This is a genomic window from Rhizobium sp. M10 (genome assembly GCF_002531955.1).
Classification (GTDB): Bacteria; Pseudomonadota; Alphaproteobacteria; order Rhizobiales; family Rhizobiaceae; genus Rhizobium; species Rhizobium etli_C.
On the sequence record NZ_NWTA01000027.1, the window covers coordinates 1 to 55,592 of the forward strand.

55 protein-coding genes and 1 tRNA gene (1 of these 56 running past the window's edge) are annotated in these 55,592 nt (G+C 61.7%); 26 read left to right on the forward strand and 30 right to left on the reverse strand.

Annotation, left to right across the window (positions count from 1 at the left end):
* Window positions 1–260 precede the first annotated feature (260 nt).
* From ugpC to CO671_RS28475, 4 genes are all read right to left on the reverse strand, one after another.
* Window positions 261–1,334 carry a sn-glycerol-3-phosphate ABC transporter ATP-binding protein UgpC gene (gene ugpC / locus CO671_RS28460; RefSeq protein WP_097608759.1) on the reverse strand — a complete coding sequence of 358 codons (1,074 nt, stop codon included), beginning with the start codon at window positions 1,332–1,334 and terminating at the stop codon, window positions 261–263.
* Between the two features lie 23 nt (window positions 1,335–1,357).
* Window positions 1,358–2,206 (reverse strand): carbohydrate ABC transporter permease, encoded by an 849-nt coding sequence (locus CO671_RS28465; RefSeq protein WP_037138761.1) that lies wholly within the window; start codon window positions 2,204–2,206, stop codon window positions 1,358–1,360.
* Window positions 2,199–3,137: a sugar ABC transporter permease gene (locus CO671_RS28470; RefSeq protein ID WP_097608760.1), complete on the reverse strand. Its 939-nt coding sequence runs from the start codon at window positions 3,135–3,137 to the stop codon at window positions 2,199–2,201. The genes CO671_RS28465 and CO671_RS28470 overlap by 8 nt, the downstream gene beginning before the upstream one ends.
* A gap of 78 nt (window positions 3,138–3,215) precedes the next feature.
* Window positions 3,216–4,520: an extracellular solute-binding protein gene (locus CO671_RS28475; RefSeq protein WP_097608761.1), complete on the reverse strand. Its 1,305-nt coding sequence runs from the start codon at window positions 4,518–4,520 to the stop codon at window positions 3,216–3,218.
* Between the two features lie 199 nt (window positions 4,521–4,719).
* Here CO671_RS28475 and CO671_RS28480 point away from each other — a divergent pair, with 199 nt between their 5' ends.
* Genes CO671_RS28480 through CO671_RS28490 form a run of 3 tightly spaced genes read left to right on the forward strand, consistent with a single transcriptional unit; the run spans window position 4,720 to window position 7,713 of the window.
* Window positions 4,720–5,919 (forward strand): ROK family transcriptional regulator, encoded by a 1,200-nt coding sequence (locus tag CO671_RS28480; protein ID WP_097608762.1) that lies wholly within the window; start codon window positions 4,720–4,722, stop codon window positions 5,917–5,919.
* 34 nt (window positions 5,920–5,953) lie between these two features.
* Complete coding sequence (locus CO671_RS28485; protein WP_097608763.1) at window positions 5,954–7,054, forward strand: Gfo/Idh/MocA family oxidoreductase; 1,101 nt, start codon at window positions 5,954–5,956, stop codon at window positions 7,052–7,054.
* 17 nt (window positions 7,055–7,071) lie between these two features.
* Window positions 7,072–7,713, forward strand: a complete 642-nt coding sequence (locus CO671_RS28490) for a ThuA domain-containing protein (protein ID WP_097608764.1) — start codon at window positions 7,072–7,074, stop codon at window positions 7,711–7,713.
* 211 nt (window positions 7,714–7,924) lie between these two features.
* Here the strand turns inward: CO671_RS28490 and CO671_RS28495 are convergent, their stop codons facing one another.
* Window positions 7,925–8,404: a DUF2938 domain-containing protein gene (locus CO671_RS28495; RefSeq protein WP_097608765.1), complete on the reverse strand. Its 480-nt coding sequence runs from the start codon at window positions 8,402–8,404 to the stop codon at window positions 7,925–7,927.
* Between the two features lie 241 nt (window positions 8,405–8,645).
* On the opposite strand from CO671_RS28495, the gene CO671_RS28500 reads away from it, so the two are divergent.
* Window positions 8,646–9,443, forward strand: coding sequence for a creatininase family protein (locus CO671_RS28500; protein ID WP_010029019.1), 798 nt, complete (start codon window positions 8,646–8,648; stop codon window positions 9,441–9,443).
* Window positions 9,444–9,473: 30 nt separating this feature from the next.
* Here the strand turns inward: CO671_RS28500 and CO671_RS28505 are convergent, their stop codons facing one another.
* Entirely contained in the window at window positions 9,474–10,424 is a 951-nt protein-coding gene (locus tag CO671_RS28505; RefSeq protein ID WP_097608812.1) for a LysR family transcriptional regulator, read from the reverse strand.
* Window positions 10,425–10,606: 182 nt separating this feature from the next.
* On the opposite strand from CO671_RS28505, the gene CO671_RS28510 reads away from it, so the two are divergent.
* From CO671_RS28510 to CO671_RS28540, 7 genes are read left to right on the forward strand one after another with little or no spacing between them, the layout of a single operon-like run.
* Complete coding sequence (locus CO671_RS28510) at window positions 10,607–11,623, forward strand: ABC transporter substrate-binding protein (RefSeq protein ID WP_097608766.1); 1,017 nt, start codon at window positions 10,607–10,609, stop codon at window positions 11,621–11,623.
* 42 nt (window positions 11,624–11,665) lie between these two features.
* Window positions 11,666–12,484, forward strand: a complete 819-nt coding sequence (locus CO671_RS28515; RefSeq protein WP_097608767.1) for an ABC transporter ATP-binding protein — start codon at window positions 11,666–11,668, stop codon at window positions 12,482–12,484.
* The gene (locus tag CO671_RS28520) at window positions 12,484–13,326 is read left to right on the forward strand and encodes an ABC transporter permease (RefSeq protein ID WP_097608768.1); all 843 of its coding nucleotides are present in this window, start codon (window positions 12,484–12,486) and stop codon (window positions 13,324–13,326) included. The genes CO671_RS28515 and CO671_RS28520 overlap by 1 nt, the downstream gene beginning before the upstream one ends.
* Complete coding sequence (locus CO671_RS28525; protein ID WP_097608769.1) at window positions 13,326–14,639, forward strand: cytosine deaminase; 1,314 nt, start codon at window positions 13,326–13,328, stop codon at window positions 14,637–14,639. The genes CO671_RS28520 and CO671_RS28525 overlap by 1 nt, the downstream gene beginning before the upstream one ends.
* A 1-nt stretch (window position 14,640) precedes the next feature.
* On the forward strand, window positions 14,641–16,047 hold the full coding sequence (locus CO671_RS28530) for an FAD-binding oxidoreductase (protein ID WP_097608770.1): 1,407 nt from the start codon (window positions 14,641–14,643) through the stop codon (window positions 16,045–16,047).
* Window positions 16,047–16,628 (forward strand): NAD(P)H-dependent oxidoreductase, encoded by a 582-nt coding sequence (locus tag CO671_RS28535; protein ID WP_097608771.1) that lies wholly within the window; start codon window positions 16,047–16,049, stop codon window positions 16,626–16,628. The genes CO671_RS28530 and CO671_RS28535 overlap by 1 nt, the downstream gene beginning before the upstream one ends.
* Window positions 16,628–17,017 (forward strand): Rid family hydrolase, encoded by a 390-nt coding sequence (locus CO671_RS28540; RefSeq protein WP_010029387.1) that lies wholly within the window; start codon window positions 16,628–16,630, stop codon window positions 17,015–17,017. The genes CO671_RS28535 and CO671_RS28540 overlap by 1 nt, the downstream gene beginning before the upstream one ends.
* Window positions 17,018–17,044: 27 nt before the next feature.
* Here CO671_RS28540 and CO671_RS28545 read toward each other — a convergent pair whose 3' ends face one another.
* Window positions 17,045–17,557, reverse strand: coding sequence for a MarR family winged helix-turn-helix transcriptional regulator (locus CO671_RS28545; RefSeq protein ID WP_097608772.1), 513 nt, complete (start codon window positions 17,555–17,557; stop codon window positions 17,045–17,047).
* Window positions 17,558–17,601: 44 nt separating this feature from the next.
* Here CO671_RS28545 and CO671_RS28550 point away from each other — a divergent pair, with 44 nt between their 5' ends.
* Entirely contained in the window at window positions 17,602–19,116 is a 1,515-nt protein-coding gene (locus CO671_RS28550; RefSeq protein ID WP_097608773.1) for an FAD-dependent oxidoreductase, read from the forward strand.
* A 46-nt stretch (window positions 19,117–19,162) separates the two neighbouring features.
* On the opposite strand, the gene CO671_RS28555 is transcribed toward CO671_RS28550, so the two are convergent.
* The 3 genes from CO671_RS28555 to CO671_RS28565 form a co-directional block, all read right to left on the reverse strand.
* A complete protein-coding gene (locus tag CO671_RS28555; protein ID WP_097608774.1) occupies window positions 19,163–19,399 on the reverse strand; it encodes a hypothetical protein in 237 nt (78 codons plus the stop codon).
* Window positions 19,399–19,569, reverse strand: a complete 171-nt coding sequence (locus CO671_RS28560) for a hypothetical protein (RefSeq protein WP_164517744.1) — start codon at window positions 19,567–19,569, stop codon at window positions 19,399–19,401. The genes CO671_RS28555 and CO671_RS28560 overlap by 1 nt, the downstream gene beginning before the upstream one ends.
* Before the next feature lie 116 nt (window positions 19,570–19,685).
* A complete protein-coding gene (locus CO671_RS28565) occupies window positions 19,686–19,943 on the reverse strand; it encodes a DUF982 domain-containing protein (RefSeq protein WP_038688810.1) in 258 nt (85 codons plus the stop codon).
* Window positions 19,944–20,359: 416 nt separating this feature from the next.
* Between CO671_RS28565 and CO671_RS28570 the strand changes: the two genes are divergently transcribed.
* On the forward strand, window positions 20,360–21,196 hold the full coding sequence (locus tag CO671_RS28570; RefSeq protein WP_097608775.1) for a nickel-binding protein: 837 nt from the start codon (window positions 20,360–20,362) through the stop codon (window positions 21,194–21,196).
* Window positions 21,197–21,324: 128 nt separating this feature from the next.
* Here the strand turns inward: CO671_RS28570 and CO671_RS28575 are convergent, their stop codons facing one another.
* The gene (locus tag CO671_RS28575; protein ID WP_097608776.1) at window positions 21,325–21,618 is read right to left on the reverse strand and encodes a DUF982 domain-containing protein; all 294 of its coding nucleotides are present in this window, start codon (window positions 21,616–21,618) and stop codon (window positions 21,325–21,327) included.
* 260 nt (window positions 21,619–21,878) lie between these two features.
* Between CO671_RS28575 and CO671_RS34310 the strand changes: the two genes are divergently transcribed.
* Window positions 21,879–22,061, forward strand: coding sequence for a hypothetical protein (locus tag CO671_RS34310; RefSeq protein WP_097608777.1), 183 nt, complete (start codon window positions 21,879–21,881; stop codon window positions 22,059–22,061).
* Between the two features lie 411 nt (window positions 22,062–22,472).
* Window positions 22,473–24,263: an ABC transporter ATP-binding protein gene (locus CO671_RS28585; RefSeq protein WP_097608778.1), complete on the forward strand. Its 1,791-nt coding sequence runs from the start codon at window positions 22,473–22,475 to the stop codon at window positions 24,261–24,263.
* A gap of 178 nt (window positions 24,264–24,441) precedes the next feature.
* On the opposite strand, the gene CO671_RS28590 is transcribed toward CO671_RS28585, so the two are convergent.
* From CO671_RS28590 to CO671_RS33885, 3 genes are all read right to left on the reverse strand, one after another.
* Window positions 24,442–25,848, reverse strand: coding sequence for an adenylate/guanylate cyclase domain-containing protein (locus CO671_RS28590; RefSeq protein WP_097608779.1), 1,407 nt, complete (start codon window positions 25,846–25,848; stop codon window positions 24,442–24,444).
* A 489-nt stretch (window positions 25,849–26,337) separates the two neighbouring features.
* The gene (locus tag CO671_RS28600) at window positions 26,338–26,667 is read right to left on the reverse strand and encodes a hypothetical protein (protein WP_097608781.1); all 330 of its coding nucleotides are present in this window, start codon (window positions 26,665–26,667) and stop codon (window positions 26,338–26,340) included.
* 333 nt (window positions 26,668–27,000) lie between these two features.
* Window positions 27,001–27,171, reverse strand: coding sequence for a hypothetical protein (locus tag CO671_RS33885; protein ID WP_010025782.1), 171 nt, complete (start codon window positions 27,169–27,171; stop codon window positions 27,001–27,003).
* Between the two features lie 268 nt (window positions 27,172–27,439).
* On the opposite strand from CO671_RS33885, the gene CO671_RS28605 reads away from it, so the two are divergent.
* Window positions 27,440–28,063, forward strand: coding sequence for an outer membrane protein (locus CO671_RS28605; protein ID WP_097608782.1), 624 nt, complete (start codon window positions 27,440–27,442; stop codon window positions 28,061–28,063).
* A gap of 841 nt (window positions 28,064–28,904) precedes the next feature.
* Here CO671_RS28605 and CO671_RS28610 read toward each other — a convergent pair.
* Window positions 28,905–28,980 (reverse strand) — tRNA-Lys (locus CO671_RS28610).
* A gap of 237 nt (window positions 28,981–29,217) precedes the next feature.
* Between CO671_RS28610 and CO671_RS28615 the strand changes: the two genes are divergently transcribed.
* Together CO671_RS28615 and CO671_RS28620 are read left to right on the forward strand one after the other, a co-directional pair.
* Window positions 29,218–29,967: a cytochrome c biogenesis CcdA family protein gene (locus CO671_RS28615; RefSeq protein ID WP_097608783.1), complete on the forward strand. Its 750-nt coding sequence runs from the start codon at window positions 29,218–29,220 to the stop codon at window positions 29,965–29,967.
* Window positions 29,968–30,014: 47 nt separating this feature from the next.
* Window positions 30,015–30,977, forward strand: a complete 963-nt coding sequence (locus CO671_RS28620) for an AEC family transporter (RefSeq protein WP_097608784.1) — start codon at window positions 30,015–30,017, stop codon at window positions 30,975–30,977.
* Here CO671_RS28620 and CO671_RS28625 read toward each other — a convergent pair.
* Genes CO671_RS28625 through CO671_RS33475 form a run of 6 tightly spaced genes read right to left on the reverse strand, consistent with a single transcriptional unit; the run spans window position 30,945 to window position 36,369 of the window.
* Window positions 30,945–32,156, reverse strand: a complete 1,212-nt coding sequence (locus tag CO671_RS28625) for a UbiH/UbiF family hydroxylase (RefSeq protein ID WP_097608785.1) — start codon at window positions 32,154–32,156, stop codon at window positions 30,945–30,947. The genes CO671_RS28620 and CO671_RS28625 overlap by 33 nt on opposite strands.
* Before the next feature lie 39 nt (window positions 32,157–32,195).
* Window positions 32,196–32,708, reverse strand: coding sequence for a DUF934 domain-containing protein (locus CO671_RS28630; RefSeq protein WP_097608786.1), 513 nt, complete (start codon window positions 32,706–32,708; stop codon window positions 32,196–32,198).
* Between the two features lie 10 nt (window positions 32,709–32,718).
* The gene (locus CO671_RS28635) at window positions 32,719–34,389 is read right to left on the reverse strand and encodes a nitrite/sulfite reductase (RefSeq protein WP_097608787.1); all 1,671 of its coding nucleotides are present in this window, start codon (window positions 34,387–34,389) and stop codon (window positions 32,719–32,721) included.
* 8 nt (window positions 34,390–34,397) lie between these two features.
* Window positions 34,398–34,712 carry a DUF2849 domain-containing protein gene (locus CO671_RS28640; RefSeq protein WP_097608788.1) on the reverse strand — a complete coding sequence of 105 codons (315 nt, stop codon included), beginning with the start codon at window positions 34,710–34,712 and terminating at the stop codon, window positions 34,398–34,400.
* Window positions 34,713–34,714: 2 nt separating this feature from the next.
* Complete coding sequence (cysG, locus tag CO671_RS28645; protein ID WP_097608813.1) at window positions 34,715–36,151, reverse strand: siroheme synthase CysG; 1,437 nt, start codon at window positions 36,149–36,151, stop codon at window positions 34,715–34,717.
* 2 nt (window positions 36,152–36,153) lie between these two features.
* Complete coding sequence (locus CO671_RS33475) at window positions 36,154–36,369, reverse strand: hypothetical protein (protein ID WP_141514499.1); 216 nt, start codon at window positions 36,367–36,369, stop codon at window positions 36,154–36,156.
* 48 nt (window positions 36,370–36,417) lie between these two features.
* On the opposite strand from CO671_RS33475, the gene CO671_RS28650 reads away from it, so the two are divergent.
* Window positions 36,418–37,005 carry a nucleoside deaminase gene (locus CO671_RS28650; protein WP_097608789.1) on the forward strand — a complete coding sequence of 196 codons (588 nt, stop codon included), beginning with the start codon at window positions 36,418–36,420 and terminating at the stop codon, window positions 37,003–37,005.
* A 20-nt stretch (window positions 37,006–37,025) separates the two neighbouring features.
* Window positions 37,026–37,871 (forward strand): nucleoside triphosphate pyrophosphohydrolase, encoded by an 846-nt coding sequence (gene mazG / locus CO671_RS28655; protein ID WP_097608814.1) that lies wholly within the window; start codon window positions 37,026–37,028, stop codon window positions 37,869–37,871.
* 334 nt (window positions 37,872–38,205) lie between these two features.
* On the opposite strand, the gene hflX is transcribed toward mazG, so the two are convergent.
* The 8 genes from hflX to glyA all read right to left on the reverse strand — a co-directional run bounded on the left by hflX (window position 38,206) and on the right by glyA (window position 48,146).
* Window positions 38,206–39,531, reverse strand: a complete 1,326-nt coding sequence (hflX, locus tag CO671_RS28660) for a GTPase HflX (protein WP_097608790.1) — start codon at window positions 39,529–39,531, stop codon at window positions 38,206–38,208.
* Between the two features lie 77 nt (window positions 39,532–39,608).
* A complete protein-coding gene (hfq, locus tag CO671_RS28665; protein ID WP_003539403.1) occupies window positions 39,609–39,851 on the reverse strand; it encodes an RNA chaperone Hfq in 243 nt (80 codons plus the stop codon).
* Between the two features lie 111 nt (window positions 39,852–39,962).
* Window positions 39,963–40,826, reverse strand: coding sequence for a D-amino-acid transaminase (locus CO671_RS28670; RefSeq protein WP_097608791.1), 864 nt, complete (start codon window positions 40,824–40,826; stop codon window positions 39,963–39,965).
* A 121-nt stretch (window positions 40,827–40,947) separates the two neighbouring features.
* The gene (locus CO671_RS28675) at window positions 40,948–42,312 is read right to left on the reverse strand and encodes a sigma-54 dependent transcriptional regulator (protein WP_064683635.1); all 1,365 of its coding nucleotides are present in this window, start codon (window positions 42,310–42,312) and stop codon (window positions 40,948–40,950) included.
* Window positions 42,302–44,572, reverse strand: a complete 2,271-nt coding sequence (locus CO671_RS28680; RefSeq protein WP_097608792.1) for a PAS domain-containing sensor histidine kinase — start codon at window positions 44,570–44,572, stop codon at window positions 42,302–42,304. Before CO671_RS28680 ends, CO671_RS28675 begins: the two co-directional genes overlap by 11 nt.
* A gap of 392 nt (window positions 44,573–44,964) precedes the next feature.
* Complete coding sequence (gene purU, locus CO671_RS28685) at window positions 44,965–45,861, reverse strand: formyltetrahydrofolate deformylase (RefSeq protein WP_097608793.1); 897 nt, start codon at window positions 45,859–45,861, stop codon at window positions 44,965–44,967.
* A gap of 22 nt (window positions 45,862–45,883) precedes the next feature.
* Complete coding sequence (gene folD, locus CO671_RS28690; RefSeq protein WP_097608794.1) at window positions 45,884–46,780, reverse strand: bifunctional methylenetetrahydrofolate dehydrogenase/methenyltetrahydrofolate cyclohydrolase FolD; 897 nt, start codon at window positions 46,778–46,780, stop codon at window positions 45,884–45,886.
* A gap of 88 nt (window positions 46,781–46,868) precedes the next feature.
* Window positions 46,869–48,146 (reverse strand): serine hydroxymethyltransferase, encoded by a 1,278-nt coding sequence (gene glyA / locus CO671_RS28695; RefSeq protein ID WP_097608795.1) that lies wholly within the window; start codon window positions 48,144–48,146, stop codon window positions 46,869–46,871.
* A 122-nt stretch (window positions 48,147–48,268) separates the two neighbouring features.
* On the opposite strand from glyA, the gene CO671_RS28700 reads away from it, so the two are divergent.
* The 6 genes from CO671_RS28700 (at window position 48,269) to CO671_RS28725 (ending at window position 55,058) form a co-directional block, all read left to right on the forward strand.
* Window positions 48,269–49,165 (forward strand): LysR family transcriptional regulator, encoded by an 897-nt coding sequence (locus tag CO671_RS28700; RefSeq protein WP_097608796.1) that lies wholly within the window; start codon window positions 48,269–48,271, stop codon window positions 49,163–49,165.
* A 303-nt stretch (window positions 49,166–49,468) separates the two neighbouring features.
* On the forward strand, window positions 49,469–50,500 hold the full coding sequence (locus tag CO671_RS28705; RefSeq protein WP_097608797.1) for a transporter substrate-binding domain-containing protein: 1,032 nt from the start codon (window positions 49,469–49,471) through the stop codon (window positions 50,498–50,500).
* Window positions 50,501–50,556: 56 nt separating this feature from the next.
* Window positions 50,557–51,771: an ABC transporter permease subunit gene (locus CO671_RS28710; protein ID WP_097608798.1), complete on the forward strand. Its 1,215-nt coding sequence runs from the start codon at window positions 50,557–50,559 to the stop codon at window positions 51,769–51,771.
* A complete protein-coding gene (locus CO671_RS28715) occupies window positions 51,768–52,895 on the forward strand; it encodes an amino acid ABC transporter permease (RefSeq protein WP_097608799.1) in 1,128 nt (375 codons plus the stop codon). Before CO671_RS28710 ends, CO671_RS28715 begins: the two co-directional genes overlap by 4 nt.
* Window positions 52,896–52,920: 25 nt before the next feature.
* A complete protein-coding gene (locus tag CO671_RS28720; protein ID WP_097608800.1) occupies window positions 52,921–53,679 on the forward strand; it encodes an amino acid ABC transporter ATP-binding protein in 759 nt (252 codons plus the stop codon).
* Window positions 53,680–53,711: 32 nt separating this feature from the next.
* Window positions 53,712–55,058: a D-serine ammonia-lyase gene (locus CO671_RS28725; protein WP_097608801.1), complete on the forward strand. Its 1,347-nt coding sequence runs from the start codon at window positions 53,712–53,714 to the stop codon at window positions 55,056–55,058.
* A gap of 75 nt (window positions 55,059–55,133) precedes the next feature.
* On the opposite strand, the gene CO671_RS28730 is transcribed toward CO671_RS28725, so the two are convergent.
* Window positions 55,134–55,592: the end of an aldo/keto reductase gene (locus tag CO671_RS28730; protein ID WP_097608802.1), read on the reverse strand. Its footprint extends 531 nt past the window's final position; the window shows 459 of its 990 coding nt (coding positions 532–990); the start codon falls outside the window, past its right edge — the gene reads right to left on this strand; the stop codon is at window positions 55,134–55,136.

The following is a 55,592-nucleotide window of genomic DNA, read 5'->3' on the forward strand; positions in this document are numbered from 1 at the left end:
ATGGCCATCCGCCGGAGTGCGCACCGATCATCCAACAATCAGCGCAAATTGAACATGCAAGGGGCCGGCGATGCCGGTCTCTCCTCCGGCTCATCTCGACCATGCGCGGGGTGCTGGGCCCAACATTTCCGTCGGCGTGCCGGAATCGAATTTGCGTGGGGGGTGCCGTTCCGCCCCCTCATCCGCCTGCCGGCACCTTCTCCCCGAGGGGAGAAGAGGAATTGCCGCACCCTCTCCGATCCCCGCAGACTAATCCTCGCCTACAGCGCCACCCCGCTGCCGCGGTCGAAGACATGCACCTGGTCGCTGGCGATGCTTGCTTCGAACACAGCGCCGTAGCGGGCGGGATATTCGCCGTCGACGATGGCGGTGACCTGCTGGCCGGCGAGATCGAAGACCACATGGGTCTGGGCGCCGGTCGGTTCCACCAGCATGGTGCGGCCGGCAAGCGGCGTGCCGGCGGCTATGCCGGGAATGAGATGTTCGGGGCGCAGGCCGATGGTGACGGCCTGGCCGGGCCTGACCCGGCGGTCGGGCGCGATACGGATCGCCGTGCCGTCTTCGAGGCGGGCGGCGGGCGCGCCGTTTTCACCCTCCACCGTGCCGGCGAGCATGTTCATCGCCGGCGAGCCGATGAAGGCGGCGACGAAGAGGTTGGCCGGCTTCTTGTAAAGTTCGAGCGGCGTGCCCGACTGCTCCACCCTGCCCTGATTGAGCACGACGATGCGGTCGGCGAGCGTCATCGCTTCGATCTGGTCGTGGGTGACATAGATCGACGTCGTCTTCACCTTCTGGTGCAGCGTCTTGATCTCCGAGCGCATCTGCACGCGCAGCTTGGCATCGAGGTTGGAGAGCGGCTCGTCGAACAGGAAGACGGCCGGATCGCGCACGATGGCGCGGCCCATGGCGACGCGCTGGCGCTGGCCGCCGGAAAGCTGGGCCGGCTTGCGGTCGAGCAGCTGGGCGAGATCGAGCATGCGGGCGGCCTCGGCGACACGGGCCTCGATTTCAGGCTTCTGAACGCCGGCAAGCTTCAGGTTGAAGCCCATGTTTTCGGCGACCGTCATATGCGGATAGAGCGCGTAGGACTGGAAGACCATGGCGATGTTGCGCTCGCGCGGCGTCATGGCGTTGACGATATTGCCGCCGATGGCAATCTCACCGTCGGTGATCTCTTCCAGGCCAGCGATCATCCGCAGCAGCGTCGATTTTCCGCAGCCGGACGGGCCAACGAGGGCGACGAATTCGCCATCCTCGATATGAAGCGAAATGCCGTGGATGACGTCGACGGCGCCATAGGCCTTAGTTACATCCTGCAGTGAAACGGATGCCATGATTGCAACTCCAATAATTCGGCTCAGGACTTGACGGCGCCGGCGGTCAGGCCGGCGATGATGTGCCGCTGGGCGACGAAAAAGACGATGATTGTGGGAAGGATGGTGAGGGTGATGAAGGCCAGCACCAACTGCCATTCCGTGCCGTATTCGCCGCGATAGACCATGATGCCGAGCGGCCAGGGATATTTCGATTCCGAGTTCAGCATGATCAGCGGCAGGATGTAGCTGTTCCAGCTGCCGACGAAGGAAATGATGCTGACGGTCGCGACGATCGGCCGGGATAGCGGCAGCGAGATATGCCAGAAGAAACGGAGATAACCGCAGCCATCGACAAAGGCAGCCTGAAACAATTCTTCCGGAAGGTTGCGGAAATAGTTCCGGAACAACAGGATGCTCATGCCGAGGCCGAAGGCCACCTGCGGCAGCACCACGCCCCAATAGGTGTTCAGCAGGCCGAGATCGCGGATGCGGATGAAGAGCGGCAGGATCGCGGTGGCTGCCGGAAACATCAAGCCGAGCAGGAAATAATTGAGCAGGAAGGACGAACCGAAGAAGCGGACATGGGCGAAGGCGAAGGCCGCCATCGACGAGACGATCAGGGTCAGCAGCACGGTCAGCGCTGCAATGATCAGCGAATTGCCGATCTGCAGCCAATAACGCTCACCGAACAGAATGTCGGTATAATTCGCCCACTGCCATTCCGTCGGCAGGCCGAAGGGATTGGTGCGCAGGTCGCCCAGCGTCTTGAAGCCGCCAAGCGCCGTCGTCAGCAGCGGGATCAGCACGATGGCAGCGATCAGGGTCAGCGACACGTAGAGGTAGATGCGGGTCGATGCGCGCATGCGGATGGAAGAGCTCATATCAGTCATGGCGCATGAAGATCCTTTTGTAACCGAAGGCGAGCGTCACGCAGATGATGAAGAGCACGACGCCGACGGCGCTGCCCAAGCCGACCTGCATGCGCATGACGCCATAGGTGTAGAGAAAGGTGACCATCGTCTGGGTGGAGTTCGACGGTCCGCCGCCGGTCAGCGGCATGATCATGTCGAAGAGCTGCAGCGAGCCGACGACGGCAAAGAAGATCGACAGGCGCAAGGTCGAGCCGAGCAGCGGCAAGGTGACGTAACGGAATTTCTGCCAGCCGGTGGCGCCGTCGATTTCGGCCGCTTCGAGCACGCTCTTATCGACCGATTGCAGGCCGGCGATGAACAGCATCATGTGAAAGCCGAAATATTTCCAGACGATGACGCCGAGCACGGCATAGATCGCCACATCCTTGTCGGCGAGCACATAAGGGTTGGCGAAGCCGAAGAAATTGGAAACGGCGGCAAACAGACCGTAATCGCCGTCATAGACGAAGCGCCAGATCAGGCCGGCGGCAACGTCGGCCAACACATAGGGCAGGAAGAAGATCAGCCGGTAGCCGACGACACCGGGAATGCGGTGGGCGAGCATCGTGGCAAGCCAGATGGCGAGCGGTACCTGGATGCAGATCGAGATGACAATGATCAGGCCATTATTGACCAGCGCCTGGGTGAAGGCCGCGTTGCGGAACAGCACCTGAAAATTGCGCAACGCGATGAACTCGGTCGGCGTGCCGTAGCCATTCCACTTGTAGAGGCTGTACCAGGCCGCCTCGCCCATCGGCATGATGACGAAGAGCGTGAACAGCAGCAGTGCCGGCGGCAGGAAGAGCAACAGCACCGTCAGCCGGTCGTGAGCGACCGAGCTTTTTCGGTTTGCGGCGCGTCTTGCCGGCCTCGCCGCCGATGTCATCGAGGGGACTAAAATATTGGCCATGGATCCTGCTTTCGTTCGTCGGCAGCTATGCCGGCGCTCCGCTTGATCGGGAGCGCCAGGAAGGTTCTGCGGGCGCTGCTATTGTTCCAGCTCGAAAGCGTCCTGGATCATCTGGGCGCCGTCCTTGGAGTTCATCTGGCCGGAGACGATTTCCACCGAGACGTCGTTGACGACACGGCCGACGGCCGCGCCGAGATCCTGGTCGAAGAAGTTCTGATGCCAGGTCGAACCGGCCAGCTGTTTGGCGGATTCGGCCAGCAGCGGGTTGACGACGCCGTCATCGGCGCCGACGGCAACGGGAAGCAGCATGCCTGATTTGGCCATCGCCCGCTCATTCTCCGCATTCGTCAGGAAAGCGAGGAAATCGATCGCTTCCTTGGAGGCCTTCTTGGTGACGGCCCAGCCGTTCAGGCCGCCGAGTGTGTCGGTCGGCTTGCCGGCGCCGCCATCGACCGTCGGGAAGACGAAACGGCCGATATTGTCGGGTGCGAGGCCTTTGCCGTCACCGGCATTCTTGCGCTGATTGGCCTCGGTCGCTTCAAAACCGAGGATCATCGCCGCCTTGCCGTCACCGAAAACGCCGAGCGTCTGCGGCCAGGTGGCGCCGAGATAGCCGGGCTGGAAAGGTTCGAGCTTGCCGAGTTCGGCGAGATCATCGCCGGCCTTGATGATCGCGGGATCGAGAAAACCTTCGCCCTCACCGTTCTTGGCGGCTTCGAAAACCTTCTGGCCGCCCTCGCGCATGACGAGATAGCTCCAGTAGAAATGGATCGGCCATTTTTCACCGCCGCCGCCGGCAATCGGCACGATGCCGGCCGCCTTGATCTTCTTCACTGCAGCGAGGAAATCCGTCCAGGTCTTGATGTCCTCGGCCTTGACGCCGGCCTTGGCAAACAGCGCCTTGTTATAGAAAAAGCTGACCAGACCGACCTTGTAGGGAATGGCCCAGGTCTTGCCGTCGAAGGTCAGCCCGTCGACCGAAGCCGGCGTATAGGCGTTGCGCAACTTGCCGCCGTCGGCATCGAGGGCTGCCGTCACATCCTGCAACGCGCCGGTTTCGGACTGCTGCTTCAACACGCCGCCGCCCCAGCTGAAAAAGAAATCCGGCACGTCGTCGGATTGCAGCAGCGTAGGAAGCTTGGCCTTGAAGGCTTCATTTTCGAGAAACTGCATCTGGATGTCGACGTCGGGATGCTGGGCTTCGTATTTTTTGACGATGTCTTCCCAGGCCGCGACGTTTTTCGGGTCGAGTTCGAGATGCAGCCACTTGACCACCGTCGTCGCCGAGGCGGCACCCGCTCCCGCCAGCAACAGGCCGGCCGCCGCCGCCATGGATACGAAACGCCTGCCGCCGAAAGCGGCGTTTTTCAGCATAAAATTCATGATTTTCCTCCCAGGGGACCTATCCTCACAATTTTTCCCCTATGCGGATTAATTCACCGGAGCTTTTGCCGGATGTCAACCCAATTGCCGCTATTTTTACCAAATGCGCTTGACAGGTCCGCGGGATTGCCTGCTATTTATTTCGTAACCCGTTAAAAATATTGGCTTCCGCCCAACGAACGATGCCGGCTAGTTTTTCATGAAGACCGCAGATCCAGAATTGATGCGCGCGATCAATCGCTTGAACGTGCTCGATACCATCCGGCGCCATGGTCCGATCTCGCGCATCGAGATCAGCGAACGGACCGAGCTTTCCACCACGACCGTTTCCGCCATTACCGCCTCCCTGCTCGACGATGGGCTGATCCTGCCGCGTCACGAAGGCGATATCCGCAACGAGGCGGTGCGCGGCAGGCCGCGCGTGGCGCTGGAGCTCAATCCCGATGCCGCCCGCGTCGTCGGCGGCAAGATCGCCGCCAACCGGATGGTCTTCGTCGTCACCAATTTCCGCGGCGACGTGCTGTCGAAACTCGCTTTGCCGATCCGCCTCGACCGGCAGCCGATCGGCGTCATCGCCGATCTGGTCGAGGATGGCGTGCGGCGCTGCGTCGTCGATGCCGGGCTGTCGCTTGAGGATGTCGACAGCGTCTGCCTCGGCTTTCCCGGCGTCATCGAGCACCGCACCGGCTACATCAGAAGCAGCCCGATCTTCCGGGACACCAATGTCAATTTCGCCGCCGAGATGTCGACGCGGCTGTCGACGCCGACCATCGTCGAAAGCGATGCGCATGCCATCACGCTTGGCCATCACTGGTTCGGCAAAGCGCGCGATCTCGAGGATATGGTATTGATTTCATTGGAGCAGACGCTGGGTCTCGGCGTGCTGCACGGCAACAGCCTGTTTCGCGGCGCCGGCGGCCTCAGCCACAATCTCGGCGACCTCGTGCTCGGCATGGGGCCGAATGGCGTGGTGCGGCTCTTCAGCCAGGCCGGCGAAACCGCCATCCTCGGCGAACAGCAGGCCGACGGGCGTTTTGCCGAAGCGATCCGGCTCGGGCGCGGCATGACCCATGCCCAGGCGCTGATCAAGGCTGATGACGACCGGCTGATCAGCGCCGCGGTCCGCGCCGGCGAAGCGGTGGGACTGACCATCGCCAATATCGTCACGCTGTTTGCGCCGCCCCGCGTCATCCTTGTCGGGTCGAGCCTGGCGCTCGGCGAGCCATTCCTGAACAGCCTGCGCGATGCCTATGCGCTCGCCATTCCGCCCTCGCTGAAGGGGGTGAGCGAACTCGTCTTCGACGATTCGAGCGATGATTTCTGGGCGCAGGGTGCCGCCGCGGTGGCGCTCTACGAACTCTACGAATCGCCCTGGAGCACCACCGGGCCGGCGCTCTGACGGGCGTCACAATCACGATCAGATGGAGGAATTCATGGAAAGAGTCGGTATCGGCATCATCGGATGCGGCAATATTTCGGGCGCCTATCTCAAAGCGATGGCCTCCTTTCCCATTCTCGACATCCGCGGCGTCGCCGACCTCAATCGGGAACTGGCGGAAGCAAAGGCCGCCGAATTCAACGTTCCCGCCCGGACGGTCGAAGAGCTTTTCGCCGATCCCAAGGTTGAGATCATCGTCAACCTGACGATCCCGAAGGCCCATGTCGCCGTCGCGCTACAGGCGCTCGAGGCCGGCAAACACACCTATTCGGAAAAGCCGCTCGGGATTAATTTCGCGGAAGGGAAAAAATTGGCCGAGGCGGCCCGCGCCCGCAATCTGCGCATCGGTGCGGCGCCCGACACCTTCCTCGGCGGCGGCCATCAGACGGCGCGCGCCTTGATCGACCAGGGCGTCATCGGCCAGCCGGTCGGCGGCTCGGCGATCTTCATGTGCCCGGGCCATGAGCGCTGGCATCCGAACCCGGCCTTCTACTACGAGGTGGGCGGCGGGCCGATGCTCGATATGGGTCCCTATTACATCACCGACCTCATCAATCTTCTCGGGCCGGTTGCCCAAGTCGCGGGCTTTGCGACGACGCCGCGGGCCGAACGGTTGATTACCAGCGAGCCGCGCAACGGCGAGCGCATTCCCGTGCATGTGCCGACCCATGTCGCCGGCATGATGGCTTTTGCCAACGGCGCTGTCGTCCAGATCGCCATGAGCTTCGACGTCGCCGGCCACAAGCATGTGCCGCTGGAGGTCTACGGCACCGAGGGTACGCTGATCGTGCCCGATCCGAACAAATTCGAAGGCCCTGTGGAATATCTCAGGAAGGGCGGCCAATTCGAGGACCAGCCACTCACAGCACCTTATGCCGACGGCAATTACCGCTCGCTCGGCGTCGCCGACATGGCGCATGCGATCCGCTCTAACCGGCCGCATCGCGCCAATGGCGATCTGGCGCTGCATGTGCTGGAGGTCATGGAAGCGTTCCATACTGCGTCTGCGACCGGCCGGACGGTCACCATCACCACGGCGACGGAGCGCCCTGCCCCCTTGTCGGATTCCATCGTCGACGGACGGTTGGCGAAATAATTTCAGGAGGAATGACTATGCGTGAAGCACTGATCGTCTGGGGCGGCTGGAGCGGCCACGAGCCGCAGGAATGCGCCGAAATCATCAAGACCATGCTCGAGGAGGACGGCTTCAAGGTCTATCTCGAACACGGCACCGAGGCGCTGGCCGACCCGTCCGTCCATGATCTCAGCCTGGTCGTGCCGATCATGACGATGTCGAAGATCGAGAAGGAAGAGGTCAAGAACCTCGCCGCCGCGATCGAGAGCGGCGTCGGCATTGCCGGCTATCACGGCGGCGCGGGCGACGCCTTCCGCGATTCCGTCGACTATCAGTTCATCATCGGCGGCCAGTGGGTGGCCCATCCCGGCAATATCATCGATTATACCGTCAACGTCACCCGGCCGGACGATCCGCTGATGGAGGGGATTTCGGATTTTCCCTATACGTCAGAGCAATATTACATGCATGTTGACCCCTCGAACGAGGTTCTGGCGACGACCAAGTTCACCGGCGAGCACGCCTACTGGATCGACGGCGTCGTCATGCCCGTCGTCTGGAAGCGCAAATACGGCAAGGGCCGCGTCTTCTATTCCTCGCTCGGCCACCAGGCGAAGGAATTCGACGTTCCCGAGATGAAGACGATCTTCCGCCGCGGTGCGAATTGGGCGGCGCGGTGAGATAGTGCCTTTCGCAGGGAACCAATAGACCCCTCCCCAACCCCTCCCCACAAGGGGGAGGGGCTAAGATGCCGCACCGCTTCACATAAACTCTATCGTATCAATCCGTCGAACGGTAACAGCCAGCAAGACCGTTTGCTTTCGGTCGCCGCCGGACGCCACAGCTTAGTCCCTCCCCCTTGTGGGGAGGGGTTGGGGGCAGGCCGCGATCTCAGCGAATGATCAACGCCGTCCCATAAAGCCCCAACGCAAACACCGTGTGCGCAAGCAGGTTGAAGCAACGGACCTTTATCGGCTTCGGATGTTTGGAAGCGGCCCAGCCGAGGCCGAGGCCGGGCTGCAGCAGGAACCACCCTGCCCCGACGGTGAGGATGCCGAAGATCCAGGCGGGCAGAAATGTCGGCGCGATCAACCACCCCTGCCCCACGATGATCGCGAAGATCACGCCGTAGAGAATGCCGACGGCGTAGTGACTGATCCAGCCGAGGGTGAGTTCATGCTCATAGGGATCGGCATCGGCAATGTTCTGGTGAAAGACCTTGCCGTGGCGAAGATGCCAGAACCAACGGCCGACCGGTGCCCAATTGGCCGGCGGCTGGCCGAAGACCTTGGCGAGCACGATCGCCCAGAGGTCCATGAGGATGGTTGCACCGGCGCCGATCGCCAGGCCGCGCCACAGAATATCGAACATCGGGAATCACCGGAAAGCTTGAGATAGGAGGCGCCACAGAACCATTGCCGGCACGCCGGCGCAATGGTTTTGGTCAATGGGCTGGCTGCAGCCCGGTTTCAAAACGAGGCATCCCGCGAGCTCGCGCGAGCATCGCCTTTCCATCACCCGCAAAAAGGCATCGGTGCGGGCGCAAATTGATGCTTTTCGCGCGCAACGATATTTCCTACTCACGATCTGAACGGCAATGAGAGGCGCGGCGATGGCACTGCCATTCTACTGGAACGAATTGAACACGTACGATTTCGCCGGACTTTCGCCGGACACGACCATCGCCATCCTCCCGATCGCCTCAACCGAACAGCACGGCCCCCACCTTCCGATTGCAACAGATGTTGCAATCGCCAACGGCATGCTGGCCGAGCTGCGAAAGCAAAAGCCCGAGGACCTCGATTTCCTGGTCCTGCCGACGCAGGAGATCGGCAAGGCGAACGAGCATATTCACGGCCCGGGAACACTGTCGCTGAGTGCGGAATTGCTCATTCCCGTCTGGACGGCGATCGGGGCAAAGGTCGCCGAAACCGGCATCCGGAAGATGGTGATCGTCAATTCGCATGGCGGCAATGTCGACATCATGAGCATCGTCGCGCGCGAGCTGCGGGTCCGTTGTCAGATGGCCGTCATCTCGACACAATGGGGCCGCTTCGGCCATCCCGAAGGTATGATCGGCGAACACGAGATGAAATACGGCATCCACGGCGGCGAGGTGGAAACCTCACTGATGCTGCATTTCCGTCCCGATCTGGTGCGGATGGACAAGGCGCAGAATTTCACCTCGAAGGCGGAATGGATGCGCCAGCAATCGAAATATATTCAGCCCCTGCCGCCGCATTCCCTTGCCTGGATCGCCCACGACCTCAATCCAAACGGAGTGGTCGGCGACGCATCGCTCGGGACAGCCGGAAAGGGCGAAGCAATCTGCCGCCACCAAGTCAAGGGATTTGTCGATCTACTCTATGACCTGAAGCGCTACCCGCTGTCCAATCTCTATTCGAAATAAAGTTCCGTCCCGGTCTGCCCAAGACGCGGCTCAGATCGCAGCGGCTTTCTCCACCGCGATATGGCCTTTAGCCTGCAGTTCTTCCACCAGGCCGGCGAGCTCGGCCAGGAGATACTCGACGAAGAGGCTGGTCGCGGAATCGAGCGGCGCGCGGGCGCGGGCAAAAAGCTTCATCGGCTGGTGGCGCGCATGTGGCTCGGCGATCGGCCGGAAGACCAGCTCGCCCTGACGGCATTCGGTGATGACGTCGAGCGGGTTCAGGATCGTCAGCCCCGCCCCCGACTTGACCAGCTTCTTCAGCATCTCAGACGCATTGGTTTCAAGCACCGGCTCGACATGCACGTCGAGACGCGCCAGGGCCAGATTGATCACATCGCGCAGGCTCGTGCCCTGCTGGGCGAGCACCAGGCGCTCCTGGACGATATCGGCAAGGTTGATCGGACCCGCCCCGATCAGATGATGGCCGGGCGGCAGGACGACGCCGATCGGGATGTCAAAATTGCCGAGCGTGCGGATGCCGGGCGTTGCCGGAATATTGAAGCCGAGACCGATATCCACCTCGCCTGACAGCACCGGATTGACGGTCATCGTACCAGCGTCGTTGCGCAATTGCATGAAAACACGCGGATGCTCCGACTGAAAGCGCGCAATGATGTCAGGCAGTGGTCCTGCGGCAAGGCCGACCGTGGTCACCAATCGCACCTTGCCGGCCTGCTGCATCTTCAGGCTGCGGATGCGGCCCTCCAGCCGCTCATAATTCTTCAGGACCTCGCGAATATGCTCGATGCAGAGCTCGCCGGCTGCCGTCAGGCGCAGGCCGCGCGGCAGGCGCTCGAAGAGCGGCGCACCCATTTCCTCTTCCAGAGCCAGAATCTGTCGGTTGATTGCCGATGACGCCACGTTCAACCGCGCGGCCGCTTTGCGGATCGACCCCGAGCGCGCGATCTCGTTGATATAGAGAAGCTTTCTCGAATGCAGCATCATGACCTCGTTGCACAAAAAAGAAGCGCATAGCGCAAATTAGGCACAGGCTTTCGGTGAGATGCCGAAAAGGCATCATTGCGCACGAAATTTGATGCTTTTCAAAGAGCAAAGCAATCGCTCCTATGAAGAAAATCGGACGTCGCCAAAGACGTTGCGGACTCACGAGGGGAACGTCGATCATGCCGAATACACTGAAGAACAGCGTCTTTTCCGCACTTGCCGGCCTCGGCGGAATTCTTGCCTCAATCACAGCCGTGCAAGCGGCCGACAAAGTCAGCTATGGTACGAACTGGCTGGCGCAAGCCGAACATGGCGGGTTTTATCAGGCGGTCGCCGATGGCACCTATGCGAAACATGGCCTCGACGTGACCATCGTCCAAGGTGGCCCGAATGCGGCGAACAGCGCACTTTTGATCTCCGGCAAGATCGACTTTTACATGGGTGGCCCACAGGGCGAGATCTCGGCCGTCGAACAGGGCATTCCGCTCGTCGACGTCGCGGCCATCTTCCAGAAGGATCCGCAGGTGCTGATCGCGCACCGCGATGCCGGCATCGACAAGTTCGAAGATCTCGCGAAGCTCAAGACCCTGTTTCTCGGCAAGGACGGCTATCTCACCTATTTCGAATGGATGAAGGCGAACTTCAAAGGCTTCCGGGACGAGCAGTATAAGCCTTACAATTTCAGCCCGGCTCCATTCCTCGCCGACAAGGGTTCGGCACAGCAAGGTTACCTGACCTCGGAACCCTATGAGATTCAGAAGCAGGCCGGCTTCGAGCCCAAAGTCTTCCTGCTCGCCGATAACGGCTATTCGCCCTATTCGACGATGATAACCACCACCCAGGCAATGATCGACAGCAAGCCGGACATCGTCCAGCGCTTCGTCGATGCTTCGATCGAAGGCTGGTACAACTATCTCTACGGCGACAACAGCAAGGCCAACGAGCTGATCAAGAAGGATAATCCTGAAATGACCGATGGCCAGATCGCCTACTCCATCGCCAAGATGAAGGAATACGGCATCATCGAGTCCGGCGACAGCCTGGACAAGGGCATCGGCTGCATGACCGACGCGCACTACAAAGCGTTCTTCGACGAGATGGTAGCGATCAAGGTGTTCAAACCGGAGACGGACTATACCAAGGCCTTTACGACGAAATTCGTCTGCAAGAGCACCGGAATGGCAATGAAGAAGTAAGCGCCCGGCCAACGCTCTCCCCCTCAATGAACGAGACAGGCAATGCTTGAAGTCCAGGCCCGATCCCCGCAAGAGACGCGCAAGCGGCCACTGGTCGTCATGCGATCTGTTTCGAAAGTCTTCTCCAGCGGTACCGTGGCCCTTTCGAACATGTCGCTCACGGTGGAAGGCGGTGAGTTCATCAGCCTGCTCGGGCCCTCCGGCTGCGGCAAGTCGACGGCACTGCGCATCATTGCTGGTCTCGGCGATGTCACGTCTGGCGAAATCGACTGGCCGAGTTCGCGGGTCAATTCCAGCGGCCTTCCGGAGGGCGACATAGGCTTCGTCTTCCAGGAGCCGACGCTCATGCCCTGGAAAAATGTGTTCGACAATGTCCATCTGCCGTTGAAGCTCAGACGTATCTCGAAGAAGGAGGCTCATGACCAGATTCTGGACGTGCTGAGCACCGTTGGTCTCCAGGATTTTGCCGGCGCCTATCCGCGCGAACTTTCCGGCGGAATGAAGATGCGCGTTTCGATCGCTCGCGCGCTGGTGACGAAGCCGAAGCTTCTGCTGATGGACGAGCCCTTCGCCGCCCTCGACGAGATCACGCGCCAGAGACTGAATGACGACGTGCTGCGGCTCTGGAAGACGACAGGCATCACCGTCATCTTCGTTACGCATTCGGTCTTCGAATCCGCCTATCTTTCGAACCGTATCGTCGTGATGAAAGCACGGCCCGGACGCGTTCATTCCGACCTTCCGCTGACGACCAGTCTCGAACGGGATGGGCATTACCGCACCTCGGAAGAATACCGCAAAGCCTGCGAGACGGTTTCGCATTCGCTCATCGGGGCGATCAACGCGACGGAGAATCATTGATGCGCGACGAGAGCAATGCAACGCCACTGCTTGCCGCAGGCGCCGCTGCGGCCAGACGCATGGATCTGGCGTTGCGAATCTGCACCCCCCTGCTTGTCATCGTGTCGCTGATCCTGATCTGGCACGCCTATGTGAAGCTTTCCGGCGTGCCGCCCTACATTCTTCCGGGTCCGGCGGCCGTGGCGGACGCCTTCGTGGCCGATTGGGGCACGCTTGCCCCTGCGCTTTGGGTCACCACAAAAATCACCTTCCTGTCGCTGATGCTGGCGCTTGTCGGCGGCGTCGGCTTTGCAATCTTCCTGGTCCAGTCGCGCTGGATCGAACTCGCCTTTTATCCGCTGGCCGTCATCCTGCAGGTGACACCGATCGTGGCAATCTCTCCGCTGATCCTGATCTATGCGCCGTCGACGCAGGTGGCGCTGCTGATCTGCGCCTTCCTCGTCGCCTTCTTCCCGATCCTTTCCAATATGGTCCAAGGATTGAAAAGCGTCGATCACAACCTCATCAATCTCTTCGAGCTCTATGGCGCGTCCCGCTGGCAGACTTTGTTCTTCCTCAAGCTCCCTGCCGCCCAGCCCTACTTCATGACGGGCCTCAGAATCGGCGGCGGACTGGCGCTGATCGCCGCCGTCGTCGCTGAATTTGCGGCCGGCTCGGCGGGCGCGGGCTCCGGGCTCGCCTTCCGGCTTCTCGAAGCCCAGTATCGGCTGAACATTCCGCGCCTCTTTGCAGCGCTGCTGATGCTCTCCCTGCTCGGCGTGGCGATCTTTGCCGCCACCTCCTTCATCTCCTGGCTTGCCCTGCACCGTTGGCACGAGAGCAGCCTGAAGCGGGAAAATTGATGACCCATTCCTTCATTTCCCCACCCAATGCCGGCCGCTTCGCGCTGAGCAACGCAACGCTGCCTGCCGCTGCGGTCACCGGCTACGACGCCCCTGCCGCCGAAGGGCTCGTCAAGGCCGACCTCGTCATCACCGACGGCATCATCGCCGCCGTGCTTCCGCCCGGCGAGGCGCCGGCCGATCTGGCGAAATCGGACCTCAGGGAAAGCATGGTCTGGCCCTGCTTCACCGATATGCACACCCATCTCGACAAGGGTCATATCTGGCCGCGCAGCGCCAATCCGGACGGCACATTTCCGGGAGCATTGGAGGCGGTTCGCGCCGACCGCGAAGCCAACTGGTCGGCCGGCGACGTGAAGAAGCGCATGGAGTTCTCCCTGCGTTCAGCCTATGCGCACGGCACCAGCCTGATACGCACCCATCTCGACTCCCTGACGCCGCAGCATCGTATTTCCTTCGAGGTCTTTGCCGAGATCCGCGAGACCTGGAAGGATAGGATCGCGTTGCAGGCGGTGGCGCTCTTCCCGATGGAAAATATGGCGGATGCCGCCTATTTCGCCGACCTCGTCGCCGTAGTTCGCGACAAGGGTGGTCTGATCGGCGGCGTCACCCGGATGAGCCCCGCTCTCGACAGCCAGCTCGACACGCTGTTCAGAGCGGCGGCCGATAACGGCCTTGATGTCGATCTCCATGTAGACGAGACCGACGATCCGGCTGCCGAAACCTTGAGGGCAATCGCCCAAGCCGTGCTGCGCAACCGTTTCGACGGCAAGGTGACAGCCGGCCATTGCTGTTCCCTCGCCCGGCATGACGAAGAGACGGCAAAGCGCACGGTCGCACTGGTCGCAGAGGCCGGTGTCGGCGTCGTCTCGCTGCCGATGTGCAACATGTATCTGCAAGACCGCTATCCCGACCGCACACCGCGCTGGCGCGGCGTCACCCTGTTCAAGGAACTGGCCGCGGCCGGCGTTGCGACGGCGGTCGCCTCCGACAATACCCGCGACCCCTTCTACGCCTACGGCGATCTCGACCAGGTGGAGGTGTTCCGCGAGGCGGTCCGCATCCTGCATCTCGACCATCCGCTGGACACGGCCGCGCGGGTCGTCACCACCTCGCCCGCCGATATTCTCGGCAGGCCCGATAAGGGGCGCATCGCCGCCGGTGCCTCGGCCGATCTCGTGCTCTTCAGCGCCCGGCGCTGGAGCGAATTTCTTTCCCGTCCGCAGTCCGACCGCGTCGTGCTTCGCCGCGGCAAGGTGATCGACCGCAGCCTGCCGGACTATCGCGAACTCGATAACCTCGTTGGAGCCTGACATGCCGGATTATCAAAGGATCAAAACGGAACTCGAGGGTGTAGCCGTGGAGGACAATCCGGCGCTGGTGCGCCAGAAGAGCCGTGATTTCTACTGGTATTCGCCGATCCTGAAGGCGCAGCTCGACAATGTGACGGCCGATCTCGTCGTCACGCCGAAGAACGAGGAAGAGGTGATCCGGACCTTGAAGGTCGCCTTTGCCCATGGCGTGCCGGTGACTCCGCGCGGCGCCGGGACCGGCAATTACGGCCAGGCCATGCCGCTTTCCGGCGGTATCGTGCTGAACCTTGCAGCCATGAATAAGATCAAGGAGATCCATCCGGGCCGGGTGATCTGCGAACCGGGCATCGTACTCGCCCAGCTCGACAAGCACACCAAGGCCCATTCCGGCCAGGAACTGCGCTTCCATCCGTCGACGGCCCAGACGGCAACAGTGGGCGGCTTCATCGCCGGCGGTTCCGGCGGTGTCGGTTCGATCACCTGGGGCGGCTTGCGCGACCTCGGCAATATACTGCGCCTGCGCGTCGTCACCATGGAGGCCGAGCCACGCGTACTCGACCTCACCGGCTGGGACCTGCAGAAGGTCAGCCATGCCTATGGCACCAACGGCATCATCACCGAGATCGAGATGCCGCTGGCGCCCGCCTATGACTGGGTCGACGTGCTCGTCGGTTACGATGACTTCATGGCCGCCGTGCGCTTCTCGGATGCGTTCGCCAAATGCAACGGCATCCTGGTCAAGGAGATCGCGCCGATCGCCGCACCGATACCGCACGACTATTTCACCCGGCACAAACCCTACATCCGCAAGGGCCAGTCGGTGGTGGTGCTGATGATCGCGCCGCATTCCATGGATGCCTTCCTGGCCTTTACCGCCGCCCACAAGGGCGAGGTCGTCTTCCGCTCCGACCGGGTCGAAAGCATGAAAGGCATTCCGCATGCCTATGAGCTTGCGTGGAACCACACGACGCTGCGTGCCCTCAAGGTCGACCCCAGCTTCACCTATCTGCAAGTGCAGTATCCGGGCCCGGATCACGTGGCCAAGGTGGCCAAGATGGTGGAGATCTTCGGTGACGAAGTGCCGGGTCATCTCGAATTCATCAAGTTCGACGGGCAGATCCAATGCTCCGGCCTGCCGCTGGTGCGCTACACCACAGAGGAACGGCTCGAAGAGATCATCAAGATCCACCAGGATCATGGCTGTCCGATCTTCAATCCGCACCGCTACACGCTGGAGGAAGGCGGCATGAAGCGTACCGACAAGGTGCAGCTTGCCTTCAAGCACGAGACCGATCCCCGCGGGCTGCTGAACCCCGGCAAGATGATTGCCTGGGAGAAACCGGATTTCGACTTCAATGCCGGCAAGAACTATCTGTTTCCAGGGCTTGCAAGCGTCATGGAGGCCTGATGAACGTTCTCGTCCTTCATTCGCATCCGGTCGAGGAAAGCTACGGCACGGCGCTTTACAAACAGACGCTGGAAAGCCTTCAGAATGCCGGTCACGCAGTGGATGCCTGCGATCTTTATGCCGAGCAATTCGATCCCGTGCTCTCTCGTCAGGACCGGCTCATCTATCACGACTATCCCGCCAATACTGATCTGGTAAAACCCTATGTCGAGCGGCTCAAGCAAGCCGAAGGACTGGTGCTGGTGACGCCGATCTGGAATTTCGGTTTCCCGGCGATCCTGAAAGGCTATTTCGACCGCGTCTGGCTTCCCGGCGTTTCCTTCGACCTCGTCGACGGCAAGGTGGAATCGCGGCTGCGCCATATCAGAAAGCTCGCAGCCGTTCTGACATACGGCGCCACGCCGTTTCGTGCCTTCGCGGCCGGCAATCCGCCGAAGAAGATCGTCAAACGTGTCCTGAGAGCTCAGATCAATCCGCTAAGGCCGGTCACCTTTCTTGCGCATTACGACATGAACAATTGCACAGCCGAAACCCGGGCGAGGTTTCTGGAGAAGGTGAAGACGGCGATGGAGCGCTTCTAATGAAGAGGATCTTCAATCCCTCGTCCGTGCGCCGTCCCTTCGGAAATTACAATCACGGACTGCTGGTGCCGCCGGGCGCCTCGCTGCTCGTGACCTCGGGACAACTCGGCATCGGTCTCGACGAGAAGGTGTCGGAGGACGTCGGCGCGCAGGCAGACCTTTGCTTCCAGGCAATCAGTGCGATTCTTGCCGAGGCGGAGATGAGTTTTGCCGACGTCATCCGCATCTCGGGCTTTGTGACGAAGCGCGAGCACTTCCCCGACTATATGGCGGTCCGGGATCGTTACACGCTCGATCCGAAACCGACCTCGACGCTGATCATCGTCGCCGGCTTCACCCGCCCCGAATTCCTCGTGGAGGTCGAAGTTACGGCCGCAAAAGTATTTTGACACAAGGCTTTTGTCGACGCCCACCCGTCAATCGCCCTCTTCCTGCGGCTTCGTCGCGCTGCCGCCGATGTCGCCGCTGATCTCATTGGCGAACTTGCGCATCAGCCGCACCAGTTCATTGAAGTCGTGCTCGTCCCAGCTTTCGAAGATTGCACGGCCGAGCTTTTCGCGTGCGGCGTCGATGCGGTCTGTCATCGCCTTGCCTTTTGCACTGACGACCGCCTCGCGCACGCGGCGGTCGGCGGGGCTTCCGCGACGCTCGATGAGATCAAGGCTTTCAAGCTTGGCGACCTGGCGGCTGACGGTGGTGTAGTCGCGCCCGGCGCGGTCGGCGAGGTCGACGACGCCGATCGGACCGAGGCGCTCCACCATGACCAGCAGCGGAAACAGGGCGCGGTCGAGCGAAATGCCCGCCTCGCGCACCATCTGCTCGTCGCGCTGTGGCCGGTTCATGACGCTGACGATCTCGATCAGGGCCCCATGCAGTTCGCGCAGTTTTTCCGAAATATGTGTATTATGCACATTTTTTCTTGACGTCATGATGGTTCTCCAATTATGTGCATAATACACATATGGAGACGACAATGACACAGAATTCTGCAATCGACGTGCTGATATCAGGGGCCGGTGCGGCCGGGCTGACACTGGCGATCGAGCTGGCCAGGCGTGGCGTATCTTTCCGTCTGATCGAGAAATTGGACGACCCGTTCCGCGGCTCGCGCGGCAAGGGTATTCAGCCGCGCACGCAGGAGGTCCTCGAGGATCTCGGCATCCTCGACCGGGTCGTCGCGGGCGGCGGCGCATATCCTCGGCAGCGGGAATATCGCGACGACGGAAGTGTCGGTGAATCCGACGCCGTCCTGCGCGAGGAGCCGACGCCTGCCGAGCCCTATCGTCTTCCGCTGATGGTGCCGCAGTTTCTGACAGAGGGCGTGATGCGCGAGCGTCTGATCGAGCTGGGGCACCGGCAGGAATTCGGATGCGAGCTCACCGGTTTCGAGCAGGACGAGACGGGCGTGACGGCGCGGCTCAAGGGCCGATCCGGCGAAGAGACCATCCGCGTGCGATGGCTGGTCGGCGCCGACGGCGGCCGCAGCTTCGTGCGCCAGGCGCTCGATATCGGCTTTCCCGGCAAGACGCTCGGCGTGCGCGCCATTGTCGCCGATGTCGAGTTGACGGGACTGGACCGCGATGCCTGGCATCGCTTCGGTGAAGGCGACATGCAGCGACAGCTGGCGCTTTGCCCGCTGGCGGGAACCGATCTGTTCCAGATCCAGGGGCCAATCCCGCTTGACGGCGAAATCGACCTGTCGGCCGCCGGCTTGACCGCGCTGGTGAGCGAGCGCACCGGCCGCGACGACATTTTCGTGCGCTCGGTCTCCTGGGCCTCGGCCTTCAACATGAATGCCCGGCTTGCCGATCGCTACCGGCTCGGCCGCGTCTTTCTCGTCGGCGATGCCGCCCATACACATCCGCCGACCGGCGGCCAGGGCCTCAATACCAGCGTCCAGGACGCCTATAATCTCGGATGGAAACTGGCGGCGGTCGCGGCCGGCGCCGGCGATGTCCTGCTCGACAGTTATGAGGAGGAGCGTCGCCCGGTCGCCGCGGCGATGCTCGGCCTGGCGACCAGATTGCTCGATGCTCTGAAGCGCGGCGATATCAGGCGCGGCCGCGACGTCCATCAGCTCGATATCGGTTATCCCGAATCCTCGCTTGCGCTGGAAAAGCCGGAACGCCGCGGCGGCGTGCTTGCCGGCGACCGCGCGCCGGACGCGCCGCTCACCGGTGCAGCCGGCCAGCCAAGACGTCTGTTCGAGATGTTCAAGGGCGCCCACTGGACCCTGCTCTGCTATGAGGTCGGCCAGCCGGCCGTGCCGCCGCGCCAAGGATTGCATATCCACAGGATCGGCCGGGGCGGCGATGTCATCGACGAAGAAGGGCATTTCCGCGAAGCCTATGCCCTGACACCGGGCGACCAGGTGCTCGTGCGCCCGGACGGTTATATCGGCGCCATCGTCGCATCCGGCGAGGCTTCAGCGCTGGAAACCTATCTCGCGACTGTCGGCCTTGGCCCGGTTGCGGACCAACAGTCATGACCGCCCCGGTCGCGGCGATCGCAACAGACGTCGCCGCAGGCACGTTTCAGAGGGCGTCGCGTTCGTATCGCGGTGTCCAGCCGCGGGCCATTCCGCGGCTCATCACGCTTTCCGCCAGCGCCAGTTGCCGGCGCAGATGCCTGCAGTCGTCGAGCAGCGTGCGGATCGCCGCCTTGGCATCGTCGTCATGCCAGGCGAGCACGGCCTCCACCTCCCATGCGCGATCGGGCCAAGCCGAGGTGGAGCACGCCGGATCGGGCCCGAATGACTTTGCCGGCTGCATCAGTTCAACGCCAGCGGCAATTGGACCGGCCGCGGCAAGGGCGGCAGCGGCCGGCTGAGTTCGACTTTTTTCTGCCAGGCGGCGCGACGCTGCTGATCCCGTTCGCGGGCCGCGCGGGAGGCTTCGACGAGGGCCAGGGCGTTGGCGATCACCTGTTCCGTATGTGTCATGACCATCTCCAGTGTTCCTGTTTTGTTCCAATCTAGACCCTTGCCCGCAGAAGTCAAGCGCCGCGGGACCTTCACGTGGAAACGGGAGAAAACAGAGATCGAGAGGCGGCCGCTGTTCAGTCGGCGGCTTCTATGACGGCGATGCCCGCCTCCTGCGCAGCCCTGACGAAGGCGGCCCGCACATGATCCGGCGGCAGATCGCCGATGATCGCATCCAGGCAGGCTTTGACGGCTTCGAAATATTCCTCGCCGTCGTCCACCGGCCAGTCATGGAGGAGCGTGCGCGCGGCATCCCACACAGAGTTAATAACGGCATAGTGCCCGAGCCCCATCGAGGCCAGGCCGACCGGTCGAAAATGTGCCCTCTGTCTCACTTTGCTACAGCTTTTCCTGATTTCGGCGAGCTAATCGATGATATGCAATTTGCGTGCCGTTGGCGGCGGCTTTTCGATCTTGGCCATCATAGCCGCGACAGACATGTCTCTCCAACCAGGATCCGGCGGGCGAGGCTTGAGAACGGGAAACGCCTGAAGCCTCTCGAGGGGGTCCGGAAACCCTGCCATCAGTCATTAAATGACAGATTATGGTAAATATCAGACTTAGCGCAGCGGGCCTACTCGTTAAAACTGGCTATTTTCTTACATATTCTACCGAAGATGCAGCAACGCTCTGCTTTTTCGGAAGCAACGCAGCGCCACGATGCATCGTTGATTGTCCCGAAGGTGGACGGGGAGGCATCCAGATCGTACAATGCCGTCTCTTGCACGCGGCGGATCTGGGAGGACGCGCGATGCCCATCTTCATGGACCGGCACTATCTCGAAGGTACCTCGCCCGCCGAGGTTGCCCAGGCGCATCGGATGGATATCGACATTCAGGATCAGTACGGCGTCAAGTTCCTCACCTACTGGTTCGACCAGCGGCGCGGGACGGCCTTCTGCCTAGTGGATGCGCCCGATATGGAAACCGTCCAATGCGTGCATCGCGAGGCGCACGGTTTTGTCGCCAACGAGATCGTCGAGGTAGCCCTGTCGGCGGTGGAGGCCTTCCTCGGCCGCATCAATGACCCCGATCCGGCGCCCGGCCAGTCGTCACCGCAAATGGATCCAGGCCACCGGGCGATCCTCTTCACCGATATCGTCGGCTCGACCGAGATGACGGCGCGCCTTGGCGACCGCATGGGGACAGAGCTGGTCCGGGCTCATGACGCGATCGTGCGCCGATGCCTCGGCAAAAATTCGGGCCGCGAAGTCAAGCACACCGGCGACGGCATCATGGCGGCCTTCGCGGCGACAACGGCAGCCGTCGAATGCGCCATGGCGATCCAGCAGGAATTCCAACATTACAACGGCGGCAACAATGCACAGCCGATCCATATCCGCATCGGGCTCGATTGCGGCGAGCCGGTCGAGGACAGCAACGACCTCTTCGGCTCGACCGTGCAGCTGGCGGCCCGCCTCTGCGCGGCAGCCGCCAGCGACCAGATCCTGGTGTCGGAGAATATTTTCCGGGAATATGGCGCGACCGATGTCTTCGCCCACGCGACGCGCCGGCGGCTCAAGGGATTTTCCAAGCCGATGCTGGTTTTCCGATGCGACTGGAGCAATACCAGCCGGCACCTGAGCTAAAACTCTTTGTTTTTATGCATGTCGCCCGGAACCGCTGCACATTTCCGGGCGACATGCATCAGCGCACCGCCGATTTTCTCGCGGCGGCCGAACCCGCCTCGTTTTCGGCCGCGGCTGTGCGCTTGTGATCAGGCATTGCCGATCGGATGATCGCTCATCAGCGGTTCGAATTTCGCCGCGCCTTCGGCCTTCGCCAGCACGCCCGACATCTTCAGAAACCGCCGGAAATTCTCCCGCGCCGCGTTCAGCGGGAAACGGCCGCTCGCCGTATCCCTGCATGCCTTCAGCAGCGTGTCATATGCCAAACCTCGCTTGTCCTGCGGCCACTCTTCCAGAAAATCGAAGATTTCGTCGAGACTTGTGATCTCAGCGACGAAATGTTGACGACGAAGCAAAACCGGCTCGAACCGAGCTTCTGGCATAGTATCCTCCCATTTATATTACTTTTTTATGGGATTATATTACTGAAAAAGCTTGAGTAATTCAAGACAAATCAGGTTTGGTTCGCCAGCAAACACAGTGCAACTACTTCCATAACGACAGAATAGCGTGGCCGGATCGACCGGACATAAAATGTGCAAATCGCATGCTCGGATGCGCATGATCGCGTCCAGCTCTCCTCGCGATTGCATATGCCGCCATGATAGATTGCGCGCGCCGATCAACCCTGGAGGAGACGCAGATGAACCGATTTATGAGCTTGACCGCAGCCGGAGTGCTGATCGGCCTCTCCGCCATCGCGTCTTCCTGCACCTCACCTGGTCGGCACGACAGGGAGGATTTTCAATATCAGCTGGATACATCGAGGAACCCGGCTTGTGCCGGTGGATTCAGACCCGGCAACGCGCGCTCGTGCAGCTATTGACGGGCGCAGGGCTCGGCAGTGTCTGCGCGCAGCAACAGACGGACGGATACCGCAGGATGCAAGCTCATAAGCTGTGTCGTTTCCGCATCACTGTCTGCAGGGTTGTAAAAATCCGCTTGGCAATGGCGAATTGCTCCGCTACATAACGCTCACCGCTCAGATCTAACACTCCAGATCGAACACAGGGAGGCGTTGCATGACACCAGCATTCATCGACAGCTTCCCGCATGGAATGTGCCGACGCTAGGTCACTTCCATTCGCGGCCCGCCTCCAGCGCGCCAGACATACGGTTTTTTCATCCTTCATAGCCCGATTGATCTGACGGGATCATTTTGTCTCCCGCCTGGGCTGTGGCATCTCACTCTCGATTTTGAGGACCGGTCGCCGAAATCCGGGCCGGGCAGGTTAAGATGACTCGCAAGAAGCTCGATTTTCGCGCCGATGCCTATCGCCAGGTGCTCGGCTTTGTTTTTCATCATTGGACCCATCGGCCTGTTTTGGTCGGCGCCATCATCGTGCTGGTCGTTGCCAGCACGCTGGCCGAAGTCATGGTGCCGGTGTTTTCCGGCCGGATCGTCGATGCCATTGCCGGCGGCAACGCGGCCGATGGCGCGCTCAGCGCCTTTGTCATGGTCGTGGTTCTGGGCCTTGCCAGCGTGGTGCTGCGCTGGTTCATCTTCAACGGCATCATCCGGCTGACGCTGCGCATCATGGCGGATGTGGTCAATAACGGCTTCCACAAGGTGCAGCGCTTCTCCACCGACTGGCACGCCAACAGCTTTGCCGGGTCGACCGTGCGCAAGATCACCCGCGGCATGTGGGCGCTCGATTCGCTCAACGACCTGTTGCTGGTCGCGCTGCTGCCATCGATCGTCATGCTTGTCGGCGCCAGTCTCGTGCTCGGCAGCTACTGGCCGGTCATGGGCCTGTTCGTGGCTCTGGGGTCGCTGATCTATATCGGCGTGACCGTGGCGCTTTCCATGGGCTTCGTCTCGCCGGCAGCGCGGCTCGCCAATGCCTGGGACACCAAGCTTGGTGGCGCGCTCGCCGATGCCATCAGCTGCAATTCGGTGGTCAAGGCCTTCGGCGCCGAAAACCGCGAAGAGCTGCGCCTGCACCACGTGCTGGCCAAATGGGACAGGCGCACCCGGCGCACATGGAAGCGGGGTACATTCAGCGGCACGATCCAGGGCTTCATGATGGTTTCCATGCAGGCGGGCATTCTGGGAACGGGCCTCATCATGTGGCGGCAGGGGCTGGCGACCCCTGGCGACATCACCTTCGTGCTGGCGATGTTCTTCGTTCTGCAGGGGTATCTGCGCAATGTCGGCCAGGACATTCGCAACCTGCAGCGCGCCGTCAACGATATGGAAGAGCTGGTGCTGCTCGACAAGATGCCGCTTGGTGTCGAGGACAAGCCGGACGCCAGGCCGATCGCGATCGGTACGGGCGAGATCGTCTTCGACCGCGTCACCTTCCAATATGGCGCTCATCCCGATCCGCTTTATGAGGACTTTTCCGTCACCATCAAGCCGGGCGAGCGCGTCGGCCTGGTGGGGCATTCGGGCTCGGGCAAGACGACCTTCGTCAAGCTCATCCAGCGCCTCTACGACGTCAATTCGGGCGCCATCCGCATTGACGGACAGGATATCGCCGACGTCAGGCAATCAGACCTGCGCGGCCAGATCGCCATCGTGCAGCAGGAGCCGATCCTGTTCCATCGCACGCTGGCGGAAAACATCGCCTATGGCCGACCGAACGCCTCGCGGCGCGAGATCGAGCAGGCGGCGAAACAGGCCAATGCGCACGGCTTCATCATAAGCCTTCCCAAGGGCTATGAAACGATGGTCGGCGAACGCGGCGTCAAGCTGTCGGGCGGCGAGCGGCAGCGCGTCGCCCTCGCCCGCGCCTTCCTCGCCGACGCGCCGGTGCTGATCCTCGACGAGGCGACGTCGAGCCTCGACAGCGAGAGCGAAGTGCAGATCCAGCAGGCCATGGAACGGCTGATGGACGGCCGCACGACGCTGGTGATCGCCCACCGCCTGTCGACGGTCCGCGCCCTCGACCGGCTGCTGGTCTTCGACAAGGGCAAGATCGTCGAAGAGGGCGACCACCAGGCGCTGATCCGCCTCAACGGAGGCATCTACCGGCGGCTGTTCGAACGGCAGGCGCTGGAACTGACCAAGGGTCTGGTGGCTTAAACCGGAATGCCGGGGCTGACGCCCCGGCATTCCGACGACTGACAAGGTTCACCTCGCTTTTCGTCATGCTCGGGCTTGTGCCGCGCATCTGCCGCCGGTCGATAGGACGGCAGATCCTCGGCACAAGGCGCACAGGGCCGAGGATGACGTCGAGCTTTGCCAACTCGCGCAACGACGCTCACGACAGGGCGAAGATCCTGACCTCCCTGCCGATGCCCTGGAGTTCCGCCATCCGGGACGCCGAGGTGACGCCGCTGTCGCGCAGGATCTCCGAGACATGGACATCCTCGACGATCGCTTCCGTCGTCATGATCACGTTGGGGTCGGCAAGGCCCTGGACGCGGGAGGCGATGTTGACGGTCTGGCCGAAATAGTCCTGCCGGTCGTTGAGGTTGACGGCAAGGCACGGTCCCTCATGGATGCCGATCTTCAGGAGCAGGTCTTCGCTGCCGTGTTCGGCATTCAACCGGCTCATCGCCTCGCGCATTCTGAGTGCGGCAGCGACCGCGCGATCCGGGCTCGGGAAGGTCGCCATGACAGCATCGCCGATCGTCTTGACGACGGCGCCCGCCTCGGTGGCGACGATCTCGTGAAGAACGCGGAAATGCGCCCGCACCAGGTCGAATGCGGCAAGATCCCCGACGCGCTCGTAAAGTGCCGTCGAGCCCCTCAGATCGGTGAACAGGAACGTCAGGCTGGTGATCTTCAGGCGCTGGTCGACGTCGAGCGTATCGGTCCTGTAGATGTCGCGGAAGCTCTGGTTCGTCAGCAGACGCTTGGCCGTCAAAAAAGCCCGCCGGCGGCCCAGGAGATCGTGCAAATCATCTCCGGCGATGCAGACATTCGGCACCACCCGGCGATCGGTATGGTTCTCGAGGGTGAGCCGCAGCAGACCCGGGCGCAGCGTCACGGTTTCGTTCAGCGCATGCCCGCGGCTGATGACCATCGAGAGGTTCTGGCGTTCGCCGGTTGGCTCACCCTGCACGTCGATGAACTGCGCGGAATGCGTGACCGCGTCGAAGATGATGACGAATTGCGCCGGCAGCTGCAGCGACACGAATGCCTTCTCGCCGGGCGCCAGCTCGATCATCTCCAGCAGAATGCGTTGAAACTTCGCTTCCAGATCCTCCGGCAGGTCGACGCCGGAGCTGAAGAAGATCTGGCGGTAATATTCGAGCGGCGGCAGCCGGTCGGGCTCGTGGGCGGCAATCCTGCGCACGCGCGGACTGACCGTGAAGGTGACCTCGACCATCTCGTCGAGCGTCGGTTCATATCCGGCCGCGCAAAGCGCGCAGTGATAGGTGTCCTGAACGACGCCTTTGAGCGTTGCGCCGCTGTCAAGGACGCCGCCGCATCCCGGGCAAAGCACATTCCAGGTCATCTCGAACGCGCCTATGCGGGCGGCATGCAGAAAGGCGGCGATGGTTTTCTCTTCGTCGAGATGGTGTTTTTCGGCGAAAGCAAGCGCATTGATGCGATTGAGATCGCGATCGGCGCCATGCCTGACGACGTTTTCGATGCACTCGACCGTCTGCGGGTCAGCCGCCTGTCGCAGGGTGGCAAAAAGCACGTCCATTTCACTCATTGGAGAAGTCTCTGTGCAGACAACACGGGCGAACAACGCCACTTCCGGGATCATAACACGGGACCTTGCCAATAGAAATCGACAGCCCCGGATGCCGCTTGTTTTCCGGCCGACCCGGCCGTCGCCGCGGCGATCCGGCCAGAGGATCATCTGTTGGGTGCGTAGGTGTTGCGCAGGGCTGTGCCTGCGGCGCACACGAGACGCGGGATGCAGAAGGCGTGCGTACGCCGCGGCCTCATCATGTTGCGTAACCCGGCTCGATGCGGTGATCTCGCAACGCGGACTTCCGTTCAGCTTAACGCAATCGAGGCGAAATAGGCATCATTGTGCACTGAGGAAACAATGATGCTAAAGGCGCTCCGGAACCCGCATATCCAACTATGCTTGAAAGCAATTATTTTCCCGACACGGTGGGTCTGCGCTAAATCGATGTTCTTGAATTGCTGACCCGTCGACTTCGCAGTCCTCATCCAAATCATATGCCGGCATTTAATATTCGGCGTACCGACGAAGGGCCATGCCTACAAACAGCATAGCCATGAACGTGAGAAACATGGAACCAAAGAAGACGCGAAAGAAGTTTGCGAGGGGTGAAATTTTCACCCTCGAAAGCTGCTTAACAGGCACTCCGCGTGGTTTTGTCACCACCAGTCCTAGATAACCAAACAATGCGCCAACTACAAATATGGCCATATAGGGATCCATCCAGTCCGGGACACTTATACGGCGGGTAAGAGTGAACGCGAATGCTTGATGAGCCGAAAGCAACGTCAAAGAGAGAAAGAAGCAAACTGATTTTGCGTGCTTAGAAATATTCATGCTTTCCCCGTGGCCACGACCACTCCCCATAGCTGCAGGGTGTCAGAATGCAAGCGACTGTCAAGATTACCCGATAGGCGCACCGAGAAAGCGAAAGTTACTCCGTTTGGGTAGGGGTACTATAGGCGCCCACGGTAATCATTCGCCTGCGCTGAACGGGCTTGGCCGCGCGCCATTCCTCATCGGTGACCACTTTTCCGCCTTGCCTTCCAAAGCCCTTTTCATTGCCGCCTGTGCGGCTTCCTGGCGTAGAACCCCAGGCGTTTCCAAAAACGCCTTCCATGTCACCATTCGTTCTCGAAGGGCGATTGAGAATAACCGGGATGGTGCCGCTCACTGCGGAGCTGTGGCCTTTTGCGGAATGGTCTCCGCCGCTGGCCGCTCAGACGGATCGGCGGGATGGCCATAGATCGTGTAGACGGCGCCCGCCAGAACGCCCAAGACGATGAGAGCGAGCACGTACAACATCATTCCACGGATGGCCGTTTTCGGTGTCTTGTCCATCGGAGACCTCCAAGATTACTCAGCGGTCAAATTCCATGCGAGCGGGTTTGGTTCCGGGGTCGAAGGTCTCGGAAAGGCAAATCGACGATCCGTGTGCCCTGATCAGGACGACTTCTGACGACGCCGGCTTCGGCCCTCCCCTCTCTCCCGGCGATAAAACAACTTGTACGACAGCCTACATTTTCGCGAGTGTGTCCTTATTGCTACAGCCTTCTGTTGAGTAGTTGCTATATTATTTAGCTCTAATGTAATTCCATGAGGTACCAAGATGAAGTTAGCTATCGCCACTGCCTTTCTCGCACTTGTCGCTACCACTTCCTTTGCGGCCGATGTCGTTCAGGAGGCCCCGACCGCCCCGGTTGCGGCGGCACCTGTTTTCACCTGGTCGGGTCCGTATTTCGGTATCGATGGCGGCGCCGCTTGGCTGAACGGTGATTTCAGCGCCGGCGGTGCCTCTGCCTCTGAGGATTTCAACGGCGGCGTCTTCGGCGGGTTCGCAGGTTACAATTTCCAGTTCGATAACTTTGTCGTGGGCATCGAAGGAAACCTCGAATACAATTGGAATGAAGAGGACGCGCTGGGTGCAGAAGTCGGGACGGATTGGGCTGGAGCCGTTCGCGGTCGTGTTGGCTACGCCTTTGATAGGGCTCTGATTTACGGCGCAGCCGGCTGGGCCGCCACGCGCGGTTACGTCGATGCGCCCGGCTTCGACAAGGAAACCGAGACGTTCAACGGCTACACCGTCGGTGCCGGCGTCGACTTTGCCATAACCAACAACATCTTCGCCCGCGGCGAATATCGCTTCAACGACTACGGCGAAAAAGATATCCTGGGCATTGATGTCGACCTCGACCAGCACGAACTGAAGTTCGGTATCGGTGTGAAGTTCTAATAAGAGTTTCTCGGATCGGTAGCATCAGAGCCTCGCCGTGTTTCGGCGGGGCTTTTTCATTCCTCCGGATCACGTCGCGGTTCACGCGCGGCATATGGGTCGGAACGCAATCATTAGCTCCCTGCCCCTGCCCTGAGCCGACGATCCCGCTCGGCACCACTTGCAGATCCAATTTCGCCGGATTTCCCGCGCGTCGATTCTCGTGTGGCGGTCTTTGCCGCACCCATCACAACGGCAAGCGAAGCGGCGGCGCTTCGACACGGCGATCAAAGCGCCGCTTATTTTTGCTCGCACTGGCGATCAGCCCTCGGCCCCAGTTGCCGCATGTCTCGCCTGAGATCGCGGGGCGTCATTGCGAGAGGAGGCGCGCATGGTAATGCGAAATTGGGAACCAGAGCTGCCGCAACGCATTACATGCTTGCAACTTGGCTCATTCCATTTTCGGAGGAGATTTCACATGAACCAGCTTATTTGGATCGTCGGTGCCGTCGTCATCGTGCTCGCAATCCTGAGCTTCTTCGGCTTCCGTTGAGAAAAGAATCTGCGGCTCGACCGCACCATCCACAACGCAAGAGCGCGCCGCTGCTCTGGCCCCAGAGCACGATGCCCGGCGCAAGCGTAATGGATGGCATTAGCAGTGGCTTGAATGTCTGCTATCGGTGGGTACGAGGCTGGCCCGGCGAACTCGAGAGTGATTTTAGATCAAACAAGTCTCATCAAAACGCGGTGGCGGAGAAGTTTTTGATGAATCGCAATTATGAACGCACCCACGGCTGGTGGAGACTCAGTGGCGACTGGCCCGGCCGACGAAAACAGAGATTTTTCTAACTTATCGAGCCATTGGTGAGAGCGTCGGGGTTCGAACCCGAGACCTACTGATTAAAAGTCAGTTGCTCTACCGGCTGAGCTACGCTCTCCCTTTCCGCAGGCTGTGAAGCACCCCGGCTGGAAGTGGGCGGAACATAGGCAGGCGACCCATTGCGGTCAACCGAAAAATTCGGCTTTTTTCAGTGATCGGCACATTTCTTGCGCGGCGCAAAGCAAATCGCTTGCGCGGGCGTAACGACACATCGGCGCCAAGCGCAAAAAGGTGATTGGCAATCGCGGCCTGGCAAAGCTAGGAACAGGGCGCAGATTGCAGCCGGAGAGAATGCGTGTCGATTGCCGATATTTCCCTGTGGAGCGCTTTGATAGCCGGGGCGCTTTCCTTTCTTTCGCCCTGCGTGCTTCCCCTCGTTCCGCCCTATCTCTGCTATATGGCCGGTATATCAGTCGAGCAGTTCCGCGGCGGCTCGGCGGTTGCGGTGGCGCCCGATATCAGGCGTGGTGTGCTGTTCTCGGCGCTGCTCTTCACGCTCGGCTTTGCCACCGTCTTCGTGGCGCTCGGTGCCGGCGCGTCCAGCATCGGCATGGCGCTGCGCCAGCATCTCGACCTGCTCTCCAAGATCGGCGGGCTGATCATCATCGTCATGGGGCTGAATTTCCTCGGCCTGTTCCGAATCGGGCTGCTCGCCCGCGAGGCGCGCTTCCAAAGTGGCGGCAAGCCCGCGACCTTGACGGGCGCCTATGTCATGGGCCTGGCCTTCGCCTTTGGCTGGACGCCCTGCATCGGCCCGGTGCTCGGCGCGATTCTCGGTGTCGCCGCCTCGCGCGAGACGGTCGGCTCCGGCGCCGGGCTGCTTGCCGTCTATTCGCTGGGTCTTGCGATTCCCTTCTGGATCGCCGCCGGCTTTTCCGGCGCCTTCATGCGCTTCCTGTCGCGCTTCCGCCGCCATCTCGGCACGGTGGAAAAGGTGATGGGCGCCTTCCTCATCCTCACCGGCCTCGCCTTCCTGTTCGGATGGGTCAGCGATGTGGCGATCTGGTTCCAGCAGACCTTTCCGATCCTGATGCAAATCGGCTAAACCGGTCTTCCCTACCCGCCGATCATACCCGCGCACTGGAAGATCTCTTGGCCGATATCGTCAGCCTGCTCCTGCCGTTCTTCGGCCTGATCCTGATCGGTTATGCCGCCGCCAAGGCGACCAGGCAGCCGGCCGAGGCGCTTGGCTGGCTGAACACCTTCATCATCTATGCCGCCCTGCCCGCTTTGTTCTTCAAGCTCGTCTCGCGCACGCCGATCGAAGAGCTGACGCGGGTCGACTTCATCGTCACCGATATTGCCGCGACCTATGCGGTCTTCATCCTGCTCTTTGCCATCGGCCGTTTCGTGCGCGGCAATGCGCTTGATGACTGCACCATCCAGTCCTTTGCCGGCGCCTACGGCAATATCGGCTATATGGGGCCCGGCCTGGCGCTGCTCGCGCTCGGCGAAGCTGCGGCCGTGCCGGTGGCGCTGATCATCTGCTTCGAGAATGCGCTGCATTTCATCGTCGCGCCGGCGCTGATGGCGGCGGCCGGCGACGACACGCGTTCGCCCGGCCGGCTTGCAGCCGATATCGCCCGGAAGGTGGCGCTGCATCCCTTCATCCTGTCGACGGCGGCAGGCTTTGCCGTGGCCGCCCTCCACATCGACCAGCCGCTGGCGTTTCAGCGCCTCGTCGATTACCTCGCCCAGGCGGCCGCGCCCTGCGCGCTCTTTGCCATGGGCGTGACCCTGGCGCTGCGGCCGCTCAAGCGGGTGCCGGCAGAGATCTCCTACATCGTGCCGGCCAAGTTGATCCTGCATCCGATCGCGGTCTTCATCGCGCTGACGGCTGTCGGCGGTTTCGAGCCGGTCTGGATCCAGGCCGCCGTGCTGCTCGCCTCGCTGCCGACGGCGACCAACGTCTTCGTCATCGGCCAGCAATATGGGGTGTGGCAGGAGCGCGCCTCGGCGACGATCCTGATCACGACGGTGCTTTCGGTGGCGAGCGTTTCGCTCTGGCTGATCGCGATCCGCTCAGGCCTTCTTCCGCTTCAGCTTTTCCTTTAGGGAATCCGGAATGTCGCGGAAGCCGCGGCCGGGCTCGATGCCCTCGCGCATGACGAGGTTGCGCAGCGGCGGAATGGCCGAGAGGATATGCAGGCCGGCAGCCCGCAGCATCTGCACCGGCAGGAAATCCGAAAGCAGCGAGCGGTTGAGAAGATCGACACTGGCGGTACGCGTCATGATGTCGGCGCGGCGTTTGCGGTCGAAGCTGTCGCCGGCATCGGCCGGCACCGGCAATTCGGCCCTGTCGCAGAGGATGTCGACGAGCGCCATGATATCGCGCAGGCTGAGGTTCAGCCCCTGCGCCCCGATCGGCGGGAAGACATGGGCGGCCTCGCCGATCAGCGCGATGCGCCCCTTGCCGAAACGACGGGCCATCATGCCCGACAGCGGCCAGAGCTGGACGCCCTCCTCCACATCGACCTTGCCGAGCATGGACTGCATCTGCGCCTCGACAAGGCGGCCGAGTTCGGCCAGCGGCAACTCCATGCGGGCGGCCGCCTCCGCGGGATCCTGCACCCAGACGAGGCTCGAGCGGCTTCCCGGCAGCGGCACCTGCGTGAAGGGGCCGTGTTTGGTGTGGAATTCGCTCGAGATGTTCTGGTGCGGCAGGGAATGGGCAAAATTCAGCACCATGGCCGATTGCGGATAGGACCAGTTGCGCACGCCGATCCCTGATGTTTCGCGCAGCTTTGAGCCGCGCCCGTCGGCGCCGACGGCAAAATCGGCCGCGAAGGTCTCGCCGCCGGCAAGCGTGATCGACACTCTCTCAGCGGAGATCTCGATCGATTCGGCCATATCGGTGAAACGGCTGATATTGCCCTCGCCGGCCGTGGCCGCTTCCAGGATGTCGGTCAGCGCCTTGTTCGGGAAATTATAGCCGAAGGCATCGAGACCGACCTCTGCGGCGCGGAAGGTCGTGGTCGGCGCACGCAACAGCCGGTCGGTGCCGTCGATGATGCGCATGCTGGTCAGCGGTGCTGCCGCCGAACGCAGCTTGTCCCAGAGCGTCAGGCGGTCGAGGAAGCGGATGGATTGATCCATCAGCGCCGTGGTGCGCCGGTCCTCCCTTGCGGCAACGGGTGCTACCAGCGCCACGCTGCGGCCCCCGCGCGCGAGCGCGATTGCGGCAATCATGCCGGCGAGCCCGCCACCGATCACCGCCACTTCGAATGTCTTCATGCTACCGTTCCGCTCATCATAAAACGGCGGATCGGTCGCTTATGCGGCCGGCTTCGCCTGACGGCGCCAACTATAGCCCTTGCCGGCTTCGGCGTCACGCACCGCCGGCTGATAATGATGGGGAATGGCGGGAAGACGGTTTTCGGCAAGCCGCTTCAGCGCCGTGGCGTTGCTGACCGAGAAGCTGTCGATGCCGACGCGCAGCATCAGCGGCACCTGGTCGATCAACACGTCGCCGACGGCGCGCAGCTCGTTGGTGTAGCCCAAGCGCTGGCGCAGCAGCGAGGCATGGCTGAAGGCGCGGCCGTCGTTGAAGGCCGGGAAGGCGACGGCGATGATGTCAAGGCGAGAGAGATAGGGCTCCAGCCGGCGCACGTCGTCAGCCGGCTTGATCAGCACGCCGAGGCCGATATCGTTACTTTCGTCGGCCTTGGCGATCAGCTCGTCGAGGCCGAGCAGCGGCTTCTGCTCGCCACTCGCCTTCACCTCGTCGGTCTCGATCACCCAGGGATCGTTCTCGACAAAACCGGTTTCTTTCCAGATCTTCGTCATCATCCCCTCCTTATGCCGCTTCGGCGGCCGAGCCGTAGAGCGCAGTCTTGAAGGGCTGCGGCCCGACACGGCGGTAGGCGGCGAGGAAGGTTTCGGACGGATCGAGGCGCAGGCCGAGATAGGTGTCGACGATCGTCTCGATCGCATCCGTCACCCGGTCCGGCTCGAAGCCGCGGCCGATGATTTCGCCGATCGAGGTATGTTCGTCGCCGGAGCCGCCGAGCGTGATCTGGTAGAGTTCGGCGCCCTTTTTCTCCACACCCAGCAGGCCGATATGGCCGACATGGTGATGGCCGCAGGCATTGATGCAGCCGGAGATCTTGATCTTCAGTTCGCCGATCTCGGCCTGGCGTTCGGGATTGCCGAAGCGGCGGGAGATTTCCTGCGCGACCGGAATGGAGCGCGCATTGGCGAGCGCGCAGTAGTCCAGCCCCGGACAGGCAATGATATCGGTGATCAGGCCGGCATTGGCTTCGGCGAGATCGATGGCGACGAGGCCGCGATAGACGGCTTCGAGATCGGCCAGCGCCACATGCGGCAGGATCAGGTTCTGCTCGTGGCTGACGCGGATTTCGTCGAAAGCATATTCCTCGGCGAGATCGGCGATCGCATCCATCTGCGCATCGGTGGCATCGCCCGGAATGCCGCCGATCGGCTTCAGCGAAATCGTCACCATGCCGTAATCGGGGTTCTTGTGCGGCTGCACATTCTGCTGGACCCAGCGGGCGAAAGCCGGATCGGCCTTCTTCCAGCGGGCGAGGTTTTCCCAGCCCTCGGCGCGCTGCGGCAGATCAGGCAGCGCGAAATAGGCGGCGATCGCCTCGACATCCTGTTCCGGCAGCTTCAGTTCGCTATTCTTGAGCGCCGCGAATTCGGCCTCCACCTGGCGCGTCAGCTCCTCGGTGCCGGTTTCGTGCACCAGGATCTTGATGCGGGCCTTGTACTTGTTGTCGCGGCGGCCATGCAGATTGTAAACGCGGACGATCGCCGTGGTGTAGGAGAGCAGATCCTCCTCGGGCAGGAAGTCGCGGATCAGCTTGGCGATCATCGGCGTGCGGCCCTGGCCGCCGCCGACATAGACGGCAAAGCCGATTTCGCCCTTGTCGTTCTTCTTCAGGTGCAGGCCGATATCATGGACCTGGATGGCGGCGCGGTCGCGCTCTGCGCCGGTGACGGCGATCTTGAACTTGCGCGGCAGGAAGGAGAATTCCGGATGGACCGAAGACCATTGGCGCAGGATTTCAGCATAAGGACGCGGATCGGCGACCTCGTCGGCGGCAGCACCGGCGAAGTGATCGGCCGTCACGTTTCTGATGCAGTTGCCCGAGGTCTGCAGCGCATGCATCTCGACGCTTGCGAGGTCGGCCAGCGCATCGGGGATTTCCGACAGCTTCGGCCAGTTGAACTGCAGGTTCTGGCGGGTGGTGAAGTGGCCATAACCGCGGTCATAAGTGCGGGCGATATGGGCGAGCATGCGCATCTGGCGCGCACTCAGCGTTCCATAGGGAATGGCGATGCGCAGCATATAGGCATGAAGCTGCAAATAGACGCCGTTCATCAGGCGCAGCGGCTTGAACGCATCCTCGGCGAGTTCGCCGGAAAGGCGGCGCTGGACCTGATCGCGAAACTGCTCGACGCGCTCGCTGACAAAGGCATGATCAAATTCGTCGTAACGGTACATCGTCTTCCTCAGACTGCAATGAATTCGGGATCGGCGGGAGCGTAGCCCGGAGCATATTCCATGGTCGGCCCTTGCGCGCGGATGCGCTCGCGAAGGCGAAGCGGCCAGAGAATGCCGTTGGTTTCCTGAACGTCGACGACGGCGACGTCAACGACTTCGTTGTCGGCATAGGACTTCTTGCCGGTCGCTTCGAGCGCTTCGACGGCTTCATTGTGACGGGCGACCAGCGCCTCCTGCAGCGAGGTGGACCATTTCCCGTTCGCATCCAGCCAGACGGCAATGCCGTCCGTCAGCCGGTTGGCCGTCAGAACCTTGTCACCCATATTCAGCTCCTTGCAAGTTCCTCGAGCCGGGCGTTCGCACGCACCAGCGGCTCGGACAGTTCGAAATTGGCGCCGGCGACCGCATCGCCGATAATGACCATGACCGGCCCCGACAATTCATCGCGGTGCTGCAGATCGGGCAGATCGGCGAGCGTGCCGTGCAGCAGACGGCGGTCCGCGCGGCTGGCATTTTCGATGACGGCGACTGTCGTTTCGGCGGGAATGCCGGCCTGCATCAGCCGCTCGGCGACGGAGGCGGCAACGGTGCGGCCCATATAGACGGCAATCGTCGCGCCGGAGACGGCAAGGCTTGCCCAATCGGGCAGCACGTCGCCGGTCAGATCATGGCCGGTGGTGAAGACCAGCGAGGAGGCGACGCCGCGCAGCGTCAGCGGCAGCTCGAAATCGGCGGCGGCGGCGAAAGCCGAAGTGATGCCGGGCACGACCTCATAGGTGATGCCGGCAGCCCGCAATGCGGCCATCTCTTCCCCTGCCCGGCCATAGACCAGCGGATCGCCCGACTTGAGGCGGACGACGCGCTTGCCCTGGCGGCCGAGATCGACCAGGAGCTCGTTGATCTCTTCCTGCGATTTCGAATGGCAGCCCTTGCGCTTGCCAACGGAAAGCCGCTCGGCGTCACGGCGGCCCATATCGACGATCGCCTGCGGCACGAGGGCGTCAAAAACGATGACGTCGGCTTCCATCATCACGCGCTGGGCGCGCAGCGTCAGCAGATCCTCAGCCCCCGGACCGGCACCGACCAGCCAGACGTGGCCAGCGACCTTGTCCATCGCGCCCAGCAATCGGTCGGCAGCCTGGCGGGCCTGCGGCAGGTTGCCGTTGGCGACCGCATCGGCAACGGCGCCGGAGAAGAAGCGGCGCCAGAAGACCCGGCGGGAAACGCCGCGGGGCACCAGCTGCTCGACGGCCTTGCGGTAGCTCGTCGCCAGTGTCGCCAGGCGTCCAAGCGAGGGCGAGAGAAGCTGGTCGATCTGCGCACGGATCATCTGCGCAAGAACGGGCCCCGCCCCTTCGGTGCCGATCGCCACGGCAACCGGCGCGCGATTGACCAGCGCCGGCGTGAAGAAATCGCAGTAATCGGGCTGATCGACGGCATTGGCCGGAATGCTGGCGGCGCGGGCGGCATCAACGATCTCGCGGTCGTCGGCTTCATTGCCGGTTGCGGCGAAGACGAGGGCCGCCCCCTCGACCTGCTCGGCGGAAAAGCCGGCGCGCACGGTCTCGATGCGGTTGGCGATCAGGAAGGCATGATAATCGGCTTCCGGCCGCTCGGCATAGGCGATAATCCGCGCCCGCGTGTTGAGCAGCAGCCGCACCTTGGCGAAGGCTTCGTCGCCGTTGCCGAAGACAGCCGTTTTCTGGCCCTCCACGCGAAAGAAGGCTGGAAATACCGAAAGCTGCTCAGTCTTGGGAGACATCATCAATCCACTTCGAAGTTGCCAGAATATGCCCGTGATCGACAAGGGATTGAAGGAACAGAAATTCGAAAGCCCCAGCGCGCGCGTATTCTTTTGCTCGCGCCGTCGGCGATTTGAGAAAAGTCAACCGTGCCGACGAAAACCACCTGTTCCCACTCTCTTTGTTGCAGTGCAGTATAAAGCCTGTGATAAACGGCGTCCACCGGCGTTTGGCGCATTTCGCTCGCGCCTCCAAGGCGATAGACTGGGAAAAACCGGAGACGCCAATGCCTGACAAGACCATCGCTGCCCGCCTGCTTTCGGTGATCGAGGACGATATCCTGCCGCTCACCGAACACGGCGTTTCGCTTGGCAACAAGGTGTTCGGCGCGGCGATCCTGCGCAAATCCGATCTGTCGCTCGTCGTCGCCGAGACCAATAACGAGTTGGAGAATCCGCTCTGGCACGGCGAGGTGCATACGCTGAAGCGCTTCTACGAACTTGGCGACAAGCCGGCGACCAAGGATTTGATCTTCCTGTCGACGCACGAACCCTGCACCATGTGCATGTCGGCGATCACCTGGGCGGGCTTCGACAATTTTTATTATTTCTTCAGCCACGAGGATTCCCGCGATGCCTTTGCCATTCCGCATGACCTGAAGATCCTGAAGGAGGTCTTCGGCCTTGAACCCGGCGGTTACCGCAGGCAGAACGCCTTCTGGAACAGCTTTGCCATCGCCGATCTCGTCGAGACCGAAGACGCTCAACAGAGAGAGGCGCTGACGGCGCAGACCGTCCGCATCAAGGCGCGCTACGACGCGCTTTCCACCAGCTACCAATCGTCGAAGAGCGCCAACGATATTCCCCTCAATTGAGGATGCTGAACCGAGGCACCATGGAACCTTCAAAAGACATTTCGCGGCTGATCGAGATCATGGCGGCATTGCGCCATCCCGAGACCGGCTGCCCCTGGGACATCGAGCAGAATTTTCAGACGATCAAGCCCTATACGATCGAGGAGGCCTATGAGGTTTCCGACGCGATCGAGCGCGGCGATATGGACGATCTCTGCGACGAGCTGGGCGACCTGCTGCTGCAAGTGGTCTTCCATGCCCGCATGGCCGAGGAGGCCGGTGAATTCTCCTTCGGCGACGTGGTCAACGCCATCACCACCAAGATGATCCGCCGCCACCCGCACGTCTTTGCCCGCTCGGCGGCCGACACGCCCGACGCGGTGAAGATCCAGTGGGACGAGATCAAGCAGGCGGAAAAACGCGAACGCGCCGAGCGCCGGTCAAGGCGGGGGATTACCGAGGATTTCAAGGGCGGCTTCCTCGGTTCGGTGCAGCGCAGCTTCCCCGCTTTGACGGAAGCGCTGAAGCTGCAGGAACGCGCCGCCAAGGTCGGGTTCGACTGGTCGGCGCCGGAGCCGATCCTCGACAAGATCGAGGAAGAGATCGGCGAATTGCGGATGGCGCTTCGAGACGGCGACCGGGCAAAGGTCAGCGACGAACTCGGCGACTTGATCTTTGCGGTGGTCAATATCGGCCGGCATGTGAAGGCCGATCCAGAACAGTCACTGCGTGGCACGAATACAAAATTCCGGCGTCGGTTCAATCACATCGAGCAGGTTCTTGATGCAGAAGGCGAGACGCTGGAGGCGGCGAGCCTGGAGCGGATGGAGGAGATCTGGCAGGCGGCGAAGGCGATTGAGCGGGCTGTGATCTCGGGCGCTGAGTGAGTACTCGGCGGCATCGCTCTCCGTCCATCTGACACGGGATATTCACTTGCATTGATAAGCGTCATTCACCGCGCAGACGCGCGGTGGCTGGATTCCTGTGACAGGCACAGGAATGAGGGAGGGTGAGTTTGGCGCCTTCGCCAGATATCCAGCGAAATACCGACGCTTATCAGCCCAGTGGGTAGAGAAATGGAGTGCGCAGCGAATCCAGCGACAATTGGCGGAAGGCCACATCTCCCCTCCCTCATTCCTGTGCCTGTCACAGGAATCCAGCGCGCCCAAGTCCTTGGGCGCAAAAGACTCAGTGGCTGGACGCCCAGAGAGAATAAGTGCCTTACCGCTCCCAATCTTCCCGCGGCGGCTTCGGCCCATTGCCGATGCGGCGTTCGAGTTCGGCGGCTTCGGTTTCGGAGAGGCGGAGATCGAGGGTGATCGAGCCGTCTTCGTTGTCCTCGCGGCCGTCGACGATCGCGTGGTCGTAGAGCCAGGGTAGCAACGCCAGCTTGTCGACGGGAAGGCGGACGGTGGTTTCGGTCATGACGCCGGAGAGGCGGCGGCTGATCTCGTCCATCAGCGTGTCGACGCCCTCGCCGCTGACGGCCGAGACGGCGACGACGTTGCTGGCGCCGGCTGCCTTCTGCACCATGGCGTCGTGGACTTCGGGCTCCAGCCGGTCGATCTTGTTCCAGACCTCGATCAGCCGCTTGCCGGCTTCGGCCTCGTCGATGCCGAGATCGCCGAGGATGCGCATCACGTCGGAGCTCTGCGCCTGGTTGTCGGGATCGGACATGTCGCGGACATGCAGGATGAGATCGGCTTCCAGCACCTCTTCCAGCGTCGCCCGGAAGGCGGCGACCAGATGGGTCGGCAGGTCAGAGATGAAGCCGACGGTGTCGGACAGAATGACGGTGCGGCCATGCGGCAGCTTCATGCGGCGAAGCGTCGGGTCGAGCGTGGCGAAGAGCATGTCTTCGGCCAGCACGCCGGCGCCGGTGATGCGGTTGAACAGCGTCGACTTGCCGGCATTGGTATAGCCGACGAGCGCCACGATCGGGTGCGGCACCTTGCGGCGCTTGGCGCGGTGGAGCTGGCGGGTGCGCACGACCTGCTCCAGCTCGCGTTCGAGCTTAATGATGCGGTCCTGTAAGAGCCGCCGGTCGGCTTCGATCTGGGTTTCGCCGGGGCCGCCCATGAAACCGCCGCCGCCGCGCTGGCGTTCAAGGTGGGTCCAGCTGCGGACCAGCCGGCCCTTCTGATAATTCAGATGCGCCAGATCGACCTGCAGCGTGCCTTCCTTGGTGGAGGCGCGGCGGCCGAAGATTTCGAGGATGAGGCCCGTCCGGTCGATGACCTTGGCGTTCCATTCCTTTTCGAGATTGCGCTGCTGCACCGGGGTCAGCGGATGATCGACGATGACGAGACCCGAATCGCGCTCGTCGAGCAGCGCCTTGATCTCCTCGATCTTGCCGGTGCCGAGCAGCGTGGCCGGTCTCGGATCATTGACCGGCACGACCTGGCCGTTGACGACATCGAGGTCGATCGCCTGGGCAAGGCCGGTCGCCTCTTCCAGCCGGCTTTCCGGCGTGCGGGTCGAGGCCGATTCGGTCTGGCCACCGCGGCTGCGCGATTTCAGAACCGGCACGACGACGGTCGCGCGCATATCGTCCCTGTGCTTGGCGGCCTCAGGGATGATCGAATCGTTCTTGGTATCGCGTGTCGAAATGACGGCTGATCCTGTTAGGACGCGGCTTCTTCACTCTCGAACATCTGCATCGGCTGACCCGGCATGATCGTCGAGATCGCATGCTTATACACCAGCTGCGAATGGCCGTCACGGCGAAGAAGAACACAGAAATTGTCGAAAGAGGTAACAACGCCCGTGAGTTTCACGCCGTTGATCAAAAAGATTGTCAGGGAAATCTTTTGCTTGCGAACAGTATTGAGAAATAAGTCCTGCAAATTCTGAGAACGTTCCGCCATCGCGCCGCTTCTTTCTTTATTGCCGACCTGAGTTGGCCGGTAGAATATCAATCAACCTCACCATGCAAGACCGGCGGCACCCTCATTCCACCTGTCCAGCAAATCTTGGTATCAAATCGCAATCTTTTCCGCAACGTCGAAAAAGGCTTCGCGGACTTTCTGCGAGACGCTGCCGGGATGGCCGTTGGCAATGGCCTGGCCATCGATGGAAACGACCGGAAAACAAATACTTGTGGCTGCCGTCAGGAAAACCTCGCGGGCTGCGAGCATCTCTGAAACGGAGAAATTCCGCTCGGCGATCTTCAGGCCCAGCTTCGCTGCGACATCCATCAATGTGGTACGGGTAATGCCGCGCAGGATGCCGTGTTCGGCAGGCCGCGTCACCAGCGTCCCGTCCTTATCGACGATCCACACATTGGTTGCCGCCCCTTCCTTCACCATGCCGTCGCCGTCGACATAGATCGCCTCCTGGGCGCCAGCCTCCTTGGCCTGCTGGCGGGCCATGGCGTTCGGCAGCAGGCCGACCGACTTGATGTCGACGCGGTCCCAGCGGTTGTCGGTGACGGTGATCGCCTTGATGCCGTTGGCATTCTTGGCCGCGATGATCTTGGGATCGGTGCTCTTGGCAGTGATGACAAGCGACGGCGGCGTGCCCTCGACCGGGAAGACATGATCGCGCCGCGCGACGCCGCGCGTCACCTGCATATAGAAAAGCCCGTTGCGCACATGGTTGCGGCGCAAGGTCTCGCGAATGACCTGCGTCAGCGCCGCCCGGCTCATCGGCCAGGCGATGCTGAGCTCACCGAGCGACCGGTCGAGACGGTTCAGATGGCGCGTGAGGTCGACGATATAGCCGTGACGGATCTCGCAGACCTCGTAGACGCCGTCGGCGAACTGGTAGCCGCGGTCCTCGATATGGACGCTGGCATCGGAATGCTTGACGTAACGGCCGTTCACATAGGCAATTCTCGGCATGGGAAACCTGGTCTTCCGGGAAGCGATAAAGGGATACGGCGCGGCCCGCGTCGCACCTAGTAAATCAAAAAGTGGAGCATGATGTTGCCCGAAAACCGCTGACACTTTTCGGCATCATGCTCTAGACGCCGAGCGACTTCAGCTTGCGGTGCAGCGCCGAACGCTCCATGCCGACGAATTCGGCGGTGCGCGAGATATTGCCGCCGAAGCGGTTGATCTGGGCGATCAGGTAATCCTTCTCGAACATTTCGCGGGCTTCGCGCAGCGGCAGCGTCATGATGTGATAGTCGTTCTTGGCCGAAACCTTGGGCAGCATGTCGCCGAGATCGGTCGGCAGCATATCGGCGGTGATCGGCGCGTCCGGCCCGTCGGTGCGGGCGAGAATCATCAGCCGCTCGATATTGTTGCGCAGCTGGCGGATATTGCCCGGCCAGTCATGCGCCTGCAGCACGGCCATGGCGTCGTCGCCGATCCGGCGCGGGCGAATGCCGGCCTGTTCGGAAATCTGCCGCATCAGTTGGTCGACGAGAAAAGGAATATCCTCGCGCCGCTCGGCAAGCGCCGGCACACGCACCGGCACGACGGCGAGGCGATGGTAGAGATCTTCGCGGAACCAGCCCTCGGCGATGCGGCTTTCGAGATTATAGGCGGTCGAAGAGATGATGCGGACGTCGACCTTGACGCGCTTGGAGCCGCCGACCCGCTCGAACTGTTGGTCGACCAGCACGCGCAGGATCTTGTTCTGCGTCTCGCGCGGCATCTCGCCGACCTCGTCGAGATAGAGGATACCGCGATGGGCTTCCTCGAGCGCGCCGATCTTGCGCGCCTGACCGGGCGTGCCCTCGGTGCCGAAGAGCGCCACTTCCATGCGATCGGGCGTGATGTTGGCGGCGTTCAGCGCGACGAAGGGGCCGTTGGCGCGCGCCGACTTCTTGTGGATCATCCGCGCCACCAGCTCCTTGCCGGAGCCGGAGGCGCCGAGGATCATGATGCGACTGTTGGTAGGCGACACCTTCTCGATCGTCTGACGCAACTGCGAAACGGCGACCGAGGTGCCGATCAGTTCCAGGGCATCGCCGGTGCGCCGCTTCAGCTCGGAAACCTCGCGCTTCAGCTTGGAATTTTCCAGCGCCCGTTCGGCAATCAGGATCAGCCGGTCGGCCTTGAACGGCTTTTCGATGAAATCGAAAGCGCCGCGCTTGATCGCCGAGACGGCGGTCTCGATGTTGCCGTGGCCCGAGATCATCACGACCGGCAGATCGGGATGGCGGGTCTTGATCTCGTCCAGCAGCGACAGGCCGTCGAGCTTGCTGCCCTGCATCCAGATATCGAGGAAGATCAGCCGCGGCACGCGGTCGGAGATCGCCGCCAGCGCGCTGTCGCTGTCATGGGCCGTGCGCGTCTCGTGTCCCTCGTCCGAGAGAATGCCGGAAACGATCTCGCGAATATCGTGCTCGTCATCGACGACGAGAATATCAGAGGCCATAAACGCTTTCCTTGTCATTGGCTGCGGGAGCGGCAGGCGTCGGATCCCGGCGTGGCAGATGCACGCGGATCATGGCCCCTCTTCCCCGGTCAAAATCGGCGGGCGCATCGTGCAGCTCCAGCTGCCCACCATGTTCCTCGATGATCTTCTTGACGATGGCGAGGCCAAGGCCGGTGCCCTTCTCGCGCATCGTCATATAGGGTTCCAGAATGCTGTGGCGGTTCTCAACCGGCAGGCCGCGGCCATTGTCGATCACGTCGACGGTGAAGCGGTCGCGGCCGGCATCGAGGGCGGCCCGGACGAGGATTTTGCGCTCGTCGCGCTCGTCGCTCGGAACCGCCTCGATCGCTTCCACGGCATTCTTAATGAGATTGCCGAAGGCCTGGCCGAGCATGCGGCTGTCGAACAAGCCCTCCAGCGGCTGGTCGCCGAAATCCCGCTCGAAGGTGACATGATTGTTGCCCATCTCGCGCAGGAAGATCGCGTCGCGCAGAATATCGCGCAGGTCGCTCGGCTCCTTGGTCGGCTTCGGCATGCGGGCGAAGGCGGAGAATTCGTCGACCATGCGGCCGATATCGCCGACCTGGCGGATGATCGTATCGGTGCACTGGTCGAACACGGCCCGGTCGTCCTGGTCGATCTGCTTGCCGTAGCGGCGCTGAATGCGCTCGGCCGACAGCTGGATCGGCGTCAGCGGGTTCTTGATCTCATGGGCGATGCGCCGTGCCACGTCCCCCCAGGCGGTCGAGCGCTGGGCGATGACGAGGTCGGTGATGTCGTCGAGCGTGATCACGTAGGATTCACTCATGTCGCGCACCTCTTCGCGCGTCACCTGGACGCTCAGCGTCCTCACCGTGCCGCCGCGCACCAGCGCGATCTGCTTGCGGAAATCGCCGCGGTGGCGCACCGCCGCCTCGGTCAGCACCTGATCGACCTCGGGGGCGATATCGGCCAGCTGCTTGCCGAGCATCGCCTCGGCCGACAGCGACATCAGCGTTTCGGCCGAGCTGTTGACGATGGCGATGCGGCGGTCCTGTTCGACGCCGATGACAGCGGCGGTAACACCAGACAGCACCGCCTCGATGAAGCGCCGGCGGTCGTCGACCTCATCCTTGGCCTCGAGGATCTCGTCGCGCTGGGTGCGGATTTCCGAGATCATCTTGTTGAAGGTGCGCGACAGATTGGCGACATCGCCATCGACGGCATGCACCGGCACGACGATATCCATATTGCCCGAGGCGACGCTGTCGGCCGCGGTGATCAGCAGCCGGATCGGCCGGACGATGCGGTCGGCAACGGCAATTGCCGTCCAGATCGCTGCCAAGAGCACGATCAGCGCGAAGCCGATGTAGAGAACCGCGAAGGCGACCTGCAGGGAGAAACGATTGGCCTCCATCGAGCGGTATTCGGTGGCGTTCTCCTCCATCATGCGCATGGCGCCCATGACCTTGGGATCGACCGCGCGCACCGTATAGAGAAAGGTGCCCTGGATGGCATCGAGCTTGATGATGGCGCCGACAAGGTTGGTGACGCCGGGCGGGATCAGCGTCGGCTGGCCCGCCGCTGCCTTTTGCAGCGCGTCCTGCGGAATGGCCGGCAACGGTTTTTCCGTGGTGATATCGGCTTGGACGACCACCGAACCATCGCTTTCGACAAGGAAGGCGCCGAGCAGGCCGCGGCCCCTCGCCTGGCGCGTCATCAACTCCGCAAAGCCCGTCCGGTCGAGACTGTAGAGGGCGCGGTTGCGCTCCAGGTCGTTGGCCATGGAAACCGTCTGCCCCTGCAGGTAGCTGGCGTTCTCCATCATGTAGGCCTGGCCGATATTGCGCGACGAGCTGACGATCGACTGGGTGCGCAGCGCAAACCAGCGGTCGAGGCCGGCATTCAGCGTGATGCTGGCGAAGATGGCGACGAGGATCGCCGGCGTGATCGCGACGATCGAGAAGAGCACGACGATGCGGATGTGCAGGCGTGCCGCCGCCCTGCCCCGGGTGCGGGCTTTGAGCAGCCTCGCCACCTCGCGGCCGATCAGCGCCAGCAGGGTCAGCACGAAGAAGGAATTGACGATCACCGAGGTGATGACGACATGCGATGTCGGCGCAATCGGCGTGAGGCCGAGCAGCACGAAAAGCGTGATCGTGGCGCAGAGAAGCGCGCCGCCGGCGAGCACGAGGCCGGGCACGGCGAAAAGGGCGCGGCGATCGGTCACCGTCGTCACCGCCTCGCCCGCCGCCGCCGGCGCTACCCCATCCTGCGTCATTCGGCCTCTCTTCGGACGGCACTCTGCCGCCCTGCCCGCCGATCGAAACCAAACAACGCCGGCTTAAGAAAGCCAGCGTCGGAACGACTCGATCGGGAGCGAAATGTCCAAAACCCTTGCGTGACCTTTAAGCAACGCATTGTGGCGAAAATGCAACGCGCCTTGTCACGTTGTCAAGCCGCGCCTAGCCTTCGGACCGTCACAACAGGGTGTTGCCCAGGCATATTGTTAGGCCCGCTCGTCTGCCGGCGTTTGACAAACTTGCCCCATCGTCATTGGCTGAGCAAGGGATTTTGAACGTCCGGAAATTTCCGCGAATCTAAGGAACCGGTTTTAGCCACAGATCGCGTCACCGCCTTCGCTAAACTCGAAGCTCTCCCTTAAGCTGGCGATCAACCCATGCGTTCCGACGCGTAAGAGCCGGGTGAAGCTGGGAAGACGACGGTCTTGTTGCCGTTGATGAACACCCGGCCATGGATGTGGGCGTGGATGGCCCGGGCGAGCACCTGGCTTTCGACGTCGCGGCCGAGGCTGACATAGTCCTCGCCGCTCTGTGCATGGGTGACCCGGACGATGTCCTGCTCGATGATCGGCCCTTCGTCGAGGTCTGCGGTGACGTAGTGCGACGTCGCGCCGATGAGCTTTACGCCCCGTTCGAACGCCTGCTTGTAGGGATTGGCGCCCTTGAAGCTCGGCAGGAACGAATGGTGGATGTTGATGATCCTGCCGGACATCTTGCGGCACATGTCGTCGGACAGGACCTGCATGTAGCGGGCCAGCACAATGAGTTCAGCGCCTGAGTCCTCGACGATCTGCATCTGCTTCGCCTCGGCCTCCGGCTTGTTTTCCCTAGTCACCTTGATGCAGTGGAACGGGATATCGTGGTTCACGACGACCCGCTGGTAGTCGGTGTGGTTGGAAATCACCCCGACGATGTCGATCGGCAGCGCCCCGATGCGCCAGCGGTAGAGGAGATCGTTCAGGCAGTGTCCGAAGCGGCTCACCATAAGGATCACCTTCTTCTTCTCGCTCTCATCGAAAAATTCGGCTCTCGCCTCGAACTTCCCGGCGATCGGCTCGAAGCCCTGGTGAAGCTGGTCAAGCGTATGTCCGTCATGTGGCTGGAAGCTGATCCGCATGAAATATCGGCCGGTGTCGGCGTCGTCGAATTGCGCGCTGTCGGAGATGTTGCAGCCGTTCTGGGAGAGATAGCCGGCGATGGCGGCCGTCACGCCGCGGATCGACGGGCATGCGACACGCAGAGCGTAGCGAGGAGCCGTGATGGTCATGTCTATATCCTTGTTCGTCGTCTCAGGCCGCGGCGATCATCGCGTGATGGCGGCGGAATGCGGTGAGCGTATTGGATAGGAGGCACGCGATCGTCATCGGGCCGACGCCGCCCGGCACCGGCGTGATGGCGCGCGCGTGGCCGGCTTCGCCATAAGCCACGTCACCGACGATCCGCGATTTTTCGCCGTCCTGGATCCGATTGATGCCGACGTCGATCACGACGGCGCCAGGCTTGATCCAGTCACCACGAACGAGGCCCGCCCGACCGGCCGCGACAACAAGAATGTCGGCCGTCCGGCAGAGCTCCGCGGCGTTCCTTGTCCGCGAATGAACAATCGTGACGGTGCAATGGGCGTTCATCAGCATCTGCGCCATTGGCTTTCCGACGATGTTGGACTTGCCGACGATGACGGCATGAAGGCCGGAGAGGTTCTCGCCGAGCGTATCCTTGATCAGCATCATGCAGCCGAGAGGAGTGCAGGGAACCAAAGCCGGGTTGCCCGTTGCAAGGCGGCCGGCGTTCGACACATGGAAGCCGTCGACATCCTTGTCGGGATTGATGGCCTGGATCACGGCGTTCGGATCCAAATGCGCTGGCAGCGGTAACTGCACAAGAATTCCATGCACTTCCGGGTCGTCGTTGAGGCGATGCACGAGGTCGAGCAATTCGCCCTGCGTGGTTTCCTGAGCAAGCCGATATTCGAAGGACCTCATCCCGGCGGCAACCGTCTGACGGTGCTTTGAACTCACGTAGATTGCGCTTGCCGGGTCGTGTCCCACCAGAACGACGGCCAGACCGGGAACGGCCCCAGTCGTTGCCTTCAGCGTTTCGACATCGGCCTTGATGCGCTCGATGAGCCCTGCTGCATACTCCTTGCCGTCGATGTTTGCGGCGCGTGTGAATCTGTCCATTCCCATGGTGTGCTCCATTGCATCCAAGCTCGAACCAGCACAATGCCGCGGCCGGAGATGTGGGCGGGCATTTCCGCATCCTGGGTACGTTGCCTTAGTGGCCGTAGACCGGGAACTTCTCGGTCAGTTCCGCGATCTTCGCCCGGGCGGTTCCGACGATCTCGTCGGTCCTGCCCTCTGTTTCGGCGTCGATGAGGTCTGCGATGACATGGCCGAGAACCCGGAATTCCTCCTCCCTCAGGCCGCGCGTCGTCGCTGCGGACGAACCGAGGCGCATGCCGACCCACTCCGGAGGACGGGGACTGTCGCCGGGGATCGGGTTCTTGTTGGATGTGATGTTCGCCTTGGCGAGCAGCGTCTCAGCCTGTTTTCCAAGCAGTCCCTTGCTCGACAGATCGAGCAGGATGATATGGGTGTCGGTGCCGCCTGAAACGATGCGAACGCCGCGATCCGCAAGCGTTTCGGCGAGAACTTTGGCGTTGGCCACGACCTGGCGGGCATAGAGCTTGAAATCGTCGCGGAGAGCTTCACCCAGGCAGATCGCCTTGGCGGCCAGGACGTTGCTGTGCAGCGATCCCTGGACGCCGGGAAACACTGCCGCCTGCAGCTTCTTGTACCATTCCTCGTTGTTCGTGAGGATCAGGCCGCCACGCGGACCGCGCAACGTCTTGGTCGTGGTGCATGTGACGATGTCGGCATGCGGGAATGGCGAAGGATGGACGCCGCCTGCAACGAGGCCGGCGATGTGGGCCATATCAACCAGGAAGTGGGCGCCGACCTTCTTTGCGATCTTCGACATGCGCTCGAAGTCGAGTTCGCGCGGATATGCCGAACCACCGGTGATCAGCAGCTTCGGGCGGATTTCTTCGGCGATGCGTTCCATCTCATCAAGGTCGATGACCTCGTTCTGCGGGTTGACGCTGTAATTGTTGGCGTCGAACCAGCGGCCCGACAGGTTCGCCTTCATGCCGTGCGATAGGTGGCCGCCGGCCGCAAGGTCGAGCGACAGCACCCTTTCGCCTGGCTTCAGCAGCAGGAAGAAGACCGCGAGGTTAGCCTGTGTTCCCGAGTGCGGCTGGACGTTGGCGTAGCCGCAATTGAATAGCTGCTTGGCGCGGTCGATCGCGGCCTGCTCGGCAATGTCGACGAACTGTCCGCCACCGTGAAAACGGTTGCCCGGATAACCTTCGAGTGTCTTGTTGGTGATCTCATGCCCCAAGGCGTCCAGAACCGCACGGCTGACGATATTCTCCGAAGCGATGAGCTCAATCTGGTCCTGCTGTCGGGCCCGCTCGGACGCGAGGGCATCGGCGACGAGCGGATCCACTTCCTGGACGGTGGTGTTGAAATGCACCCTTGCACCGTTGGTCATCTGAGTTCTCCAATTCCTCGAATTTTGGGGAACCTAGATCGATCGAAACACCAGAAAAAGTTAATAATATTTGCTTATGCGTTCAGACATGCTAATGATTCGGGAGTTGTGAGGAGGTCGATATGGACGTCGGACGTCTGCGGGCACTTCGTGAACTGTCGATCCGCAAGACCATGGCCGCGGTGGCAGAAGCCTTGCACGTCTCGCCGTCGGCCGTGTCGCAGCAAATTGCGCTTCTCGAAGAAGAGGTCGGCATACGGCTCGTCGAGCGCCGCGGCCGGGGCGTTGTCATGACACCCGCCGGCCAGCAGCTCGTGCTACGGGCAGAGAAGATCCTCATCGAAATCGAATCCGCGAAAGCAGACATCGCCGAATTGAAAAGCGTCGTTTCCGGCGAGCTTCGGGTGGCGGCGTTTCCTTCCGTGGCGGCCGCCGTCATTCCGAAGGTCGTCTACGATCTCGCCGACCGACACCCTCACCTCACCGTCCAGTTCGAAGAAATGGAGCCGGGCGAAAGCGTTGCCGCGCTGCGAAGCTGGCAGACGGACGTCGCGATTATCGATGACCTGAACATACCGACCGGCGCGCTCGATCCCAACATCGAGACGATCTTCCTGATGGAGGACGTCTTCAACGTCATGGTTTCCAGGGATCACAGGCTTTCGGAGCGGCCGACCGTTGGCCTGCATGAGCTTGGGGATGAGCGGTGGGCGATCGACACCGCTTCCGACACCTATACGAGGATGCTGGTGGAAGCCTGTCAGGAAGCGGGATTCAAGCCCAACATCGTCGCAAGGTGCAAAGGTTTCGAAGTGACCATCGCGCTGATCCGGCAGAATTACGGCATCTCGATCCTGCCCGGCCTGCGCGCCAGCTATGATCTCGAGGACGTCTGGGTGTGCAGGCTCGTTCCGGAAATCCGCCGGAGGATATTTATCGCCTTCCGGAAGGAGGAAAAGCGCAGTCCGGCCCTGCAGGCGTTCCTTGACCGAATGGCCGAGAAGCCGCCGCTCGCTTGACGCTAGGGTGTCAGCGCAACGAGCCGCATGCCGACAAAACTCTCTCATCGGATTCAATAAACCAACAGATTTCCTAATGTATCACCTCAGGAGAATTAAGTAGATTTGAAGATACCCCGCTCCTACTGTCCATCTGCCAATTGATGGGACTGGGAGCGAGGATCGCACGCAGACCTTGGCCAATAGTGGGAACGACGCATTCAGAATGGCGATAACGCCTCCTGCGTCTTACCGGACTTCGATCGAGCCATCGCTCATTGATTTGGCGTCACCGTCACCATGCGATCCGAAAGGGGAACCTCGATGAATCTACTGAAAATCCTGACTGCCGGCGTTTTGGCAGGCGTCGCGTTCACGGCTGCCAATGCTTCCGCTTCCGTTCTCGACACGGTCAAGCAGCGCGGTGTGCTCAACTGCGGCACCGACAACACCGCTCCCGGTTTCGGGTATCTCAATACCGCGACCGGACAGATGGAAGGGCTCGACGTCGACTTCTGCAAGGCGGTTGCCGCCGGCGTTCTCGGCGACGCCTCGAAGATCAAGTTCATCACGGTAACCGACAAGAGCCGCTTTGACGCGGTCCTTACCGGCCAGGTCGATGTCGTCTTCGCCCACACCACGATCAAACCGGCGCGCGAATCGTCAATCGCGATCGATTTTCTGCCGATCAACTTCTACGACGGCACCGGCCTCATGGTGAAAACTGATACCGGTATCAAGGAGTTTGCAGACCTCGACGGTGCAACAATCTGCACCACCCAGGGATCGGCCACCGAGACCGTTCTGGCTGCTGCCTTCAAGGCGCGCGGTTGGAAGGACTCCAAGGTCCTGACCTATGAAAACCTCGAAAAGCTTTTCTCCGCTCTCAACTCGGGTCGTTGCAATGCGATGAGCACCGACAAATCAGCCCTTGCCGCCTGGGCGGGGAATGCACCGAAGCCAGCCGACTATCTGATCCTTCCGGATACGCTCGACAAGTCCCCATTCGGCGGCTTCGTGGCTGCCAACGACTCCAAGTGGCGCAACGCGCTGCGCTGGATCGAATACGGCCTCTTCCAGGCCGAGGAGTCCGAGATCACCCAGGCCAATCTGGCCGAAAAGCTGAAGAGCGAAGATCCGTTCATTCAGAAGTTCCTCGGCGTCGGCGGCGGCTACGGCAAGGACTTCGGCCTCTCCGACGACTTCATTGCTCAGGCGATCAAGGCCGTCGGCAACTACGGCGAGGCCTATGATCGCAACCTCGGTCCGAAGACCAAGATGTATCTCGACCGCAAGGGCACACCGAACGCCTTGTGGACGCAGGGTGGCGCAATCTACTCGCCGCTCTGGAACTGATGCCGGCGGGGGTCGGAACCACAACGTTTCGCCCCCCAAGCTCTTGGAGCCTGAACATGACAATCCACGAAACGAGGGCGATCCACGGCATGGCAGAGCGCGATAGGCTGCGGTCGCGGCGCCTGCGCAATCGCATCCGGCACGAGACGATCCAGTTGGCAATCGTCGCTCTGGTCGTCGTGCTGCTCGGCATGCTGGCCTACGCGGTCAAGGCGGGCCTTGCCGAGAAGGGCATACGGTTCAGCTTCTCGTTTCTTGCCAACACCGCCGGCTTCGATATCAGCGAAGGCTGGACGCTGACGTCAGGTGAAGGCTTCGTCCCCAACCTCGCCCAGTTCTCTTCGGACATGCCGGTCGCGTCGGCTTTCGTTACAGGCATCTTCAACACCGCCAAGATCGCACTGCTGGCGATCATCCTCAGCACGATCCTCGGAACGATGCTCGGCGTTGGCCGTCTCTCCACGAACTGGGTGGTCAGAAACCTCTGTTTCTGGATCGTGGAGTTCGTCCGCAATACGCCGCTGCTCATACAGCTTGTCTTCTGGTACTTCGCCGTCGTGCTGCGCTTTCCGCCAATGGCGTCTGCAGCAAAGCTCTACGGCGGCCTTATCGTCAGCCAGCAAGGCATATACGTCCCGACGCTGTCCTGGACCGGAGGCGCATCCACCCTTTCGCTGATCCTCGTCACCGCCACCGGAGTATCGGTCCTGGGCGCACTATTCGACCCCGTCCGTGGAGCACGCCGGATATGCGTCGCCGCAGCGGTCGTCTGCCTCGGGCTGCTGGTCGCGACCGGCGGGATGACCGCGAATTTCCCCGTCGCCAACAAGTTCAAGGCCAGCGGCGGAACCAGCATCAGCCCGGAGATGGCGGCGCTCCTGCTTGCGATCGTCGTGAACAGCGCTTCCTTCATTGCCGAAACCGTTCGCGGCGCGATCGACGCTCTTCCGAAGGCCCAGTGGGAAGCCGCCGGATCGCTGGGACTCAGCCGGCGCGACACCGTCAACGACATCATCCTTCCTCAAGTGTTCCGCGTCGTTCTCCCTTCCTTCGGCAACCAGTATATCAGCCTGTCCAAGAACACCGCGCTCGGGATCGCGGTCGGCTATCCGGATCTGTTCAACATCTACGGGACAATCGCCAATCAGACCGGTCACAGCCTTGAAGGCATCATCATCGTCATGGCGTCCTACCTGATCCTCAGCTGGATCATCAGTTCGGCCGTGTACTGGGCGAACCGCCGTCTTAACCCCATGGGAGTGTCGCAATGATCGCCACCTCAATAAAGTGGACCCGTCACAACCTGTTTGGAAAGCCTTTCGACGTCGCCCTGTCGCTGCTGGTCATTCACGGCGCGCTCTGGCTCGCCTATTTGATCCTTGACTGGGCGCTCGCCACCGCCAGGTGGGACATCATCGTGCAGAGCCTGCGGGTGTTGATGATCGGCGTCTTTCCAGCCGATCAGGCGTGGCGCGCATGGACGGCCTCGGCGATCATCGGAGCGATCCTCGGCGCTGGCCTCGGCTGCGTGTTTTCGTTCAAACGCCACCATGGGCTGGTTCTCGTTCTCGTCCCCTTGCTGCTTTTGATCGTCGATCACGGCGATCCGGGGAACGCACTGTCTGCGGCAGGCGTCGTTGTCGCGACTTCGCTGGGATGGGTGCTGACGTCGTATGTGCCATTGTCCAGAAAGGCGATGCCTGCTGCGGCGTTTACGGGCTTCATCGTCGTCGTGGCGGTCATGGCCCCTCCGGGCGTGGGGCTCTGGGGCGGACTTCTTCTCAGCGTCCTGCTGACGCTGGTGACGTCGGTGCTGTCTCTGCCGATCGGCATCCTGCTCGCGTTCGGACGGCAGAGCCGGCTCTCAAGTCTCAGGATCATCTGCACCTGGTACATCGAGGTCATGCGGTCGGTGCCGCTCATCCTCGTCGTCTACTGGATCTGGATCCTCATGCCGGTCCTTGCGCCCCAGTGGGGGCTGGCCGACGTCGCGCGCGGCATGATCGGTTTCACCATCTTCTATTCCGCCTACGTCGCCGAATATGTGCGAAGCGGCCTTCAGGCGGTTCCGCGCGCCCAGACCGAGGCGGCAGGGTCTCTCGGCATCAGCGAATTCGACATCAACCGCTCGATCGTTCTACCACAGGCGCTCCGGGTGGTGGTCGCGCCTCTGGTCGGCAACGTGCTCGACATCTTCAACTCCGCGCCGCTCGTCTTCATCATCGGACTCACGGATTTTCTCCGCGCGGGGCAGATGATCCTGGCGAACCCACAATATGGCGACCGGACTTTCGAAGTCCTCTCGTTCCTGCTCGTCACCTATTTCCTGGTCGGCTCGATGATCACCTATGCCGCCAGAAAGCTCGAAGACCATATGGCAACGAGTGCCCGCTGAGCTGTTCCAACACGGAGAAGTCACGATGAACGCCATCGTCGAAATGAAAAGCATGAACAAGTTCTACGGCGCTCACCATGTGCTCAAGGACATCGATCTCGCCGTCACACGCGGCGAAGTCATGGTCATCCTCGGGGCCAGCGGCTCAGGAAAATCGACCCTCATTCGCTGCGTCAACGGCCTCGAAATGTACCAGAACGGCAGCCTCGTCGTGGACGGCTATGACATGCCCGTCGAGGCCGACCGGAAGCTTGGCGGAGAACGCGAACTCGCGGCGATCCGCAAGGGCGTCGGCATGGTATTCCAGCAATTCGGCCTGTTCCCGCACAAGACCGTGCTGGACAATATCACCATCGCGCCGATGCGGGTCCGCAAAAAGTCGCGCGAAGAGGCCGAAGCGATCGCCATGAAGCTCCTCGACCGCGTCGGCCTCAAGGCGCATGCGCACAAATATCCGGGCCAGCTGTCCGGCGGCCAGCAGCAACGTGTGGCCATCGCCCGTTCGCTCGCCATGGAGCCGCATCTGATGCTGTTCGACGAGCCCACCAGCGCGCTTGATCCGGAAATGGTCGGTGAGGTCCTCGACGTCATGCGGGAACTGGCCACCGAGGGCATGACGATGATGGTCGTGACGCACGAAATGGGGTTTGCAAGAGAGGTCGCCGACCGCGTCGTCTACATCGACCAGGGCTCGATCATCGAGATCGGGAAACCGGACGAGTTCTTCGACAATCCGAAAAACGACCGGGCTCGCTCTTTTCTCGCGCGCGTCCTAAGACACTGACCACCGAGCCCGGCTCACGAACGGAAATGTCCATGAACACGATACTGCCCAGTGATCCCGCTCGCGACGATGTTCTCGCGGGCCGACCCACCCTCTGGCTCAATCCTTCCTATAGGAAACAGGCGATCGACACCTCGGACCTGCCGGTTTCGCCGGCCGACGTGCAGAGCGCGCGCCTGAACTGGCAGCGCTTGGCGCCGCTTCTTGCCGAATGCTTTCCGGAACTGAAGGATACGGGCGGCGAGATCCGCTCGGAACTGGTGGAACTCAAGGAACTCCGCGAGCCGCTCGGCTATCGAACGAGAGAGTTCGGCAACGTCTTCATCAAGGCCGACAGCCATCTGCCGGTTGCCGGCTCTATCAAGGCTCGCGGCGGCGTCTACGAAGTTTTCCTCTTTGCCGAAGGCCTCGCCCGTCAGAAGGGATTGCTCGGGGACGGCGAGGATATCCGGACGCTGGCAACGGAAGAAGCCCGCTCGTTATTTTCGGGCCATACCGTGGCGGTGGGCAGCACCGGCAATCTCGGCTTGAGCGTCGGCATCGCCGCGCGCGCGCTCGGCTTCAAAGCCAGGGTCCACATGTCGTCCGACGCCAAGGCCTGGAAAGTCGAGCGCCTGCGGAAGCTCGGCGTCGATGTCATCCAGCACGAGGCCGACTACACGACCGCCGTCGAAAACGCCCGCGACATCGCCGACTCCGACCCGACGATCTATTTCGTCGACGACGAGCAGTCTCGGCACCTGTTCCTCGGTTACAGCGCAGCGGCGTCGGAGCTGGCAGCGCAGCTCGACGAGCGTGGGATCACGATCGACGAGGAAAATCCGCTTTTCCTCTACCTGCCCTGCGGCATCGGCGGCGCACCGGGCGGCGTCGCCTTCGGCGCCAAGGCGATCTTCGGCGACAATGTGCACGCCTTCTTCGTCGAGCCGGTGCAGTCGCCCTGCGCCCTCGTCCACATGATGTCGGGCTCGCAGGAGCTGGTGTCGGTCTATGACGTCGGCCTGACCAACAAGACCGAAGCCGACGGCATGGCCGTCGCCCGCATGTCGGCCTTCGTGGCCAAAGTGATGCGAGAGATGCTCGCCGGCGTCTACACCGCCGCCGACAACGATCTGTTCAAGCTGCTTCGCATGGCTTGGATCACCCAAGGGCAGAAGCTGGAGCCTTCGGCCGCCGCCGCCCTGCTCGGCCCGGACTTCCTCTTGCGCCATGGGGAAGGCCGTCGTTTCCAAACCCTGCACGGCATCGAGGAGAAGATGTCGCGGGCGACGCACGTGCTCTGGACAACTGGCGGTTCATTCGTTCCGGAGGAGCAGTTCCAGTACTTCCTCGATCAGGCGGAAGCCATTGCTGCGCCGTCCGATCGAAACAACCAATGACCTCGGACTGCCTTTAACCCGGTTTGCGTTCCGGAGCTGGCCAAGCGAAGCCAGCCCCGGAGCGCCTCGTTCCAACTAAAATCGACGCGGGCCCTCTGGTTTGTTTCCGGCAATCGCATCGATCCGCTCCATCACCTCAGGTGTCATCTTGTGCCGGTGCGAGAGGGCCGCAAGGTTGTCCTGCAGCTGGCTGGCGCGTGAGGCGCCGAGAATGACTGTGGAGACGTTGGGATTGGCGAGGCACCACAGAAGGGCGAGATGGGTGATCGACAGGCCGATCTCATCGGCGAGTTTTGCGAGTTGGCCGACCTGCTGGAGCTGGGCGCGCCCGGCGTCGCTCGACCACTTCTCCTTCAGCCATTCATAGCCGGGCAGGTTCATACGGCTGTCGGCCGGCACGCCGTTATTGTATTTGCCGGTCAGAACGCCCGAGGCAAGCGGCGACCAGATAGTGGTGCCGAGGCCAATCAGGTCGTAGAGCGGCAGATAGTCGGCTTCGACCTTCTGGCGCTCGAAGATGTTGTATTGCGGCTG

What these genes read in the sequence shown, in the direction of transcription:
- ugpC (WP_097608759.1), bottom strand. Translation starts at nt 1,334, where the DNA reads ATGGCATCCGTTTCACTGCAGGATGTAACTAAGGCCTATGGCGCCGTC.
- CO671_RS28465 (WP_037138761.1), bottom strand. Translation starts at nt 2,206, where the DNA reads ATGACTGATATGAGCTCTTCCATCCGCATGCGCGCATCGACCCGCATC.
- CO671_RS28470 (WP_097608760.1), bottom strand. Translation starts at nt 3,137, where the DNA reads ATGGCCAATATTTTAGTCCCCTCGATGACATCGGCGGCGAGGCCGGCA.
- CO671_RS28475 (WP_097608761.1), bottom strand. Translation starts at nt 4,520, where the DNA reads ATGAATTTTATGCTGAAAAACGCCGCTTTCGGCGGCAGGCGTTTCGTA.
- CO671_RS28480 (WP_097608762.1), top strand. Translation starts at nt 4,720, where the DNA reads ATGAAGACCGCAGATCCAGAATTGATGCGCGCGATCAATCGCTTGAAC.
- CO671_RS28485 (WP_097608763.1), top strand. Translation starts at nt 5,954, where the DNA reads ATGGAAAGAGTCGGTATCGGCATCATCGGATGCGGCAATATTTCGGGC.
- CO671_RS28490 (WP_097608764.1), top strand. Translation starts at nt 7,072, where the DNA reads ATGCGTGAAGCACTGATCGTCTGGGGCGGCTGGAGCGGCCACGAGCCG.
- CO671_RS28495 (WP_097608765.1), bottom strand. Translation starts at nt 8,404, where the DNA reads ATGTTCGATATTCTGTGGCGCGGCCTGGCGATCGGCGCCGGTGCAACC.
- CO671_RS28500 (WP_010029019.1), top strand. Translation starts at nt 8,646, where the DNA reads ATGGCACTGCCATTCTACTGGAACGAATTGAACACGTACGATTTCGCC.
- CO671_RS28505 (WP_097608812.1), bottom strand. Translation starts at nt 10,424, where the DNA reads ATGCTGCATTCGAGAAAGCTTCTCTATATCAACGAGATCGCGCGCTCG.
- CO671_RS28510 (WP_097608766.1), top strand. Translation starts at nt 10,607, where the DNA reads ATGCCGAATACACTGAAGAACAGCGTCTTTTCCGCACTTGCCGGCCTC.
- CO671_RS28515 (WP_097608767.1), top strand. Translation starts at nt 11,666, where the DNA reads ATGCTTGAAGTCCAGGCCCGATCCCCGCAAGAGACGCGCAAGCGGCCA.
- CO671_RS28520 (WP_097608768.1), top strand. Translation starts at nt 12,484, where the DNA reads ATGCGCGACGAGAGCAATGCAACGCCACTGCTTGCCGCAGGCGCCGCT.
- CO671_RS28525 (WP_097608769.1), top strand. Translation starts at nt 13,326, where the DNA reads ATGACCCATTCCTTCATTTCCCCACCCAATGCCGGCCGCTTCGCGCTG.
- CO671_RS28530 (WP_097608770.1), top strand. Translation starts at nt 14,641, where the DNA reads ATGCCGGATTATCAAAGGATCAAAACGGAACTCGAGGGTGTAGCCGTG.
- CO671_RS28535 (WP_097608771.1), top strand. Translation starts at nt 16,047, where the DNA reads ATGAACGTTCTCGTCCTTCATTCGCATCCGGTCGAGGAAAGCTACGGC.
- CO671_RS28540 (WP_010029387.1), top strand. Translation starts at nt 16,628, where the DNA reads ATGAAGAGGATCTTCAATCCCTCGTCCGTGCGCCGTCCCTTCGGAAAT.
- CO671_RS28545 (WP_097608772.1), bottom strand. Translation starts at nt 17,557, where the DNA reads ATGACGTCAAGAAAAAATGTGCATAATACACATATTTCGGAAAAACTG.
- CO671_RS28550 (WP_097608773.1), top strand. Translation starts at nt 17,602, where the DNA reads ATGACACAGAATTCTGCAATCGACGTGCTGATATCAGGGGCCGGTGCG.
- CO671_RS28555 (WP_097608774.1), bottom strand. Translation starts at nt 19,399, where the DNA reads ATGCAGCCGGCAAAGTCATTCGGGCCCGATCCGGCGTGCTCCACCTCG.
- CO671_RS28560 (WP_164517744.1), bottom strand. Translation starts at nt 19,569, where the DNA reads ATGACACATACGGAACAGGTGATCGCCAACGCCCTGGCCCTCGTCGAA.
- CO671_RS28570 (WP_097608775.1), top strand. Translation starts at nt 20,360, where the DNA reads ATGCCCATCTTCATGGACCGGCACTATCTCGAAGGTACCTCGCCCGCC.
- CO671_RS28575 (WP_097608776.1), bottom strand. Translation starts at nt 21,618, where the DNA reads ATGCCAGAAGCTCGGTTCGAGCCGGTTTTGCTTCGTCGTCAACATTTC.
- CO671_RS34310 (WP_097608777.1), top strand. Translation starts at nt 21,879, where the DNA reads ATGAACCGATTTATGAGCTTGACCGCAGCCGGAGTGCTGATCGGCCTC.
- CO671_RS28585 (WP_097608778.1), top strand. Translation starts at nt 22,473, where the DNA reads ATGACTCGCAAGAAGCTCGATTTTCGCGCCGATGCCTATCGCCAGGTG.
- CO671_RS28590 (WP_097608779.1), bottom strand. Translation starts at nt 25,848, where the DNA reads ATGAGTGAAATGGACGTGCTTTTTGCCACCCTGCGACAGGCGGCTGAC.
- CO671_RS28600 (WP_097608781.1), bottom strand. Translation starts at nt 26,667, where the DNA reads ATGAATATTTCTAAGCACGCAAAATCAGTTTGCTTCTTTCTCTCTTTG.
- CO671_RS33885 (WP_010025782.1), bottom strand. Translation starts at nt 27,171, where the DNA reads ATGGACAAGACACCGAAAACGGCCATCCGTGGAATGATGTTGTACGTG.
- CO671_RS28605 (WP_097608782.1), top strand. Translation starts at nt 27,440, where the DNA reads ATGAAGTTAGCTATCGCCACTGCCTTTCTCGCACTTGTCGCTACCACT.
- CO671_RS28625 (WP_097608785.1), bottom strand. Translation starts at nt 32,156, where the DNA reads ATGAAGACATTCGAAGTGGCGGTGATCGGTGGCGGGCTCGCCGGCATG.
- CO671_RS28630 (WP_097608786.1), bottom strand. Translation starts at nt 32,708, where the DNA reads ATGACGAAGATCTGGAAAGAAACCGGTTTTGTCGAGAACGATCCCTGG.
- CO671_RS28635 (WP_097608787.1), bottom strand. Translation starts at nt 34,389, where the DNA reads ATGTACCGTTACGACGAATTTGATCATGCCTTTGTCAGCGAGCGCGTC.
- CO671_RS28640 (WP_097608788.1), bottom strand. Translation starts at nt 34,712, where the DNA reads ATGGGTGACAAGGTTCTGACGGCCAACCGGCTGACGGACGGCATTGCC.
- cysG (WP_097608813.1), bottom strand. Translation starts at nt 36,151, where the DNA reads ATGTCTCCCAAGACTGAGCAGCTTTCGGTATTTCCAGCCTTCTTTCGC.
- CO671_RS33475 (WP_141514499.1), bottom strand. Translation starts at nt 36,369, where the DNA reads ATGCGCCAAACGCCGGTGGACGCCGTTTATCACAGGCTTTATACTGCA.
- CO671_RS28650 (WP_097608789.1), top strand. Translation starts at nt 36,418, where the DNA reads ATGCCTGACAAGACCATCGCTGCCCGCCTGCTTTCGGTGATCGAGGAC.
- mazG (WP_097608814.1), top strand. Translation starts at nt 37,026, where the DNA reads ATGGAACCTTCAAAAGACATTTCGCGGCTGATCGAGATCATGGCGGCA.
- hflX (WP_097608790.1), bottom strand. Translation starts at nt 39,531, where the DNA reads ATGCGCGCGACCGTCGTCGTGCCGGTTCTGAAATCGCGCAGCCGCGGT.
- hfq (WP_003539403.1), bottom strand. Translation starts at nt 39,851, where the DNA reads ATGGCGGAACGTTCTCAGAATTTGCAGGACTTATTTCTCAATACTGTT.
- CO671_RS28670 (WP_097608791.1), bottom strand. Translation starts at nt 40,826, where the DNA reads ATGCCGAGAATTGCCTATGTGAACGGCCGTTACGTCAAGCATTCCGAT.
- CO671_RS28675 (WP_064683635.1), bottom strand. Translation starts at nt 42,312, where the DNA reads ATGGCCTCTGATATTCTCGTCGTCGATGACGAGCACGATATTCGCGAG.
- CO671_RS28680 (WP_097608792.1), bottom strand. Translation starts at nt 44,572, where the DNA reads ATGACGCAGGATGGGGTAGCGCCGGCGGCGGCGGGCGAGGCGGTGACG.
- purU (WP_097608793.1), bottom strand. Translation starts at nt 45,861, where the DNA reads ATGACCATCACGGCTCCTCGCTACGCTCTGCGTGTCGCATGCCCGTCG.
- folD (WP_097608794.1), bottom strand. Translation starts at nt 46,780, where the DNA reads ATGGGAATGGACAGATTCACACGCGCCGCAAACATCGACGGCAAGGAG.
- glyA (WP_097608795.1), bottom strand. Translation starts at nt 48,146, where the DNA reads ATGACCAACGGTGCAAGGGTGCATTTCAACACCACCGTCCAGGAAGTG.
- CO671_RS28700 (WP_097608796.1), top strand. Translation starts at nt 48,269, where the DNA reads ATGGACGTCGGACGTCTGCGGGCACTTCGTGAACTGTCGATCCGCAAG.
- CO671_RS28705 (WP_097608797.1), top strand. Translation starts at nt 49,469, where the DNA reads ATGAATCTACTGAAAATCCTGACTGCCGGCGTTTTGGCAGGCGTCGCG.
- CO671_RS28710 (WP_097608798.1), top strand. Translation starts at nt 50,557, where the DNA reads ATGACAATCCACGAAACGAGGGCGATCCACGGCATGGCAGAGCGCGAT.
- CO671_RS28715 (WP_097608799.1), top strand. Translation starts at nt 51,768, where the DNA reads ATGATCGCCACCTCAATAAAGTGGACCCGTCACAACCTGTTTGGAAAG.
- CO671_RS28720 (WP_097608800.1), top strand. Translation starts at nt 52,921, where the DNA reads ATGAACGCCATCGTCGAAATGAAAAGCATGAACAAGTTCTACGGCGCT.
- CO671_RS28725 (WP_097608801.1), top strand. Translation starts at nt 53,712, where the DNA reads ATGAACACGATACTGCCCAGTGATCCCGCTCGCGACGATGTTCTCGCG.